The sequence below is a fragment of the Alteromonas sp. W364 genome, from assembly GCF_031846205.1.
Classification (GTDB): Bacteria; Pseudomonadota; Gammaproteobacteria; order Enterobacterales; family Alteromonadaceae; genus Glaciecola; species Glaciecola blandensis.
The window spans coordinates 576,712-634,382 of the sequence record NZ_JAVRID010000001.1 but is presented as its reverse complement, the minus strand read 5'-3'; the positions used below and the strand labels follow the sequence as shown (position 1 = coordinate 634,382).

Here is a 57,671-nt window from a genome sequence, read left to right as displayed (position 1 = left end):
CATGAAGCGTGCACAATGTTTCGCGGGTGCTAAAAATCACTCTGTGATTATGCCGGATGCAAACAAAGAGTTTGTATTGAATAACCTTGTTGGTGCAAGTGTCGGTGCTGCTGGCCAGCGTTGTATGGCAATTTCTGTAGCCGTTTTCGTTGGCGATAGCGCAGAATGGATCCCTGAATTAGCTCAGCGTATTGGTGAAGTGAAGCCGGGTTTATGGGACGACAAAGATGCAGGTTTTGGCCCGTTGATAAGCCCACAAGCAAAAGCAAAAGTGTTGAAATTGATTGCAGAAGGCAAAGAACAAGGCGCTACATGCCTAGTTGATGGCAGTGAGTTTACCCTTGAAGGCTACGAAAAAGGTAACTGGGTTGGTCCAACTGTGTTTAGCGATGTAAAAGCAGAGATGAGTATCTACCAAGAAGAAATCTTTGGACCCGTATTGTGCTGTATGGTTGTCGACTCATTAGAAGACGCAATTAAACTAGTTAATGCTAATCCTTACGGCAACGGTACATCGATATTCACTGCTAGTGGCGCAGCTGCTCGTAAGTATCAAAGCGATATAGAAGTAGGGCAAGTTGGTATTAACGTGCCTATTCCAGTGCCGCTTCCTTTCTTCTCTTTCACAGGTTGGAAAAACTCATTCTATGGCGATCTTCATGCTTACGGAAAGCAAGCTGTGCGCTTCTACACTGAGACTAAAACCATTACTGCTCGTTGGTTAGATGACGATATTCCTTCTGGCCCTAATATGACGATTGAACTTAAGTAATCGCATTTGGAAGATGATAAGGAGACTGACGTATGAATTTTGAAATGACCGAAGATCAAAAGGCCTTCGCTGAAACAGCAAAACAGTTTGCAGACCAAGAATTAGCGCCAAATGCAGCGAAATGGGATGCTGACCATTACTTTCCGATCGAAGCGATTCAGAAAGCGGGTGAATTAGGCTTTTGTGGCCTCTACACCCCCGAGAGTGAAGGCGGTTTAGGCCTTTCTCGCCTAGATTCATCCATCATATTTGAGCAGCTTTCAATGGGATGTACCACAACAACCGCGATGCTGACGATACACAACATGGCCACTTGGATGATAGCAACGTGGGGCACCACGGAAGTGAAAAGTGAGTGGATGGAGAGTCTGGTAGCGGGTGAAAAAATAGCAAGTTACTGCCTAACAGAGCCTGGCTCGGGTTCTGATGCTGCTTCGCTTCGCACCAGTGCAAAAAAGAATGACAAAGGCTACTTATTGAATGGCTCTAAAGTCTTTATTTCTGGTGCTGGAGCAACTCAAGTACTGGTGGTAATGGCAAGAACCGGTGAAGCCGGACCGGGCGGTGTATCGGCTTTTGTTGTCCCAGCCGATGCCGAAGGTATTGAGTATGGTAAAGCGGAAGAGAAAATGGGTTGGAATGCCCAACCAACTCGCATGATTACGTTTGATAACGTGCAAGTAGACAACACTGCTTTATTAGGTAATGAAGGTGAAGGTTTCAAATTTGCTATGCAAGGATTGGATGGAGGCCGTGTAAATATTGCAACTTGTTCAATTGGCACGGCACAACAAGCATTGAATACAGCTCAGGCGTATATGCAAGAGCGCTCTCAGTTCGGAAAGCCTTTAGCGAGCTTTCAAGCACTTCAATTCAAACTAGCTGATATGGCCACTGAATTAGTAGCGGCGCGCCAAATGGTTCGGTTGGCCGCTAACAAGGTTGACAATAACCACGTTGACAAAAGCACGTATTGCGCCATGGCGAAACGTTTCGCGACAGATGTCGGCTTTGAGGTTTGTAATCAGGCGCTCCAAATACACGGCGGCTACGGCTACATCAAAGAATATCCACTAGAGCGTCATGTTAGAGATGTGCGAGTGCACCAAATCCTCGAAGGTACGAATGAAATCATGCGGGTTATCATTGGTCGCCGTTTGGTATCGTCAGACACTGAAATATTGTAGGGACTATTATGTTAGAGAAAGATTGGCTCTCAGGTGCCAAACTTGCACCAAATAGTCATATTGATGCTCCCGTAACAGCGCATTTGTTGCCTAGGGAGCAAGGCAATACATATCTTGGGGTATTACGTCTTAATAAGCCAAAAGCACTTAATGCACTGGATTTGGAAATGGTACAAGTGCTCACCGGCTTCCTAAGTGAATGGCAAAAAGATGTATCGGTATCTGCTGTTTTGCTATTAGGTGAGGGCGAGAAGGCATTCTGCGCTGGCGGCGATGTCGTATCAATGCATCGCGCCATGCAGAAACAACGAGAACAAGAAAACCTTGCGCCTAATGACACTTTGGATAAGGCGCCTGGCTTTATACAAGACTTTTTTACCCAAGAGTATCAGCTAGATTACTTTATAAGCCAATATCCCAAGCCAATAGTTTGTTGGGGTACAGGTATTGTCATGGGGGGAGGATTGGGTTTATTTGCTGCTGCGAAGCACGCCATCGTTACCGAAACCTCACATATCGCCATGCCCGAGATCACCATAGGATTGTTCCCTGATGTTGGTGGGAGTTATTTTCTAAATAAAATGCCAACAGGGATGGGCCTGTTCCTAGGTTTAACGGGCGCTAGCATCAATGCTAAGGATGCGTTGTTTCTTGGCCTTGCTAAGCATGTCTTGCACTCAAGTGTGCTACCACAGCTTGTCGAACACCTGCTCAGAAGTCCTCAATTAGCTGATCAAGATGTGTCTGCGATATTGGATGATTTACAGGTGAGCCCTGAATCCCAAAGTCCGGAATTAGAAGGCTTAAGCGGTAAATTGCCGCCATTTAAAGATGCTTTCGCGTCATTTGCAGATGTGAATGGTGTGCAGGATATAGAACAAGCACTCAAAGAGATTGCGAGTCAGCATGAAGACAATGTTTGGTTGCAAAAAGCACTGAAAGGCCTGCAACGTGGTAGTCCAATTACGGCCCATCTTGTGGTTGAACAACTACGCAGAGGTAGAGATTTGAGTTTAGCGGCTTGCTTTCAGCAAGAAATAAATATTGCAGTGTCATGTAGCATGCACGGTGAGTTTCAAGAGGGCGTGCGAGCCTTGCTGATTGACAAAGACCGTCAGGCTAAGTGGCGTTACACAGAGTGGGGCGATGTGCCTGCAAGCTTTATTGCTTCGCACTTTACGTATTTTGACGTGAGTGAAAACCCGCTACTACACATTGACTCAGTGCTTACGGCCAACTAGGCGTTTGTGGTGATAATTGAATAAAAAAGGCTAGAACGATGAATAATAATACAAAAATTGCGTTTTTTGGTTTAGGTAACATGGGCGCTTCGATGGCTAAAAACTTAGTATCGGCTGGTTTTCAAGTCAGCGTTTATGATCTTGTCGAAGCGCAGGTAAAAAGTCTGGTTGATGTTGGCGCAATAGGGGCAGACACGCCAGCTCAAGCTTGCGAGGGTGCTCAAATAGTTATCTCGATGCTGCCTGCAGGAAAGCACGTTGAATCACTGTATTTCGGTCCACAAGGGCTTGTAGAAAATATACAAGCCAATGCACTGTTTATCGACTGCAGTACCATTGAATCAAATGCGGCAATTTCTATTGGCCGAAAGTTAAATGATAGCGGTCATCGCTTTGTTGACGCGCCTGTGTCTGGTGGCGTTGCCGGGGCTGCTGCTGGCACGCTGACATTTATAGTGGGTGGACATGAAGCTGATTTTCAACAGGCGAAACCAGTGCTGGAGAACATGGGGAAAAATATTTTCCATGCTGGCGCGGTTGGCGCCGGTCAAGTCGCTAAGATATGCAACAATATGCTGTTGGCGATTTTGATGGCGGGTACCTCTGAAGCTCTGCAAATGGCGATTGATAATGGTCTTGACCCTAAGGTGATGTCAGACATTATGCTGCAAAGTTCAGGTCGAAATTGGACGTTAGAGCTTTATAACCCTTGTCCAGGTGTAATGGAAACTGTGCCATCATCAAATAACTATCAAGGTGGCTTTATGGTTGATCTAATGAACAAAGATCTAGGCTTAGCTATGAATACCGCGAGTCAGCATAATTCTGTGACGCCAATGGGAGCGCTTGCCAAGTCATTGTTTCAACTACATGGTAATGCTGGCAATGGAAAGCTCGATTTCTCCAGTATTTTCAAATCGTTTAAACATTAGGGGGCGCTGCGCTCAGTTACCTTAGAGCTAAAATCGGTCTACTCAAAAATAAGGGTATGTTATCATGCCCTTAAGTTCAGCTAACTATGAATAGAGGCGCAACATGTGGCAATGCCCACTGTGCAAAGACCCGTTTTTAGATATCGACTCGGCAAGTGCCAAGTTAGAAAATAAAACCTTACAGTGTGGTAACAAACATAGTTTTGATCGCGCCAAACAAGGCTATTTCAACCTACTTCCAGTGCAACATAAAAACTCCAAAACCCCCGGTGATGACGAAGGTATGGTGCAAGCCAGAAGGCGATTTTTCGAATCGGCTCCCTATATGCCACTCGTTGAAAGTATCGCAGCGTGCATAAACACGTATCTGAGAGAGTCACATTCAGAAAACGCTGCACTGGGAGATGAAGAGTCAAAAAAATCACCCCTAAAGGTTCCGCGTAACTCGCGTGCATGTGCTGGTAGCCCAATAAAAATATACGATTCCGGCTGTGGGGAAGGTTTTTATTTAAATGCGCTCTCAGCTATTCTACCGGACAATTATCAGTTCGCAGGACATGACATTTCTAAAGCTGCCATTATCGCGGCAGCTAAAAAGAACAAAGATAAGCAATTGGTTGTCGCCTCTACTATCAATATTCCACTGCAAGATAATGCTGTTGATGTGGTATATCAAATATTTGCACCAAGTTGTTCTGACGAGTACCGAAGAATACTTCATCATCACGGATTACTCATTGTCGTTGAACCTGCAAGTGAACATCTGTTTGAGATTAAACAAAAGGTTTATGATAAACCTGAAAAACATAAGGTAGCGGAAGCAGGCATTGCCGGATTTTCTTTATTGGAAGAAAAAATAATCACTTTCCCTGTGAATTTAGATACTGCCGAAATACGCTTAGCTCTGTTGCAGATGACTCCGTTTTATTGGCGAGCGTCCGACGAAAGCAAGGCACAGATCGAAAATGAACTACACTCAGTGACGGCCAGCTTTGTGCTGAGGGTTTACCAAAACTCAAAGGGGACTCATGCATAAAGCCTTGTTTTTAGACCGCGATGGCGTGATTAACGTCAATCATGGATATGTGCACCAGCGCGAAGACTTCGATTTTATTGATGGCATCTTTGAATTGGTGCAACGTGCTAACGCTGCTGATATGAAAGTGATTGTGGTGACTAACCAAAGTGGTATTGCCCGTGGCATGTATACTGAAGAAGCCTTTGAAAACTTAAGCCAATGGATGAGCAATCAGTTTTTAGAACATCGGTCACACATTGATGCCATTTTCCATTGTCCTCACCATCCTAACGGAAGTGTTGAGACCTACCGGTTAGCCTGTGATTGTCGTAAGCCTAAAGCTGGCATGCTTTTGCGTGCAGCTAAAGAGTTAAATATTGACTTGGCAAACAGCATCATGGTCGGTGATAAAAACATTGATATGCAGGCGGCATGCGCAGCAGGTTTGACTAAGGCGTACTGGTTTACACCTGAGGCCAGAGACAATGCAGCCATAAGCCTTATTGAAGAAGAGGCAGTGAAGCTTGCAACAGGCCACACTGCCATCGAGAGAATAGAAAGCTTATTTAGCGTTTTGAGAACTCAGTAATGTGTTTGATTGAACGACTTAACAAATTAGTGTCAATCTCGGTCAATACTTTTTCATTTGTCATGTAGTCTCTAATCTCAAAGCTACCATCTTTACTCACCTCAGTAATCAGACCGTCGTGCACCACAACTAAATGTCTGCCTTGCGTGCTCACCGCCCATGTTCTGATGGGAGATTGCAATGCCTGACCAATCGAATAATTGCTAGGCGTTGCATTGCAACCAAGCTGTTGCAGTATGGTTGGTGCAATATCTTCTGTCGTCGACATGGTCGCTTTGAGAGGAATATTTGAGTACAACTGATGATGCGCTTGTGTATCGTTCTGGGTGACCAGAATGACGCTGGCAGAGCGAGTTAATAGATCTAAGTCGATGCCCTCTAGCGAATCTATAGTGATATTGGCAAAGAACAAGCCACTGTTCGAGCTTTTTAATTTCGCAGAAAAGTCTTCCCATGTTGCAGAGTAATAAGGCTTGTTCAGATTATCTTGATCTGCACTGCTAACATGGTCATGCATAGTGACCTCTAAGTTAAATGCCTTTGCTAGAGCGAGTAAGACGGGTTGAGAATCAGACACGCTAGCAAGTAATGCTTCTGGCAAACCATAAACCACTGATTGCAAGTACTGTTCTTCGAGTGTATTGCTTACAAAGTGGAAACCATAGGGTGTTAGTGTCTCTGGAAGTTCAGTAGGTGTGTTGTCTTGTACACTGATAAATACCAGTTTTTGTTGTGAATCTACTGAGCAATAAATAGGCTTAGGCGGATAGGTGAGGCTAAAGTCAGTATCGTTAAACTGGAGTGTTTGACGCTGGCGGTAGTCCTGTAAATCGAATACGCCAATACGTGACATCAGCGTTTTCGCCGTAGCAGGGTAAGAGAGCGGTAACATATTGTCTTGTTGTAATACGGGAGCATAAAGCTTTGCATCAGCCCAAACATGGATAGCATGACTTAGTACAAAGCACGCCACAAAGGCTGATGACACGTAGGCCCCGATCCGCACTTTCATAAAACGTTTAATTCGCTTGTGAATCGCATTCGCTAGCACTAATTGGAACATTAACCACACAACGACCAGTAGCAATAGGTAAAACCATTGTAGCCATGAAAATGCGCCCATCTGACCTTCTGTCTCACTGCGCAAAAGTTCAGCAGATCGAAAGCTAATGTGAAAACCGGTTTTGTTGTAAAGCAAAGCATCGAATGCAAGCAGAGCCAATCCCACTGCCGCAATGAATGAGCCTATGGCTTTTAGCACCCTCGGTTGCTTTAGTTGATAGCACAAAGGGAGCAGCAATAGAACAAAACCAAAAAAAGTAATAAAGCTGATATGCCCAAGCCACGTCAACACCATGTACAAAATGCTAAGTGGTGTGTTCGAAATAGGGGATGACAACAAATACACAGAAGAAATGACGATTGCCATTAATATATTTGCAAAGGCAAACCAATGTCCCCAAGCAACAAGTTCATTAATCTGTTTTCTTCTTGGTGTTTCATTAAAAATCATAGGACTACTAGTTTCCCTTCACTGCGCGCTTTAACACGTCGCAAAACTGATTAAGCATCGCTTCTCTGTTTCCTTCCGGCACCTGCTGCACAAAGATGTTTGATACCACATTACCCAGGACCATTAAGGACAAATCTCGATTAGCATTATTTTTTTCTAAACTATCGAATATGTCTTGCATTGCGGCTTCAAACTCTTGATTCGAGTAGCGAGATTGTTGAGGCATGAATCTGTCCTGTGATTTTTAGTGAAAAACTGGGTACAATTGGTTTAATAACGGCGGCGGATTATAAAGGCACGCCGAACATTCACCAACAATTGTCTGGCCAAATTCTTTTGAAAGCAATAAATTTGGCAATAAACAGCAGTTTAGCACATTTTTTAAGGTAGTCTTATTAGCATATGAGTGCACTCATTCACCAATTCGTAGTCCATCGCCTAAACTTATCTGACGATGGAAAACTTCATTTTATTCCGCGAAGCACCTGTTTCGACGTGAGTAAAGAAATCGAAGCCTTAGCACAGCAGCTTCATAATACTTTCAATAGTAAACCTGGAAAGGGTGTTGGCGGCTTCGCTGAAGAGAGCGAGTCTACTTTTTCCGCAGATCTTGGGCAAACTCTAAGCAGTGATCTCGATTTTCATGAGTTCAGCGTCAAAAGTGGCGAATTTTTATTACAAACATTGGCGAAGGAAGAGTTAGTTGAAACCGGCTTTCTGATATTCAGTCAATATGAATACTTAGCAACCAACTATCTTATGATTGCATTGATTGATACCAAACAGCATGTTGCAGTTAATCAAAATATGGATTTGGACTATAGCGATCACCTCGACTTCTCTAAAATGCAACTTGCAGTGCGCATTGATATTACCCAATGGCAAGTTACACCAGAACAATTTCGTTATGTGAGTTTCATTAAAGGGCGCATGGGTCGTAAAGTATCTGACTTCTTTATGAACTTCATGGGCTGCGAAGAGCAAGTTGACGTGAAGCAACAAAATAAGCAATTAATGCAAAACGTTGATGAATATTTATCTCAGGAACAATGCGACGCGTACGAAAAGAATCAACACAGAGGGAGCGTTGCCGCCTATTTTAAAGAGCAAATAGATAGCGGTGAAGATGTTAGCGTAGAAGATATTGCTAAATATCTCCCTCAAAATGAAGACGAAGGGCAGTCATTCACTGATTTTAACGCACAGCAAGAGGTTCCCTTAGAGCCTACTTTTCAACCTGACAGAGCCGTAATTAAAACCTTGGCGAAGTTCAGTGGTGCCGGCGGCGGCGTGACGCTTAATTTCGACCGCCAATTATTAGGGGAACGCGTGTTATACGATCCGAATACTGATACATTGACTATCCGCGGTATACCACCAAACTTGAAAGACCAACTACTTCGCGCAAATAAAGGAAACTAATCACAGTTATGAAACTTTTTGTCAATGATTTAACTGTGATGGACTTTTCTTATCTATGCCCAAAAAGAGGGATGGTTGGGGAAAGTTGGATTGTCGATATCGTGCTTGATGGTGGATTGAATGAAGAAAGCATGGTGCAAGATTTCGGTAAAGTGAAGAAAGAACTGAAGCACATAATCGACGAATATGTCGATCACAAGCTTGTTGTGCCTGCCGAGAATCAAGGCGTTGTTATCACCCATGATGCCTCTCATGAACGCGTTCAGGTCGATTTCACTTATCAGCACAAAACTGATTCAGAACAAAAATCGATGCACTTATATTGTCCACCTGAGGCCTATGCATTTGTTTATGCCGAAGAGGTCAATATGGACTCTGTGACTGAGTATTTAAAGGAAGTCATAAAAGTTCACTTACCTGAAAATGTGCACTCGGTGGCTATTTCCTTGCGTGAAGAAGTTATCTTAACGGACTTTTATCACTATACCCATGGTTTGAAAAAACACGATGGCAATTGCCAACGGATCGCACACGGTCATCGTTCAAAAGTCCTTATATTTGAAGATGGTGAGGAAAGCCAAAAATGGCAGTCATATTGGTCGGAGCGTTGGGCGGACATCTACGTTGGCACCGAAGAGGATCTTGTTGCCCCCAGTGATTTGAGCTTTTCACATTCGAATATTAATGAAGAACAATTTTATTGTTTTAAATATGAAGCTTCTCAAGGTGTGTTTGAACTTGCCATTGAAAAAAGTGCGAGCGAGATTATTCAAACAGATTCAACGGTAGAGTGCTTGGCGCAATATATGTTTGATGAACTTAAAACCAAAACTGACAAGCGTTTAGAGGTGAGAGCATTCGAGGGTGTTGGCAAAGGAGCGATTGTTGCCGATGACTAAGGTTCTTTTCCGCGCATTACTCATGTGTGCGTTGACCCATTCTTTATTGCCTGTCACCGCCATAGCGGAGCAGTTAACACTAAATGGTGAGTTGACTCAAGGTACCTTGTTGCGTGGAAACGTTCCCGAAAACAGCAAAGTATGGTTGAACGGAAAGGAGATAAAGGTTTTACCGTCAGGTGACTTTGTCATTGGTTTTGGGCGTGACGCTAAACTAAGTCATACCTTACAATGGCAAGCGCCTGAAAAAAGTGAAAAAAATGCGCATCAGATTTCACTTACTCAGCGAGAATACAACATTCAGCGTATTGAAGGTGTTGCTTCTAAATATGTGTCACCGCCGCAGTCAGTGACAGATAGAATCAGAGAAGATAATCGACAGATTGGTGCTGCCAGAAGAACGTTTAGCAATTTAACGAGCTTCCTTGAAACGTTTATATTGCCTGCTGAAGGTCCAATTTCTGGTGTGTATGGCAGTCAGCGTGTTTTTAACGGTGAGCCCAAACGACCACATTATGGTTTGGATATCGCAGGTCCAGTGGGCACCGCTATTGTGGCGCCAGCGTCTGGACGAGTTAGCCTTGCGCATGATGATATGTATTACTCTGGTGGTACGCTGATTGTTGATCACGGGATGGGAGTGTCTTCTACGTTTATCCACCTTTCTAAAATAACAGTGAAAGAAGGGGAGTTCGTAGAACAAGGCCAAAAAATTGGTGAAATGGGTGCGACAGGAAGAGTAACAGGTCCCCATTTAGACTGGCGTATTAATTGGTTCTCAGAACGTTTAGATCCTGCTTTAGTTTTGCCGGAAGCTTCAAGTCAATCAGACTGAAGCTTCTAGCGAACACCTTATTGAATCCAACGCTCAAATTTTGAGGCATCCTCAATACTGAAGTAAACCGTGTCAAGAATAGCTGCCTCAAGGCGCATACTAGAGTGTATTAATCGGCCTTGTCGCAAATAGGTCAATGTGACCATACTGTTTTCTGCTGCTGTATTTATATCCGACGCGTAACTATCTAAGATAGACTGCAAGGTCGTGCTGCTCACTTGCCACTTATCGATAGCTATCAATATATCTCCAATTTGTAATCCGGCTCTACTGGCTGGAGAACCATCTTGCACTGATTGTAAAATGACTCCGCTGTCCTTGTCCTGATAGCTTGCGCCAAAACCACTCAAGGCGACTTTGTCGGCAGGTGTGCCACCAAGGTCCTTCAGGCCGCTGCGGCTGCGATAATGCAGTTTTAAACCGATAGAAGACAGCATTTGCGAATATGGCAAATCAATAGTGCTGTAAATAGCAATATCTAAGAAGGCGGAAATATCAATATCGAAATGCGCTTTGCAGATATCGTGTATAACGTGATCGTGGGTGCCGATATTTTTGGAACCATAGTCTCGCCAAAGTATTTGCATCACGTTATCTAAACAGTACTTTCCGGCGGATAAATCACGTAAGGTGATATCTAGTAACAGTGCAACGATAGCGCCTTTATTGTAATAACTGACGATATGGTTGTGTGATCCAGCGTCTTGCTTATAAAATTTGGTCCACGCATTAAAACTAGATTCAGTCACTGTTTGTGAATGACGCCCCTGTGTTCTAATTAGCCGAGTTAAGTTCTCGGCTAATATCTGCGCATAGCGCTCATGTGTAATCAGTTTGCTGCGAGCCAGACTCAAATCGTCATAAAGGCTAGTGAAGCCTTCATAAATCCATAACTGCTCCATATAAGCTTCTTGGCTTAAGTCAGGGCTAATCATCACTTCTGGTTTATTTCGTTTAACGTGCCAAGTGTGGAAAAGCTCATGACTGCATAAACTAAGAAAGCGTTGATAATCTGCACTGCGCCAATCATCATCGCTCGTATCCTTGAAGTCTTGTTTCATAGGTAAGTGGAAGCGGGGATACATCAGTGCGGTTGATGCACGGTGTTCTAAGCCACCAAAACCGTCTTCTGTAAGAAGTGTAATAAACCAGTATTCTTCTTCCGGAAAACCATCAAACATAGTCATGTGGTGTTCACATAAAGGTCTTAGATCGCGACATATTTTTTTAATATCAGTTTGCGTGCTACCAGACAGTACTAAGTGAAACTTCGTTTCACCTACTTCGAATGTGTGTTGCTCAAATTGACCAAGTAGCACAGGATGATCGATAAGTTCCTGATAGTCCTCACAGAGGTATTCATAAACAGTCTCTTCATCATTTTTATGTTCAGCAACACTGGTAAAAGAACAAGCGATACGCCAGTTTTGGTCAACTTGATTATTGGTGATAGATAATGAGATTGGTCTGTTGCTCATTTCTTTTACTTCTAAGAAAGTACTCGTACCATTAAAGAATGCATATTCGTCGAATAAATAAGCGCCACGAACAGACAAGTCAAAAGCGTACACTAAATAGTCTACTTGAACCGCTTTCCCTTCATTGATGACTTCCCAAGATTGTTTATCTGTTTGCACAATACTCAGTTCAGCACCGTTTTCATCTTTCGCTGAAATTTGGTGAATATTTCGTGCAAAGTCACGGATCATGTAACTTCCTGGGATCCATGCTGGTAAGCTGAAATGCAATGATTGAGATTCACTACTTGGTACATTTATTGAGACAGAAAACAAATGCTCGCTCAATGATGAAGGACTGATCTTATAAACTAACTGCGCGGTCATACGGTATACCTAAGGTTAATCGGGATGGTATTGAATTTATGTTCTAGAAGACTAGCATGTAGACTCAATGAAAGCATCGCTTGAGCAAGATAGATTCACAATGTAAACTCGTTGTTAATAATGAACGTAAGCCGATAAAATAATAAGTATAAGTTCGTGACTTTGCAGCTAGGTCTGTAAAAGTCTGGCAAAAGTAATACAACTTGAGGTGTAACATGCGCGAAGTAGAACGACTCATCAATCATTATGGTGAAAGTCATACGAATAAAACGAATATCTTGATCCACGCCATTGCGGTACCGTCCATTTATTTTGTGACGATTGGCCTTATCTGGTCTATTCCAGTGCCCGAGTTCATGAGTGCAATGAATATCACCTTTGCCCACATACTGGCTATCCCAACTCTGTATTACTATTTTAAGCTCTCTGGGCCCATTGGCGCAGCCATGACCTTGCTCACGCTTGCCGCATTTGGCGTAATCAAAGTCTTGGTCATGTTTGATATTTCAGTATGGATGTTCAGCCTCGCACTCTTTGTCGTGATGTGGGTCTTACAGTTTATTGGGCATAATATTGAAGGCAAAAAACCTTCATTTTTCGAAGATTTACGCTACTTGTTAGTGGGGCCGGCGTGGTGGTGGGTGCATTGGCTGAAACGCATGAACATCAGCTATTAATCACAAAGCATTGTGGCATGGCGCATGATTGCGCCTTTGCCTAAGTATCAAGATCAGGTGCTTGTACCTACTGGTTATCCCAAACGCGTAATGCGATCTAGTATCTCCACCGAATAACGATTCAGGTTTTTAGTCGTTGTTCTGGTCTGCTCTAGTGGCACTAGTACTGGTTTAGTATGTGTTTCGCCTACCATGACACCTCGTGCTCCATTTAATAAGCTTTCTACAGCGAAAGCGCCGAGTCTTGTTGCTAACATCCTATCTTTACTGACCGGCGAACCCCCACGTTGAACATGTCCAAGAGTAAGGACTCGAAGATCAAAACCAGTCTCAGAGGCTAAAGAATCGGCTAGCACTTGTAATCCTCCAGGCCACAGATTTTCAGTTATGATGATAATATGGCTCGGATTCGTTTTGTTTTTCCGACGCACTTCGAGTTTATCAAGGATTTTAACCAACTCTTCTGCTGCTGAGGTAAACAACTCTGGGACTAAAACATGATCGGAGCCAGAACTGATAGCAGAATCTAAGGCAATAAAACCGGCTTCTCTTCCCATCACTTCTACTAAGAATATACGTTCAAATGCTTCTGCGGTATCTCTTACTTTGTCGATCGATTCGACTGCGGTTTGGATTGCGGTATGAAAACCGATCGTAAAATCGGTGCCGGATATATCATTGTCAATGGTACCGGGTATCCCTACCACAGGCTTATCCCAAACAGTTTGTAGATGCTCTAAACCCATGAATGAGCCATTACCACCGATAACAATGAGTGCGTCGACATTTAACTCGTCAAGGTTTTTTGCGGCAAGTTCAGCGCCTTCCTTGGTTTTAAATTTATCACAGCGCGCACTGTACAATATGGTGCCACCTCGCTGAATGAGGTTGTAAACATCTGCGCGCTCCAGAGTCCGCCAGTCTTGGCGTAGCAGGCCATTATACCCATGTGTATAACCAATGACTTCAATACCTTCGTGTTCACAGGCCAAACAAATTGCTCTGATACAAGCATTCATGCCTGGCGCATCGCCACCTGAGGTAAGTACTGCAATTTTATTTACGGGCATTGGAAACCTTTATTGTAATTGTTGTCGTATAACTTGTAGCATAACAAAACTTTCACAATGGAGAAGATGAGAGTGAAAAAATTCCTAATAATCGGTTTTGTCATTCTGATATCGGGCTGTTCGACCAAGTTTGCCTACAACAACCTAGATTGGTTAGCTTATTGGTATATAGATGATTATATTGAGTTAACGAGCGAGCAAGAAGAAGCCGTTGATATAAAACTTCAGCAATGGTTGAGTTGGCATAAAAGTGAAGAGTTGCCCAAGTATTTAGCTCATTTATCTGAGCTTTCTGAAGATATTCGTAGTCAAAGTATCAGTATGGCTAGGATGGACTATCATCAGGACAAAGCCGCCGAACACTGGCTCCGTTTAAAAACACGCATTGTACCCGACCTCGTCACATTAGCACCGCTTCTGAATGAACAACAAATCGAGGATATGTTTGCAGAAATAGACAAGCAAAATGAGGAAGAAGCAGAGGAGCGTGCTGAACGACAAGAAAAAAGTGAAGCTAAGCGCAAAAAAGACGGCTTAAAGCGTAATAAAAAGAACCTTAAAAAATGGCTGGGTGCGTTAACTCCAGAACAGGATCGTCTAATCGAGAATATGTATGGTCAATATCATCGTAACGGGGCTTTGTGGCAAGCTTACCGGGAACGTTATCAAGCAGAGCTGAAGGGGCTTTTCCAAGAACAGGATCGAGGCGTAAATTTCCAGCAGCGTTTACAAGAGTTATTACTGTATCCTGAAGTTTTTCGTGGTGAAGAATTGAATAGAAGAAACCTAGAGAATGGAAATAAATACAAAGAATTTTTATTAGCAGTCGACACCCTTGTTACTGAAAAACAGCGTAAACACCTCATTGCTGAAATTGCAGATTTTAGTGATGACGTACAAGACTTACTCGGAGACTAGTGCTTAGTCTGTTGTCTTGCCAGAGAGCTTAAACCTGGCGAACAACTTATCGATGCTGGCGCTTTTTAAGGGTTTTACTAAATAGCCCGTGGCGCCAGTTTTTATCGCTTCATCTACCATCGATTTACTTTTATTCCCACTGAGCATTATGAACGGTGTCTGTTTGTTGGGCCCATCTCCGCCAATAGTGCTCTCAACAACATGAACACCTGAGCTATCAGGCAGGTTGATATCCATCAGAATCAAGCTGTATTGTTTTTCATTGATTTTTCGCAGTGCACTGTTCCCATTGCTAGCAGTATCTAAAGCAACCGACCGTTTCGCAAATAAGGTTTTGCTAAGCTGTAAGCTAAGCACATCATCTTCGACAAGTAATATGCCGGGTTCCGTCTCACTTAATTCGAGTATGCCAGTATGGTTGTTTTCAATACCTTCATTGTCTAACTGTATTGGTGGTTCAAAGCTTGAGTTTGCTAAACCAGTCTCGTTTTGCAGTAATTCGAAAGCATAATGCAGCAGTTCGGTTGTTTTTTGTTTGATACTTTGACTCACATCGACGGGGAGTAAGTAGGGCGGCGCGACCAAAGTTTGGAGCAAATCATCAAAATTTAACTGAGGTATGCGTTGTTGCTGAATTTGTTTAATAGCATCTTCTAAATACAGCTCGGTTGTCTGACTGATACTTTGTAGCTTACTGTTCTTTTTATGTTTTTCAGCTAAACCTTCAGTGATGAGTGCTATCAGTTCATCCGAATAATGAGTAGAGGCATCAAGAAATCCTGCCAAACTATAATTTGCTACCTTGGTTTGCTTTAGCTCGTGTAGTTGTTTTTGTAAGACCTGAACTGTCCGGTTTTTTTCATAAATTGGACGGCAAACAAGGTAATCATCTATAACGTGGTCTTGGTACGCCTGAAACGCTTCATGTTCATATTTACGAGGGATGGCAGTGACGACTTTGTGTTCGCAATGAGCGTTTTTCTTGATAACCGATAAACATTTATAATATGAAGCTAAACAAATGCCCAAGGTATTACCAATGAAAACAAACAGTTTTGATTTTGGTTCAAGCATTAATTTGCAAACTTGCTTTAGGTCTTGAGTGGTTTCTACCGCTTTAAAATAATCGTTTACGAGGTCAATCAAAGCCTGGTCTTGCTGACTATTACCTCCAACAATAATGACATTTGCAATAGTAGTAGATGGCATTAAATCGACACCTTATTCATAATTTAGTCTTAGCGCATCACGCAATGTGGTTATTTGTGTTTGTACCGCTGGCCATATAGTGTGCACAGAGTGCTCTTTTTGTGCACTTGCACCTTCGTTGCATGCATTTTCTAATTCTACACAGACTCGGCTCAAACCTTGTGCCCCAATAATTAAAGAGCTGCTCTTCAGAGAGTGGGCCAAGCCGCCGACCTTTTTCCAGTCAGCTTGGCTGATTGCGGCGCTCAAGGAATCGGTCGCTGTGGCAAAGTTGATTAAATACTGGGCCATAAAATCTTTCAATTCTTGTTCGGAAACGCTTCCCAAAATATCTTTAAGAACATCAATTTGGTAAATTATATCGTCACGGGATTGGGAAGCAGGCACCTTCGTTTCGTGAATATCTCGCAAAAGAAACTGGGCAGTTTCAAATAATGAAGAAAGACTTGAGAGTGTTAAGGGCTTCATTACAACTTCGTTAGCACCTGCAGCTAGGCAATCATCAAAACACGATTGTGTTTTATCCGCAGTCACAATGAACATTTGACAAGCGTGTCTGTGTTGAAGCTGTTCAATAGCACGTAAACGTCTGATCAATTGTGCACCATTTAGTTGAGGCATTTGAAAATCACTCAGCACTACATCGTAATTCTGTTCCTTAAACCGTGTGATTGCCTCATCTGGTGACAGCACGAAATCGGCGCTCACATTTAGCCTTTGTAGTTGACGCTCAAAAACAAACATATTGTCTTTATTATCTTCCACAACGAGTGCAGTCATATCATCGAAGAAAAAGGTGTCAGGGTCCTGAGCTACGCCATGCTGTTGCTTGTTGCTAGACGTATTGCTCGACGCTTTTGAAAACGCTTGAGTTTGCTCGCTGGACAAAAAATCTAGTAACTCGCCCAAACGCAGGGGCATTGACGATAAGGAATATATATCGCTCTTTGGTCTAGTATCAGAGCTAGCATTTCCTATTTGACTGACCCGTTTGCGTGAGTCATGTGATAATTGTTCTAACCAATCTTGATAATTTGCGCTGTTGCTTGGAGAAACACAGATGAATTCATTATCATTTAAAGGTTCAGGTAATTCTGCGCAAAAACGGGTTTGGAAACGAAAAAACGGACGATAGAGATTGAGGCATTTAAATAGGCTAGGGTCATTGCAGAGAATTAATTTGTCTTGAAGGTTTGGTAATGCGGGGCTTTCTGCAATGCTACTTTCTATACATGGAAAGCTAAATGTAAATTTGGTGCCTTTATTGAGCACACTGTCGACTTTAAGGCTTCCATTCATCAACCAAGAGATCTTTTGGCAAATACTTAAGCCTAAACCAGTACCACCAAACTTTCTGTGAATGTCAGTGGATGCCTGCTCAAAGCCCGCAAATATATATTTTTGCTGTTCCTCGGAAATCCCTATACCGTTGTCTTGTACGCAGCATTCAATTCGTTTTTCATGCTGATGGTAGCGTATAAACAGTGACAGTTTTGGGTGCGATGCATTTGTAAACTTTAGACCATTACTAATCAGGTTATTCAAGACCTGTCTTAGCCTAATATCGTCAACCTCAATTTCTGTGGGAAGTCGAGGGTCAACAAATAGCGTGAGTTGCGTATGTTGTTTTAGCGCGCTAGCACTAAAGCTTTCAATAATATTTTCACAGAGGGTTCTTATATTGCAAGAAGTGGGGGAAAGGGTGACTTTATTCGCCTCAATCTTTGTAAAATCAAGAACGTTATTGATTAATCCTAGTAAATTATCAGCGTTCTTTTGAATACGCTGTATATACTCGTTATTGCCGATGTAGTCATCTAAAGAACATAAATCTAACATGCTGATGATTGCATTCAGCGGCGTTTTAACTTCATGGCTCATTGCTGCCATGAAGGCACTTTTAGCCTGACTCAATTTTTCAGCTTCGTCACAAGCAGTTTCGAACTGTTTGTGGAGGGCTGATATAGCACTTTCGTCAGAAAAAATACCCACTCTAGAACCGTCAGCTAAACCTTGATCAGTGTACTTCACATGGCGACCATCTTGTTTTTGAAAGTCAACACTGATGGCAGTTGAACTGCTTATTTTGTTACAGATGAAACGTTGGAGGGCCGGTCTACTTCTCGTTTCGGAGTCGTGAATTCTTTCAACAATATAACAAACAAGAAATTTGATGTTTTGATTCATCAGCTCATGCTTTTCGCGACCAGGAAAGAATGAGATAAATTTATCGTTGATAAATGAAACGAAGCCTTGAGGACTGATGATCACCACAGCATCGGTAATATGATCCATTGCATGGACAAATTGTTGTGCTGGAATGTCGTTTTTTTTCATTCGAGTTCACTATTTGGTCATGACTTTTTCAGCATCATCTTTCATATTGTCAAATTTGTGTTGATGAACATTTCTCAATGGCATGTTATTGATATATCGATAGTGCTCTCTGCACTCATGCTGCAGACTTGCGTCACCCATTGATTCACCTTCTAAGCGCTTAATAACGCTTTGCAATAAGTTTAGTGTCACTCCAATGTTAGCAGGAGATATCTCTTTCGCTTGTTTAAATGCATCATAGGCGGCAATGAATCGGCCATTACTGTAGTGCTCGATACCTTGCTTGTTGAATTTTATATAAATACTCTGCTGTTCTTTCACTTGTTTGAACGCATTGTCGATAGAAAATCGAATGTTGTCGTCTAAGTCATGACCTTGCTCGGCTAGCGCTTTACTGACCTTTGCTGCTTCTTCAAAGTCACCTAAGTCCAACATGATTTTTAAACTGTCGGCGGCAAGGCCAACAGGAAATTCGGAAAACTGTTGTTCAATCTTTATCTGAGACTCTTCTAAGGCCACTTTACTTTCAGTTTGTTTGCCTTCTAAATGTGACAATCGGGAGTTAATTAACTTCTCAAAGATATCGAAGTCGAAGCCTTCTTCCATTTTTACAGCATTTTCATCAAGTTTAATTTTTTTCAAAACCATAGCTGCATCGGTCATTAAGCGGTGAGAGGTTTTTTTATTGTCTGCGTGTTCAGCAGCATCTAGGATACTTCTAATGTAAGTACACATGTGATTGACACTGCGGTGCACCGAGCGTTGAGATAATTCAAAAATCGACTGTGAAGAGTGCATTGCTGTTTCAAAGTCATCATTGACTCGAGCAATCTTACACACCATATAATGGCGCTGAATAGATAGTGGAGATAAGGCAATCGCATCTTTGATATATTTTAACGCTTCGTCCGGCATATCATTTTCAAGATAGGCTTCTGATAGAATGTCATACGATTCGACGTCATTACGCGATGAATCAATGGCTTTCTTCGAGAGTTCTATGGCTGCTTGGTAATTTTTCTTGAGTAACTGTGTTTTTGCCATAGCACTTAACGCCCATTGCGTTGAGCGCTCGTCCAACACTTTCTGAAGGAGTTCTTCGGCTTTATCGTATTCTTCGGTTTTCCAGAATAGTTGCACTAAAATTTGGGTGCAGTGGGCAGTATATTTTGTACCAACCTCTAAAAAGTGTTGGCAGGTGTCAATGCTGAGTGCGTATTTTTCGTGTTCAATTTGGCTGTACAGCGCTGATAAAGCTAAGCGTTTGTTTTTTGCGCGCGTAATTCGGGCGTTCAGTTGTGCCTGTGAAAAAGGCTTAACAAGGTAGTCGTCTGGTTGTTTCTCAAGAGAGCCAAGCACCATCGAGCGAGCACTGTCTCCGCTGATCATCATAAATACAGCTGAAGGTTTTATTAGATGGAGTTTTCTAATTTCTTCTAGGAACTCAAAGCCATTTTTTCTATTTGGTCCCAAGTGAAGATCACAGACGACGATGTCATAAGATACTTTTTTACATGATTTCAATGCAGATTCGGCTGATAACTCGGTATCAATTTTCTTTGCACCAAGACTGGTTAACAAACCTTTTAGCAAGTTCAGAAATGGACGTCTATCTTCTACCACTAAGCATCGTTTGTCAGCGTAATCCAGCTTGTCCATAAGAGAGTTAAGACCTTATCTGATGAGAAAGAAATAGTGATGTGGAAATAGCTTTGGAAACATCACGGATGTTAATTAATTATCGTTTCCTTACTTAATTACTTGAGTAAATCCTACCTACAGACGATAACAAATTATACCCGTTTGCACTATCGAACTGATGAATAAACTTGACCCTATAGAATTTAGCCAAGCACAACGCTTAAACCAAAGCACACGTGCGCTCAATACAGACAAAAGCTTATTTTATCTGTACTTGTCGATGGTTGATCTCGACTTGAGTCAACAAACTAGGTTTGTAGATAATGATTCAACGGATGAAATCATATTCGCTGATATAGAAACACATCATTATCGAAGAGCTAATATTAACCAACAAACATCCGATTTTGCTCATCAACCCGAGTATAGCGCACTGGTCAGTGCTCAAGATAACGCTGGTTTATTATTAATGAAATCCATGCATCCTCAAGGCTTAGCTGAATTCAGAACGCCTACTCATATCGACCCGACCATTATTGAAAATACGTCGTACCATACACATCGCCGATATTTAGATGTAGCGGCAGAAACACAAAATAGCGACACTGACTTAGATCAGCAAACTCCACTCGATTCAACACTCTTGTACGACCTCATCCCAAAAGCTTCAGAACTTATATAAACGCCGCCGAGGTATCATTTCAAGCTTTAAAACTTAAGTGAATTTTGGTAAGGTGCGCGCGCAATTTTGCACTGGTTTTACGTTCCAATTAGCAAAAGGATAATTATGAACACTTACATCGTATGTGCGCTGTACAAATTTGTCAGCCTAGATAACTACGAAGCGATGAGAGAACCTCTCCGTCGTTTTATGGAAGAAAGAAGTATCAAAGGTACTTTATTGCTAGCCAGTGAAGGCATCAATGGTACTGTCTCAGCGTCTCGAGAGTCGATTGACGCACTGTTAGATTATCTCAACAGTGATGAACGCATTAATCCAATATCTCACAAAGAATCTTTGCATGAAGAGCAGCCGTTCTATCGCACAAAAGTAAAATTGAAAAAAGAGATTGTGACTATGGGGGTTGAAGGTATAGACCCTCTTAATACCGTGGGAACATATGTTAAACCGAGTGAGTGGAATGCCCTCATTTCAGACCCTGAAGTTACCCTAATTGATACTCGAAATGATTATGAAATTGATATCGGTACTTTCAAAAATGCTATCAATCCAAAGACTGGCACCTTTAGAGAGTTTCCCGATTATGTGGCGAAAGAACTCGACCCAAGCAAGCACAAAAAGGTCGCTATGTTTTGTACAGGTGGAATCCGATGTGAAAAATCCACTGCTTATTTAAAAGAGCAGGGCTTCGAAGAGGTTTATCACCTGGAAGGCGGTATTCTTCAATATTTAGAAGATGTGCCAAAAGACGAAACCATGTGGGAAGGAGATTGTTTCGTGTTTGACAATCGTGTAGCGGTAAATCACGATTTACAAAAAAGCGATTATGACCAATGCTACGGTTGCCGACTTCCGATTACAGAAGAAGACAAGCAAAGCGAGTTATATGAAGCCGGTGTTACTTGCCCTCGCTGTCATGGCACGCATACCCCCGATCAAATAGAACGATTTCGTGAGCGTGAGAAACAAGTGAGACTAGCCAAGGAGCGTAACGAAGAACACGTTGGCACTGAAGCAAGGCTTGTTATCTCGAAAAAGCGTGAAGAAAAAGCGCAACAACAAAGAGAGCGCAGTTTGTTGAAAAATAAACAAAATTCCTAATATTAATGCGGGATAAAGGATATTTACCCTAGACACCTGCGGGTACAAAGGAGTAAACTTTATCTCAAAGACGTGAAGGATCAATTATGAGCCAAGATAAAAAATTAACAGACGCACAAATTGCGGAAATTAGAAAAGATTTCGATTTTTTCGATAGAGACTTAAATGGGCAAATTGATTTACACGAGTTTATTGAATTGCTAACCGTATTGTCGCCCAAAACGAAGGCTGGCAACGTTCAAGAAGGCTTTGCAATGATCGATGAAAACGGTGACGGCTTTATTGATTTTGAAGAGTTTCTTGACTGGTGGAAAGATGGTTGGTGGGAATACTAGGTCCCAGCATCAAATGAATAGAAGAGAAAAGCCCTAGTCAGGGCTTTTTTTGTATTAATACACAACCTTTACAGGTTTTTTCAGTGCTAAACGAGATTTGGTAAGGTAGTAGTAAACCGTCCAGACAAGCGTAATCACGCCAAAGACAAAGAGCGGCCACCAGTCATTCTGAAAATCTTCAATGCTCTGCACATAGTCATAACCATAATACGAGTAGAATCCCACATCTAAGGCCCACGCGACTAAATTATTTAACATATGGCAAAGTATTGGGACGAGTAAGGACTGAGTTTTTAAATATAGCAAACTCATCACTACGCCGTATAAAAAGGCGCCAATGATATCGGTATGTAAAATACCAAAAATCAGTGATGATACGATGATTGCTTTACGCACATTCCATTTTTGTGACCATCTCTGCAAAAGGACACCTCGAAACAAATACTCTTCGAAAACAGGCGCCATAATCACAATACTAAGAAATACGATGATGTTCAGTATGATTGAGTTTGGCTCACTCAATGCGTACGATACTGAGCTTGCATCTAGAACCAGCATATTAACAAGAGATGGAAAAACTTGCGCCAATGGCAAATATAATAAATAGAATGAAAAGAACGAAGCGGCCAACAGGTACAAGGTAACCTGAATGATGGTGCGCTTATCTCCTAGCTTGAGAGGTTTAATGAATCGACGCGGGTCTATTTTTCTAGCGCGCATCATTGTATACAGGATATGAAAACCAAGGACCTGAGTTAAAAGTGATGCAAGCGCTGTAAAAAACAAGTAATACTCATTCGTAGCATCAACCAGAAACAATATTACGACAAAAAATACGCTCGGTAATATCAAGCTAGTAAAGATTGCGGAAGTCGCGCTTATTGGAAAAGCAGTTTTCATTCGTTAACGTCCATGTTGTTAATGCTTATCAATTATTCAGAGTGTTTGGTAATATCCGTTTCTTCATTATCTACGATATCGTCCAATACGGGTTTTTGTTTTCTTTTCATGGGTGAGAAACCAGCATCAACAGCATCCATCGTCGTAATACGTTTTTTGTTGTTTTTACCAGCCACCTTTTTGGGGGCAGAGACTTTCTTTTTGACTACTTTTTCAGCCTTTGGCGTTGCTTTCTTCAAACCGCTAAATTTTGTTTCAATATCGTCATAACTAGAAAAATCGTACTGCTGAGTCATTTTGATTTTAATTGCGCTGAAACTAAACCAATCTTTTTTACTCACGAAAGAAATCGCTAAACCCTTGTTGCCGGCGCGGCCCGTGCGTCCAATTCGGTGTACGTACTCGTCTGCGAATTTCGGAAGGTCATAATTAATTACAAGCGCGACATTTGATAAATCGAGTCCTCGAGATGCTAAATCAGTTGTGACTAAAATGGCGTGTTGGCCTCTCGAAAATGCATTAATGACACTGGAGCGTTGAGCTTGTGCCAGGTCACCGTGCAAGCTAATTGCTTGTAAGTGCTGCTCGTTCAATTGATCCGCTATTCTGCCTGTATCTTCTCGTGTTGCGGTAAATACAATGGCTTGCTCTCTTTTAACGAGGGAAAGTGAACGAAGGAGCAATTGGTCTTTGTGCGAGACACCGTCTGATAGATAGAAACGCTGCTCTATGTCTGCATGTGGAATTGCGGCATTATCAATGACTACCGTTTCTGGGCTATTCAACATCTTTTCAGTCATCGCGTGAACGGATGCACTGTCTATGGTTGCTGAAAACATCATGGTTTGTCTTTTGCGGTGATTGGCTGCAGCATGAATTTGCTGGAGTTGTTCTGAAAAGCCAAGTTCCAGCATGCGATCGGCTTCATCTAGTATTAGCAGCTCTATACCATGTAAAAAGAAGCTTCTACCATTAATATGATCTGCAATACGGCCCGCGGTACCGACAATAATATCTGGGTTTTTACGCAAGGTTTTTACTTGATCATTAAAGTTTTCACCACCTACCACGAGCGCTGTTGAAATGGATAAGTTGCTACAAAGCTTTTTCGCCTGCATAAAAACTTGCTTTGCTAATTCGCGTGTTGGCGCGAGTACAATGGCGCGAGGATCTTTACGGCTTAGCGCTTTTTCTGTAAGCAATCTATTGATTGCAGGGACGAGAAACGCAAAGGTTTTGCCTGAACCTGTTTTCGCACCCACCAAAATATCTTTGCCTCTTAGCGTATGTGGAATGCTCTTTTGCTGAACTTCAGTCATCTCCTCTATTTGTTGAACAGAGAGTGACTTTACGATTCGATTATTGATAGGGAGCTCAGAAAATAACAATGGATAACCTCTTAATATTGCCTAGGTGTTATTATCCGCTAAATGGCGCAGGTATAAAAGAAAAACCCCAAATAAACATAAATGGGGCTTTCGTATTAATCCGGAAAGTGAGTTTGGAGAACTCGAGTCACTAAATATTCATTTCAGCAACGTCGCCCTCAACCACTAATTTACCTGCTGTTTTTTCTTGGATCTCTTCTACACTAACGCCCGGCGCGCGCTCTCTCAGGTAGAATGCTTGATCTTTGACTTCCAATACTGCTAGGTCGGTAATGATGCGGGTAATGCAATTGACGCCAGTTAGGGGTAGAGTGCAAGCCTCTAGGAGCTTTGAGTTACCTTTCTTGTCTGCATGCATCATCGTTACGATGATATTCTTCGCGCCAGCAACCAAGTCCATTGCGCCGCCCATTCCTTTAATTAGCTTGCCTGGGATCATCCAAGAAGCGATACTTCCATTAACATCCACTTCGAACGCGCCGAGTACTGTAAAATCGACATGGCCGCCACGGATCATGGCAAAGCTTTCAGCAGACGAAAAGATCGACGCACCCGTGCTGGCAGTCACGGTTTCTTTTCCAGCGTTGATCATATCAGCATCCACTTCTTCCTCGCTCGGATAAGGACCCATGCCGAGCAAGCCATTCTCAGATTGAAGCATCACTTCAATATCAGCTGGCACGTAGTTTGCCGCTAGAGTGGGGATACCGATTCCCAAATTAACGTAGTCGCCATCTTTAAACTCTTGAGCGACACGCATCGCAATTTGTTCTCTTGATAATGCCATGCTTATGCTCCTTTCGACGTAACAAGACGCTCAATTCGTTTCTCAAAACTACCTTGGATAATGCGGTCTACATAAATCCCAGGCGTGTGAATTTGACTAGGTTCTAGTTCACCCGGCTCTACAATTTCTTCCACTTCAACAACAGTGATTTTGCCTGCTGTTGCAGCCATTGGGTTGAAGTTCATGGCAGTATGGCGATAGACACAATTACCGTAGCGGTCTGCTTTCCACGCTTTCACGATGGCAAAGTCACCGGTGATAGATTCTTCAAGGATATAGTCACGGCCATCAAACTCACGACTCTCCTTACCGTCACCAACAGGTGTCCCAAAACCTGTCGCAGTGTAGAATGCAGGAATCCCAGCACCACCAGCTCGCATTTTCTCTGCAAGGGTGCCTTGTGGGGTTAATTCAACTTCTAGTTCACCATTAAGTAACTGCTGTTCAAAAAGCGCGTTCTCACCCACATACGAAGACACCATTTTTTTAATTTGCTTGTCTTCTAACAATACCCCTAGACCAAAACCGTCTACTCCACAGTTATTAGAGACAACAGTCAGCCCTTTGGTGCCCATTGTTTTTATCTGTGCAATTAATCCTTCAGGAATACCGCATAAACCGAATCCGCCGGCAATGACGGTCATATCGTCTTTCAAACCCGCCATTGCCTCGGCGTATGTTGTTACCACTTTATCAAAACCTGCCATAGGTCCTCTTTTTATAGTTGAGTAAATTTTCTACTACAGTATTTAACACGGTTTATGTTTTGTAAAATTGATTTAATTGACCTATTGATAAAAATAATTTATTAATATGCTTGTGTTTATTTTGCTTATTAGGAGCATAAACTTGGTCTCCATCAAAAACATCAGCGCATTTGTTGCTGTAGCCCAGTCTCAATCATTTGCTGACGCATCTCATCGGATGCATTTGTCTCAGCCAGCGCTGTCATCCGCGGTTAAAAAGTTGGAGGAGCAACTGGGAGGGCGTTTGTTTAGTCGCTCGACTCGACGTGTGAAACTTACCCCTGAAGGTGCTGCTTTTTTACCTGTTGCAAGGCGGCTCATTGCTGATTTAGAGAATGCTATATTCGACGTAAAGCAACTTTTTAACCTAGAACAGGGCTTATTGAGCATAGCGGCCATGCCTTCCTTTGCAGAAGGTAAACTCCCGTCTTTATTGAGCTCGTTTGGTTACGCGCAACCCGGAATAGGAGTTAGGGTTATTGATGAGGTAATGGAGAACGTGATTCAGAGCGTCATTGAACAGCGTGTTGAAATTGGTTTTAGCTTCGCACCTGAAGACAATGATTTAGTCGATTTTACACCTTTATTCACCGACGAATTTGTATTGATAATGAACGAGGCCCATACTTTGAATCAGGTTGAAAACCTTCGAATTAATGATTTATCAGGGCATGCCTTTGTTGCAATGAATCGAGGTTCGAGCACGCGAAATTGGATTGAGCACACCTTTGAGCAGCAGGATTTGAAGGTAAAAGTTGCCGCTGAAGCATCTCAATTTAGTACCATTGGGAATTTAGTAGCATCAGGTTTAGGGGTGTCAATCGTGCCATCTATGTGTATCGAACAAATGCGGGCAAAAGGGTGTGTAGCTAAGCAAGTAGATGGTTTAAATATTGTAAAATCGGTGGGTTATATTACATCAAAAGAGGCGGCATTATCTGCAATCGCAAGTGCGTTTATTAGCACCTTGAGCTTGTAGTAGAGGCCTAAAAATAGAGTCTCTACCACTTTTTCTTTGGGGCGAAAAGCTCATCAATATCTTCGCTTTCTTTTGCCTTTTCTGCCGCAACCTGAGCAAGGTTCGCTTCCTTCATGGCACTCTCTAAACTATTAAGTACTTTCTCGAAGTCAGCGACTCTTTGCGCTGTGTATTCATCTTGTGGCTTGTGAGACTTAAGCGCGTGGACTGCTTTTTCTAAATACTGTCTTGCACTGCCTTGCATCCCAGACGTCAAGGCATCATTCGCACGTTTATTTAAGGTTTCAATGTTCACACGAAGCTGCAAGCGCTCAAGACTCTTGTCTTCAAACGCAAAAACCTTTGGTGAAATATTTCCTTTACCTTGCTCTGAGCGCAAAATAACCCGTAATTTCTTTACTGCTTGAATGTACTTAATAATGACCTTGTCGTTCGACGGCAGCTGAAACGCACTTTGGTCTGGAGGCGGTTGGGCAATCTCAACGTTTTTAAGGTTCGCTGTGGTTTCCCCCAAGCGTTGCTTAAGGTCTGGGTTTGGGCTTTTTTCTAAACTTGATTTTATCGCGTTATGTATGCGTTTCAGAAGGATAGCGATGAGTTGCTGAGATACTGGCATTTGACCTGCCGCGGTCAAAGCGGCCTCAGTTTCGTCAATGATAGCGCGTTGACGACTGACTTCTTCTCTTTTTTGTGTTTCTTTTCGCTCTTTATGTTGCTGGACCGCACTCGCAGATATGCCAGCAATGATCAAAATAGCGATAAGCAGTATTACAATGGTGTAACTCATTTTATATTTCCGTTCCGGAGTATTGTTACATTTCCCTTAAGGTAAAAGTACCGTGAAGATACTACCACCAGTAACACTATTATTACTCAGTTGAATGCTTCCTTGTCTATTTTTATTCTTATGAGCCAGCGCTATCATTCTTGCAAAATATAGCCCCAAGCCAGTTCTTCCTTCGCTAATGCACAAGGTATCCATTGCAGCTGCTGACATATCGAGCATGCTTTGCGGATAACCATGGCCGTCATCTTCTACCGTTAAACATAAAAATTCGTCTTTTATTTCAGCACGAATATCGATGCTTTTTGCACCATAGCGCATCGCATTAACGAGGACATCGTTCATCAACAAAAATAACAAATCCTTGTCCATGTACCAAGACAATTCTTCATCGAGTTTTATATTAACATCGATATCTTTTTGTTTCGTGTAAGTTCTATTGGATTCAACTAATTCTTCGGCTAAGTCGAAAATAAAACATTCATCCACGTGCAATGGAAGGGCATCTAAGCCTGAGCGATATAATGAAAGAACCTGCACTAATGTCGTGTTCATGCGGCTTGCTTCATAATGCAAGTCAACGATGTATTCTTGTGACTTCGATTCGGTTGTGGGTATTTGAGTGTGCAACTCTTCAATTGTATGAAGGAGCAAACTCAACGAGTTTTTCATATCGTGAACTGCAACAGCCATGACCGAAGCAAAATCTATTTTATCATTTAGCTTTTGGTCATCCTCAGACATTGATTCTACAGGCATTTCGGCTTCTTGCATGTGTCACCCTTGTGGATAGTTGTTTGTTATGCGTTAGATAACGCTGGCATATTAAAGCTTATCGACTTAAAGCCCAAATTCTACACTATTTGTACTCGAAAGGTTGCTAGGATTGGATACGAAGGTATCAACTTGTTGTTTGTGTTAATGGTCGGATCAGTCGCTATGAAAATTCTTATGCAATTTTGTTTTAAATTCGCTATTATTTGACTCGAAAGTTTATATGCTTTCCACCTCGCCACCTATCTGTCCGAATGACTGATAAAAGACCGTGAAGTATGACCGCTACGCATCGCCAACCAGACTAGGCTATTAAATGAAATTACAACAATTAAGATACATCGTCGAAGTATTAAATAATAATCTCAATGTGTCAGCAACGGCCGAAACACTATTCACATCGCAGCCTGGTATCAGTAAGCAAGTTCGCATGTTGGAAGACGAACTTGGTATTCAAATATTTGGAAGAAGTGGTAAGCATTTAACGCATGTCACTGAAGCTGGCAAGGATGTCATTAATATTTCTCGTGAAATTCTCGCCAAAGTAGAAAGTATCAAAGCCGTCGCGAGAGAGCACACCTTGCCAGACCAAGGGAAGCTTAATATTGCCACCACGCACACTCAAGCACGCTATGCTTTACCTGACGTGATCCAAGGATTTATGACGAAGTATCCAAAGGTTTCCTTGCATATGCATCAAGGAACTCCGTCTCAAATAAGCGATCTTGCAGCGAAAGGTGAAGCAGATTTTGCTATTGCAACAGAGTCCTTGCATCTATACAACGATTTGGTCATGTTGCCTTGCTACCACTGGAATCGCTCTGTCATTGTAAATAAAGAGCATCCCTTAGCGAAGAAAACATCCATTACCATACAAGACATTGCGAAATATCCTCTCGTGACCTACGTTTTTGGGTTTACTGGGCGCTCAGAGTTAGATCAGGCATTCTCGCAGGCCGGCTTAGATCCAAAAATAGTCTTTACAGCTACCGATGCAGACGTGATCAAAACATACGTTCGTTTGGGTGTTGGTATTGGCGTGATAGCGTCAATGGCGGTAAGTGACGAACTAGATTCTGACTTGGTGAAAATAGATGCCAGCCATTTATTTGACTACAGCACCACTAAGATTGGCTTTAGAAAAGGCTCATTTTTACGTAACTATATGTATGATTTTATTGAGCGCTTTGCGCCGCACTTAACAAAAGAAGTGGTTGAGCGTGCAATGATGCAAAAGAACAATGATGAAGTAGAGGCCATGTTCAAAGGCCTAACGCTACCTGTAAAATAAAACAGGTAGCGCTGGTAGTGCATTACTAGCACTCGATAATATTGACAGCCAAACCGCCTCGAGCGGTTTCTTTGTATTTGGTTTTCATATCGTTGCCTGTATCCCACATTGTCTTGATGACTTTATCTAGTGATACTTTATGGTTTCCGGTCCCTCTAAATGCTAAGCGCGAGGCGTTGATGGCTTTAATGGCACCCATAGCATTTCGCTCGATACAAGGCACTTGAACCAAACCACCAACTGGGTCACAGGTAAGTCCTAAGTTATGCTCCATGCCAATCTCAGCTGCGTTTTCAACAGCAAGCACAGAGCCACCTAAAATTTCAGTCAATGCGCCAGCAGCCATTGAGCAAGCCACGCCAACTTCACCCTGACAGCCTACTTCTGCGCCTGAAATCGACGCATTCTTCTTGTACAAAATACCAATGGCAGCAGCAGTGAGTAGATATCGACAAGCTGTATCGTCGTCGACAGGTCTGATAAATTTATTGAAGTAGCACAAGACCGCCGGAATAATGCCAGCAGCACCATTTGTCGGCGCGGTTACCACTCTGCCGCCCGCTGCATTTTCCTCATTCACCGCTAAGGCAAATAAGTTGACCCAGTCCATGGCTTGCATTGGGTCATTACTGTTTTCATTTTTTAGCTTTCTATACAGTCCAGACGCTCGTCTATGCACTTTCAGGCCACCCGGCAGAATACCTTCAGTACTAATGCCGTTTTCTACACACTCTTGCATGACTTGCCAAATTTTAAGTAAGCGTCCTTGTAATTCCTCTTCAGATATCAAAGACAACTCGTTCCGCATCATTAAGGTACTGATCGAGAATCCGTTTTCATGACAAATACTGAGTAACTCTGCTGCAGTTGAGAAAGGAAAGGGGGCATCGACTTGTTGTTCAGCGAATTTTTCTGCCTTTTGCGCAGCGAACTCAGATTCTTCAACGATGAATCCGCCGCCAATTGAGTAATAGGTTTTTTGCGCGACACACTCTGTGCCGCGATATGCAAAAAAGGTCATGCCATTAGAGTGGAGTGATAGTGTTTTTCGTCGATGAAATACAATAGCGCCATCTCGTGGAAATGCAATTTCGTGTTCGTTATTAAGCCTTAGTACTTGAGTGCTATCGACTTCACTGAGCATAGCATCGACTTTTTTAACAGGCACATTATCCGGCAAGAAACCCATTAGGCCTAAGATGACAGCTTTACCCGTTCCATGACCTTTGCCGGTTTGGCCCAAAGATCCATATAACTCTGTTTTGACTGCTGTAACATCAGTCAGTTGCTCACTTGTTCGCAGATAATCGCAAAATTCGACTGCCGCGCGCATCGGACCAACTGTATGTGAACTCGAAGGTCCAACACCAATCTTAAACATATCGAAAACACTGATCATAACTATATATACCGTTTATTAATTCCGCATTCAGTTTTACATAGAATAGCAAATTAACAAATGAGAAATGCTAATGGCTTGCATGAGATTTGTTAATGGTATGTTAGCTCGTACTGGACAAGTTGGCACTTTAAAAAGGCGGCTAGTACCACTATTATTTGGTATAAAAATCGAGGTGTCGACTCAATAGAGCTGTCATACCGGCGGTCGCTCCCCATATGACATCGTTGCCGAACTGAATAAAGTACACGGGGAATTTTTGTTTTCGGCGCTCAACGTGATGCACATAGTAATTATCTTTTTGCATCAAATGAGCTAATGGCACCTGAAATATACGACTGACTTCGTTCGGATCGATTTGAAGATCGGACTCGAGGTCCATGCTCTCATCAATAATACCGATTACTGGAAGCACGGCAAAGCCGCTTATGGTTTTATATTCGGGTAAGGTACCTAGTATGCGCACATTTTCGGGCGGTAGCCCAATTTCCTCTTGAGCCTCTCGCAGAGCGGTATCAATTAAACTAGCATCAGTATCTTCAAATTTACCACCAGGAAAGCTAATCTGTCCCGCATGATGATTTAAATGCATAGCACGTTGAGTAAATAATACCTGTAAGTCATCGAAAGGTGGTTGTAAGCATATTAATACCGCAGCAGGCCTCGTGTTTGCTGGGAACGGGAAGTCGTGTGCAGGGCCGCCAGACCAAGGTAGATGAAATTTAGCAAGGAAGTCTTTTTCATTCATGCGTAAAGGGTACCTCTAAACTTTCTGCAAGAACAGGGAGTATTTTGGCTACTTTATCCAAACTCTCTTGGTACTCAGCGCTAATATCCGAATCCAATACGATGCCGCCGCCAGCCCAGCAATATAGATTATTGTTCTCAGCCAAGACTGTTCGAATACAAATGTTTGTATCCATATCCTGGCGAACGCCAATATAACCAATGCTGCCGCAATAAATACTGCGCTTGTCGGGCTCTAACTCTTGTATAATTTGCATCGCTCTGATTTTTGGGGCGCCCGTAATCGAACCGCCAGGAAAAGCGCCTTTTAATAAGGTAAGCGGCGTTGCGTCAGCCTTTAATTCGCCCAATACAGTGCTTACCATGTGATGCACTGCTGGATAACTTTCTAAAGCAAACAAGGCGGGGACCTTAACCGAATGAGGCAAACAGTGTTTGCTCAGATCGTTTCGAAGTAGATCTACGATCATGAGGTTCTCTGCTCGGTCTTTTTCAGAATGCAGTAGTTCCTCGCTCAGCTTTTTATCTTCAAACTCATCTTTCGCTCGTTTTCTTGTTCCCTTTATTGGTTTGGTCTCAACTTGTCCTGATTTCACTTGAAGAAAACGCTCGGGAGACACGCTCATAATGCAAGCATCTTCTAAACGGATAAAAGCAGAAAAAGGCGCTTTATTTACTTCTCGTAAACGTTTATACGCAAGCCATTCACTCCCAGTGTAAGAAGCATTAAAACGCTGTGCAAAATTAATCTGATAACAATCACCTGAATGCAGGTAATCATCAACTTTCGATAAATTTTTCTGATAGTCATCGACACTCAGGTTCGATGTCCATTCTGAGCTTAAGGCAAACTGAGTTGAAGAGGCTGGTGCCTTTGATTTAAGTGGTTGAGTTGCCAAACGAATCATTTCCGTTGCCCGACTTTCATCAAGATAACAACAGAACACTTTATTCAGCTTATTATCAAATATGAGACTTTGATCGTAAATACCAACGCAACTATCCGGCGTGCTATATTGCTTCGGATTGGCATCTGGGATATCTGCTAGACGGGTATTGAGGTCGTAATTGAAGAAACCGAGAGCACCACATAAAAAAGGAAGTGTTGTTTCTTCTTGTATTTGCACTGAATCACAGAAGCGCTGATGAATTTCAGAAATACGCTCAAAAGGACAACTTGCCTCTGTTTCACTCGAAGCACGATCTTTATTGAGTAGGCTTTGCCATGATTGCTCAGCACTTTCGACTAAAAGTGTAGATTCTTGTACTAGCTTTACAACGGGTGAGTAGACAATAATATCGTATCTACCGTCACTCAACTGATTGTTGCAGGTATCAAGTAGGATTGCCCATGGTTGTTCTTGAAAGGCTTCAAAGACACTTTCCGCGGACATGCTGTCCAAAGCGGGTACGTCGATAATGTGTAAAGGTACTGACAAAACAATCCTCGGAAATATTCAGTTTTATAGCGAAAAAATAGTTCGTTAAGTAGTATACTTCTCTCAGTGTGAAAACAATATTATTCTTTGAAAAAACAGGGGACAACATGACAGTCATTCGTCAACAAGACTTTATAGACAGCATCGAGGATGCGCTTCAATTCATTTCTTATTACCATCCATTAGATTACGTAAAAGCAGTTGAAGCCGCTTACAATCGAGAAGAAAGCCAAGCCGCAAAAGATGCGATGGCGCAAATCTTGATCAACTCTCGTATGTCAGCTGAAGGTAAAAGACCACTGTGCCAAGATACGGGTATTGTGACCTGCTTTGTTAAAATAGGCATGGGGGTGACTTGGGATAAAACAGATATGACTGTGCAAGAAATGGTCGATGAGGGGACTCGTCGCGCATATTTGAACCCAGACAACCCCTTGAGAGCGTCCATTGTATCGGATCCTGCCGGTGCAAGAAAAAATACCAAAGACAATACGCCAGCGGTAGTTCACATGGATACCGTCAGTGGCAATAAAATCGAAGTCATGATTGCTGCAAAAGGCGGTGGTTCAGAGAATAAGTCTAAAATGGTCATGCTCAATCCAAGTGACGATATCGCTGAATGGGTAGTAAAAACGCTACCTACGATGGGAGCTGGCTGGTGTCCACCTGGCATGCTAGGCATAGGTATTGGTGGAACAGCTGAAAAAGCTGCAGTTCTAGCAAAAGAAAGTTTGATGGACCCTGTCGATATTCAAGAGTTGATGGAGCGAGGCGCTGAGACGACTGAAGAAAAACTCCGTCTTGATATATTTAAGAAAGTGAATGATCTTGGCATTGGTGCACAGGGCCTAGGTGGCTTAACGACGGTGGTTGATATCAAAATCAAATCTGTACCAACTCATGCCGCGTCTAAACCCGTTGCGATGATCCCTAATTGTGCTGCTACTAGACATGCACACTTCTATCTTGATGGTTCCGGTCCTTCAGAATTGGAAGCACCTAAACTAGAAGATTGGCCAGAAATTACGTGGGAAGTAGGTAAAGATACACGAAGAGTGAATCTTGACGATATTACTAAAGACGACATTCAAGAGTGGAAGGTGGGTGAAACTGTCTTGTTAAGTGGGAAAATGTTAACGGGGCGTGATGCGGCACACAAGCGAATTCAAACGATGTTAGACAACGGCGAAGGCTTGCCCGATGGCGTAGATTTGACAAATAGATTTATTTACTACGTGGGGCCAGTTGATGCGGTAGGTGATGAAGCAGTTGGTCCAGCAGGCCCAACAACGGCAACTCGCATGGACAAGTTTACCGACATGATGCTAGAGCAAACTGGCCTCATCGGCATGATTGGAAAAGCTGAGCGTGGCCCAGCGACAGTAGAAAGTATCGCAAAGCACAAGGCTGTGTATTTAATGGCGGTTGGTGGAGCAGCATATTTAGTGTCTAAAGCAATCAAAAAATCACGCGTGGTTGCTTTCGAAGACTTAGGTATGGAAGCGATCTACGAGTTTGATGTTGTGGATATGCCAGTCACTGTTGCAGTCGATAGTTCTGGTGCAAATGCTCATCAAACCGGCCCAGCTATCTGGAAAGCGAAAATTGCAGATTTAGATGCTGCATTAAAAGCAAAAGTATAAGCGTTGTTAGCCACTCAAGTGAGGTTTACTAGAGTGGCTACAGGCAAGTGTTAAGCATAGCCGCAGTCATTCAAGGCTGCGCTTTATCATAAGAATTTCATTTATAGAATTTCCTGTTCAACCATTCAATAATATCGCCAATCGACAAAAACAATAAAAAGAGAGTGATTGCATGATTACGCCATATTTAAATCAAGAAGTTGCGATAGCCGCAGGAGCGTCAGCGCTATTTATTATTGTTGTGGCGTACTTTATTTTACGGGCAAAGCATAATGCCTTGATTAATCTTTCACATGAAAAAGCATTATTACAACAAGCCTTCGATCAGAAGCAATCGGAACTTGTTGAGGTACTCAGAAAAAGTCAGCAAGTAGAAGATGACTATTCGATGAAGTTAGAAGCAGAACGGATGTTTATTGCCGACAATCAGCGAGAAATTGGTATTTTATCCCAAAAAGCTGATGAATTGGTCAGGCAGCAAAAAGAAAATGACGTATTAAAGAAACAAATCGACTCTGTTTCGAAGGAGTTAGGTGATCTTCAAGCTAAATTTCAGTCTCAACAAGCAAGCTTCAATCAGGAAAGGGTGAACTTTTCTGAAAAACTTTCTCTTTTAGAGAATGCGGAGAAGCAATTAAGTACACAATTTGAGAATTTAGCCAATAAAATATTCGAACAGAAATCAGAAAAGTTCACTAAAACAAGTCAACTTGGTATCGATCAGCTCCTATCACCGTTAAAAGATCAGATTGAAACCTTCAAAAAGCAAATCTCAGATCAGTATGTGAAAGAGGGTCAAGAAAGAGCCTCTCTTAAAACAGAGATATTAGGCTTAAAAGAGTTAAATAAACAAATTACCGAAGAGGCCTCTGCGCTCACAAATGCGCTGAAAGGAGATAATAAGATACAAGGTAATTGGGGTGAACTGGTACTTGAAAGGATCCTCAAAGAGTCAGGCTTGAGAAAAGGCCATGAATACGAAACTCAAAAGTCACTCAAAGATGATGCAGGAAAGCGTTATCAACCTGACGTAGTCGTGCATCTACCAAATGATAAAGACATTGTGATTGACTCGAAGGTATCTCTTATTGCGCACGAAAAGTTGGTCAATGCAGAAAATGATGAAAGCAAACAACTCGCGATTAAAGAACATATTCTGTCTGTGAGAGGACACATCAAAGGTTTGAGCAAAAAGGACTATCAAGATTTACAGGGAGTAAGGACCTTAGACTACGTGTTAATGTTTATTCCCATTGAATCGGCATTTATCTCTGCGATTGAGCATGAGCCGCAATTGATAAAATTTGCTTTAGACAATCAGATTATGCTGGTGAGCCCAACAAATCTGCTGGTTGCTTTAAGAACCATTAACAATATTTGGCAATATGAGTATCAAAATCAGAACGCCAACAAAATAGCGGAACAAGCACGCAAAATGTATGACAAGTTTCATGGTTTCGTTGGCGACATGGATAAAATTGGGCGAAATATTGAAGCTAGCGCTAAAGCATTTGAGAGTGCGATGAGTAAGCTTTCTACTGGCCGAGGAAATTTAGTCAGACAAGCTGAGCAGTTTAAAAGCTTAGGTGTATCACCAACCAAGTCTCTGGATCAGAAGTTGTTGGACGAGAGCACCGAAGATGATTAGTGTTTAGCGTAAGGTAGAATGAACAATGCGCTCGTAAGAGCGTGATAGAGGCTTTGTATATTGATGTTGGAGCAATATCTAAAACCGGTTCAAATCTAAATCTTTACCTTTCACTAAGTTTTGATACTCAGTTTGGCTTAAGTCAAAGCGGTAAAGTAGGGTATAAATAGATTGGGTTTGCAATGGATGATTGTCAGCGTTGGCAATGTTTAAGAGTGACTCTTTTAGCTTCGGGCTTCTGTCCATGACACCCGATTGCAGTGCGTCCAATATATTTGATTGTATTGCATAGTTAGGTTCGTCTTTATCAAATTCTCTGCTGGCTATCTGTTCTCGCTCTCTTGCCGAGCTAAACCGAAGTAGCTGACTGAAGTAATAGGCCTGATTGTCGGTTTCACTATCTGCGATCGCGATAGATAGACGCTCCTTTACTTGTTCACTTTCAACGACCGACATTTCGTAAGGCATTAGCATGTCCAGTGCTCGTAACGTTTCCTCATTATTCTCGCTATAAATAGCAATGTCTTTAATCGCATTGGTTATGTTTGTCGACTTAATACCTGTTCTGGCGATCAACTCTAAAAAGTCTGCTTTGTTGGAGTTTGAGTTATTGTTTAGCGTTTTCTCTGATATTTGGATAATCGCAGTTTGGCTAAGCTCTTGAGGGAGGCCCATGAGTATCGATACCAGCATATAATTCGCTTGAGAATCAATTGGGATTTGTTCAAAGTGCTCGAGCAAGCTTGCTAATTCAGCGCTGTCATTAATTAAAACTTGTCGTATTTCATCTATTTTTTTGCCAAATAAACTATAGTCGCCGTTTGATTGAGTGTAAGAAATCAGTTCGTCAAATAGACTCAATACGTCGTTATTACCGCTGATGAGCTGAGGACTGTCTTCTGCGGTATTAAGTTCGTTCGTTTCCTTTATTGCATCACTTACAACGCTAATCGGAATGTTGTCTGCAGTGATTTTGTTTGTATTTGCTGCTGGGCTCTGTTCGAGTGAAGTGTTGACAGAATGAAGTTGTTTAGACTCAGTGCTAGCATCACTTAGTGTAGTAGGGGAAAAGGAGTAATGGTGATTGCCGACTAAATAGCCGGCAATAAAAACACAAATTGTAAAGCACATGAATAGAATTAACTTCGCTATTGCACCCATGTGAAACCTTTCCTCTTGCGTTAGTTAATCATACGCCTATGACGATTTTACTTCGAAGCTTGTCGTGATGTTGACATTGCCTGTGAGCATAAGCATTACTGAACAGTACTTTTCTGTACTCAATTGTACTGCTCTTGCAAGTTGTTTTTCGTTGATGTCATTTCCAACTACCACAAAATGCGCGTGAATTTCTGTGAATTTTCTGGGAGCGCTTTCGGCTCTTTCAGCGCTTAATTCACAATAGCAACCATGCATGTCCTGTCTTGACTTACGCATGATTTCAACAACATCAACAGACGAACAAGCGCCGACGCTGATCAGAACCGACTCCATAGGCGAAAGTCCATTCCCGTTGCCGTCTAAACTAAGGGTTCTGCCATTGTCCATTGCCCCGTTAAATTCGAGACCCTCTTCGGATGGCTGCCATGTCACAGTTGCTTTCATATCTTATCTTATCCTATCGTTATTTATTAAGCTTAATATGGGTTTTACTGATGGTAATCTTCTTTTGTTTGTACAAATTGCCAATCGCTCGTTTGTACGCGCCTTTACTCACATGGTAGTGAGCTTGAATTTCCTCTGATGGGCTTTTATCAGTGAGTGTGGATAGTCCACCATGAGCGTCGAGATCATCTAAAATTTGCTGTGCTAGATCTTTGCGTGCGTTGCTACCCAGTTTTTGTAAGGATAGATTGATTTTGCCATCTTCTCGAACCTCTTTCACGTAGGCTTTACAACGCTCGCCAATCTTCACTGTTCTGAATAGATCACTCTTAAACAATAAGCCTTGAAAGCGTTTATTGATCACTGCTTTGAAGCCCAGTGATGTTTCATCGAATATTAGCAGGTCAACTTCTTCACCTGGACTAAGTTCGTCTGTCGTTTCTTCCAAGAATCTATGGAGTTTTGTACAACCAATCATTTTATGATTGTCTTCATCATGTATGAGATAGACAACGGAAGACAAGCCCTCATCTAAGGGCTTATGTTGCAGTGACCTAGGTACTAACAGGTCTCTCTCTAACCCCCAATCAAAAAAAGCACCAAAATCGGTCACACCGGTACATGTGAGAACTGCAAAATCATTCACCTTGATAGCAATCGGCTTTTCGCTAGCATGCAGGCTACCATCCTGTGAGTAGTAAACATAAGCATCAACGCTTTGTTCTAATTCCTTTTTACCTTTTGCGTCGTCGATTGGTAAGAAAACTTTTTGTTCGCTAGGGGTATCTTCGCTGATTGCGAGCGTGTAACCAAAGGGGAGTATATCTATTACTAACAGACTGTTTATATTGCCGATTTCGAGCATTTACTTTTCTCTCATACATGACGTGAGCTGAACTTACGGGTAGTATAACAGCTAAGTGTTTTTAAACGTGATGTATCGCTAGGAATTCATGAAATTAAATGCAGATTTAGGTGAAAGTTTTGGTGCGTGGGTGATGCAACATGACGCTTCAATTATGCCATTGATAGATATGGCTAATATTGCTTGTGGTGGCCATGCTGGAGATGCGCTCAGCATGCAAAAGGCAATAACTTCGGCCCTCGCAAACAATGTGCAAATTGGCGCGCATCCATCATATCCAGATATGCAAGGGTTCGGCAGGCGCAGTATGCAAATGTCTGAAGTAGATTTAGTGGCCACAATTCAAGGTCAATTAGCGACTCTCGATGGCTTGGCTCGTTGTCAAAAAACACATATTAGTTATGTGAAACCTCATGGCGCTTTATACAATGACTTGATGACAGATAAGGCCTGCAGACAGAGTGTGTTTAAAGCCATCTCATCTTTCCATACTGTGTTGCCGGTAATGCTTCAGGCCAGTCCAAATAATGAAAAAATTAGAGACGAAGCAAAAGAATTCGGCCTAAGCGTGATATTCGAAGCCTTTGCTGATCGTCTTTATCAAAAAAACGGACTGTTGACCCCAAGAAGTAAAGCAGGAGCGGTATTGACTGAGGCAAAAGCTTTTGCACAGGCGCTTACCTTGATTGATTCAGGTCAGGTGCTTGCTGATGATGGCAGCACACTTTCGGTGCAGGCAGACACACTTTGTGTACACGGTGATAATCAAGATGCCCTTGAGTTAGTGACGAAAATCAGGTTGCACCTACTTTGCCAAGGTAAAAAATGACTGAAGGCTCGCCCACTTTATACCAGGTTAAGCAAAGCAAAGAAGAGAGTTTGTTGGAACTGCGCTTGCCCTTTGGCGAAACGGGTAAGCAAACCATTCACTTACGTATCTGCATTGCAAGTGATTGTGCTCTGATCGTATATGCCGATTTGGATGAATTATTGTTGGCGAACCACGTCATCAAACAGTTAAGTAGGGCGATATTACAGCGACGTCCATCCTATTTACTTGAGTACATTCCGTCTTATAAAAGTTTGTTTTTAGAGTTTGATCTGCTTGAAGCCGATCTTTATAAAGCGCGTGCATTTGTTAAAAGTTGTTTATCTGAGGCAAGTTTCATTCATGCTGTTTCCGATGATTTGAAAGCGCTACAGGGCGGGGCAATTGACGTAGCTTGCAACAAGGCACATCGCATACCGGTTTGTTATGAACTATTAGATTTGCCTAGTGACCTCGAAAAAGTGTCACAAGAAACGTCATTAACCTGCAAAGAAGTAATAGCGACACATTGTACGTCGCAACTGCAAGTCTTTGCCACGGGCTTCTTACCTGGTTTTGCTTATTTGGGGGAGATTGATGAGTCAATTCAAATTCCTCGCTTATCGCAGCCGAGGGCTCGTGTTCCATCTGGCGCTGTAGCGATCGCAGATAAACAGACAGCCATTTACCCTATTGAATCCCCTGGTGGCTGGCATATTCTTGGTTATACTCCTATTAGTCTCATATCTGAAAACCCTGAAAAAGCATCGCTGTTACAGGTAGGAGATCGCATTCAGTTTTATGAGATAAGTGCCAAGGAATATCTGAAAATGAGTTCTGAGCAGGCTTCAAAATGCGAGTGATCAATGCAGGGTTTAAATCAAAGCTAATTGATTTGGGCCGGAGAGGAATGCAACACATGGGCTATTGCCAGTCAGGTCCTGCAGACCAAAATAGCTATAAACTTGCGAATTTGTTATTGAGAAATGCCCCCGATGCTGTAGCGATAGAAATAATGTTTGGTGGTCTTGAGCTTAAAATAGAACAAGATATGTTACTCACTTTGACTGGGGCTGATTGCGATTTATATATTGATGACAAGCACTACACTATCAATCAAATTGTGTCTGTTCATGCTGGCCAATATGTTCGCGTCAGTGCGCCACGTGCTGGTCTATATTCATACCTAGCACTTAGCCATGAGGTCGTCTCTCCCTTACACCTAAACTCTGTTTGCGCGGTGGAACGAGAAAGGTTGGGGGGCAGTGAAAATAATGGTGTTGGCCTTAAAGCCATGCAGTGTATTGAACTCGCTAATCGTCACGTTGAACCAGAGCAGCTAAGTTATGTGTCAATATTAAACGAATCTCCTAATCAGAAGGCGCTGGATGGCATAATGACGCCGATATCAAGGTGTGTCGTTGTTCGATTTGTGCCAGGTTACCAATATTCAGAGTTTACACACACACAAGTCGCTCTTTTCAAAGGGCAGAAACATGAGGTCACTCATCACATTAGTAGCATGGGGGTGAAGCTCAAAGGCTTACCTATCGATATTGGCAAAGTAACAATGTACTCTGAAGGGATCAGTAAGGGTGCGATCCAAGTGACGCCAAACGGGCAAGCGATAATTATGCTTCACGAAAGACAGACGATTGGTGGTTATCCAAAAATCGGTAGTGTAATATCCGCCGATATACCCATCTTAGCTCAATGCCAAGCTGGCACCCATGTTCAGTTTGTTGAATGTGATGTTGATACAGCGCGTGAAATGCTATTACTACGTCATGATAAGTTTCAGCGTTGTTTTGGTTTGAGTTAAGTTTTGACTATAAGCAGTACCTTGTGATGACAGGAGAGTGGATATGCACAAAGTGTTTTTGAATGGCGATTTTGTCGATGCTGATAAGGCCAGCATTTCACCTATGGATCGAGGCTTTTTATTTGGCGACGGCATTTACGAAGTGATACCCACTTATTCTACTAAGCCGGTTGGCTTAGGTCTGCATCTTGCCCGCATGAATGAAGGCCTAAAGGCAGTTGGCATAGAATATCAGGCTGATGAGGCACAATGGCGTAAGGTTATTGGTGACTTGGTAAAACAAACCGACTCAGATTCACAAGCTGTGTATATCCATATTAGTCGTGGGGCTGACAAAAAGCGTTTTCATGCCTACCCAAAAGGTATTCAGCCGACTGTGTTTGCTTATGCTTTCGACATTGCACCGAGTCAAGACTTACAATCCAAGCATACTAAAACCTACCATGTGACATTGGCTGAAGACTTACGTTGGCAGCGTTGCCATATTAAGTCCACTTCTTTGTTAGGCAATGTGATGCATTTTCAGCAGGGACAAGAAGCAGGAAAGGATGAGGTGATTCTCTACAATCAGCAAAATGAGGTTACAGAGGCTGCCGCGTGTAATGTTTTTATCGTTAAAGATGGTCGAATTGCAACACCTCCCTTAGACAATCACTTGCTTCCCGGGATTACAAGGCGAATTGCCATTGACGCTATCCATAAATATACCTCATTGCCTGTTGATGAGAGAGTCGTCAGCCTTGATGAATTGAATGAAGCAGATGAAGTTTGGATAACGAGCTCTAGCAAAGAACTTGGGCCCGTACTCAGTATTGATGATAAAAAAGTGGGTAATGGAGAGCCAGGAAAAATATGGCGAGAAGCGCAAGAAGCCTACAACAAACACAAGTTCAACTGTTAGCATTACTGAGCTAAAAACTGGCTACGAACCTTGAATATAACCGCGGTGGCCAGTCTTTGCTCGTAGAGTAGTTTATTCTGAGTCTTCGTTCTCACAATTCACTTTTTTACACTCACCATAAAGATATAAGCTGTGATTCGTCAGCTTCATATTATTCTGTGCAGCAATTTCGTCTTGCCTTTTCTCTATAACATCATCTTCAAACTCGAAGACTTTGCCACAAGTTAGGCAAACTAAGTGGTCATGGTGTTCCTTGTGGCTGATTTCAAAAACCGACTTTCCACCTTCAAAGTGGTGGCGATTCAGTAAGCCAGCATCATCAAATTGGTTTAGGACTCTGTATACAGTTGCAAGGCCGATTTCTTCACCTTGATCGATCAATATTTTGTAAACATCTTCAGCGCTAATGTGCTGATTTTGCGGCTCTTGTAGTATTTCCAATATCTTCAAACGTGGAAGTGTTACTTTTAGTCCTGCTTTTTTTAATTCTTTATTTTGGTCCATGAGATACTTCGCCGTAAAAACTTGAAATATATTATAGGTGACTTGTAAAGATTTAACAGTATCTGCCGTAATATTTATAATATAATGTTTAAAAGAAATTAAATTGTTGATAAAAAATACGGATAGTTACTCAAGATATGGAAATTTAACTCAATCAGCGTTTAGAAATATGAGGTCGTATTGATTGATATGAAGAATTTACATTTCAGGAGTGATGCATGGCTAATATGATGCGACAACTCACCGTTGTTCGTAAAATGATCCTCGGCTTCAGCGGCCTAGCTGTGTTGTTACTTTTGACTAGCTTTATGTCGTACTTTGGTTTGCAAGATATTAAACAATCTGCGAACACGGTTGTTCAAGAAAAAATGCCAATGCAAAAAGCAATGAACACTGTACGCACTGAAATTCTCTCTCTTTCTAACTTGTCTTTGAAAGCCTTTTACGAAAAAGACGCGCAAGCGCTTGAGCAAATTAAAAACGATTTCGATAGCTTAGTGGATGAACTTAATACTGGCATTGAATCTTTGCGTAACTTTGTATCGGATGAAAATAAGTCGTTGCTTGAATCAAATGTGAAAGCGTCAACTGAATTTATTCGTCAAAGTGAATTGATGTTCGCCGATCTAGCCGCGATTATAGAGCTTAGAAAAGTCCTCGCAGTGGAAAGTGAAAATGCTTTAGCCATTGCAGACGAGGCGAGTGCGCTAATGCTCGATCTTAGCTATGTTGAGGGCGACGGTCGAGATTTTGAAGCCTTGGTTGGTATGGGTAACAACATCGACAATAAACTCACGCTAGTATTAAGCTTGATGCAAGAACTGTCGCGAGCTGAGAGGAAAGATACTATCACCCAAACAATTGACGATTTGGATTATAATATTGCCAATATTGAAGCGGATTCGACCTATCTGAATCGCTTAGCTGAAGGTGTCGAAAATGATGGCTTAGTCGACATGTTCAATGAGCAATACGCTCTGTTGAAAGAAGTACTTTCGTCTGACGATGGTGTTTACGCCATGCACAGAAAACGACTGGGCTTAAACCTAACAATACAGCAGTATCATGACCTTGCAAATGACGCTCTTCTGCTTACCAATGAATCTTTATTGGTGTTGTCTGAAAATATCAATGCATCAACATTACAAGGACAAGAAGATATCCTAAACACGGTGTTGAGTAATGAAATTAAGAATGTTGTCGTTTCCTTATTGGGGATTAGTGCTACGTTTATTCTTGCCCTTATTGCCACCAGAAGTATTGCAAAACCACTTAAGTCTGTGAACAAACGATTGAAGGTACTGAGTAGTGGTAATTTGACTCAGCGAATGAACGATGAAGGTTTTGATGAATTCGCAGAGTTGTCAAAAAACGTGAACCGATTAATCGATTCATTGCGCGCTCTTATTGGCAGTATTCATGAACAAGAAGAAGTGCTGACTGAGATCACAGATAAAAGTATTCAAATGGGAGATCGCAGCTTGCAGCAAGTGGCGGTTCAGCAGGAGCAAATTAGTCAAACTTCGATCAATACTTTGCAGGTAAAAGACACTAGTTTGAATAATCTCCAGCAAATTACGGCTGCAAATCAGCAAATGTCACAGGCGATATCGCAGACAGATGACGTCATGGGGCTTGTGCAAGAAAGCCGTAGACAGGTTGATGAGCAGGCAATACAAGCCGAACAATCTGCAAAAATTATTCATCGATTGGGTGAAAATAGTAACAAAATTGGCAGTATTTTAGATGTCATCAAAACCATTGCTGAACAAACCAACCTGTTAGCGCTTAACGCTGCAATAGAGGCGGCGAGAGCGGGTGAACAAGGGCGAGGTTTTGCGGTTGTTGCCGATGAGGTTAGAACCTTAGCAACACGGACGCATGCATCAACAGAAGAAATTGAGAAAATGATAGGCGCCTTGCAACAAGATGCCAGTGAGGCCGTTGAAGCGATAAACTTAGGTACTGAGCAAGTTAGTCGGGGCGTAGAGTTATCTGAGAAAGTGACGATTCAAGTAGGGGATATACGAGGAATTATTGAAAGCTTAGCTAGCGTTAACAATCAAATTGTTAATGATACTCAAAGCCAAGATGCTTTGTTAGATGATGTTGTCCGCAGCCTACAAAGTATTGTTGATTTGGCAAAAGATAGTGCGCAAAGTACTCAAGAGTCAAATAATGCGACTCATCAGTTAGGGGAACAAATGAACGCCTTGAAAAGCGCGGTTTCAAAATTCAGTTTATAAAGGTGTCATGAATAAACTCTTACTTTGTAAATAATATCTGGCTTAACAGAAACTGAAGACAGCAAATAAAAAAGCCTCCGCATAAGTACGTACTACTTGGCGGAGGCTTTTTGTTAGATGGGTTAATTACAACTCAATGTTGGCTCTCGTTCCCATGCCTGGCCCATATACGATAGCGTTGAGCAATAAGCGATTAGTGCCTAGCGTTGCCCCCCTGAATATAGGCTCACCAGAAAACATAATAATTTGCCCCGAACCGACACGTTCTCGTGTTAGGTATGCCGAATTCGCAATACGTTGCGCTGCCTCTGGCCAAAGTAAACCACTCATTCTCACGTGCAGCTCTTTGTCTTGCGGCAAACTGTACCATGCAATGGCTTTTGCTTTGTCATCGTCTTTGTCTTTCGATTTTTTTGTGGACTTTTTATCTTTGTACACGCCGACAGTGACAACAGCTTCAGCATTTTCTGGCACGACAAGCACAGGTTGACGACCATAAAGCAATGGCAGTTGCTCGTTCGTTCCAAAACTTAACCAATGTTCCTGATCAACGCTACCTGAAACCATGGCACCGGCTGGCATAAACAACTGTTGCCACTTATCACGTTTCTTCAGTTCATCTTCGCTTAGACGTTTTGGGGCGTCATCCCAAGGATAACTCACATCTTCACTCACAGTCGTGGCAAACAAGTCTTCCATATCGTCGACAGATTCTTCAGCTAATAATCTGCGCTGAAGAGCGATATCAAACTTCTCAGCGTCTTTGAATATGTCGCTCACCAGTTTTACCGTCGTGCCATCTTTCGATGCTAAGGCTTGCGTGGCACCCTCATGTGTAATGAGTGTTCCACCTTGTTGAACCCAAGTCTTCAGCGCTTTTGCCGTGCTATCTGAGACAGACCAAGCGCTTGGCATGACCAAAACGTTGTAACGACGCAAGTCAGTTCTGGAGATAGCTGCAGTGTCGAGGTGTGAGTGGCGAATACCCAAATGCGTATCGATGCTCCACCACGTTGCACCAACATCGTTACTGCTAGTACCAGCTTGACCAATAACGCCAATTTGAGGTTTGGTTAACAATTGGAAATGATCGCCTCCCCATTCAGGAAGATCACCCGTACCATAACCTGTCGTGATATTTTGTATCGACAACTTGGTCTCTTTGGCGGTGGTATTGATTAATTCTATCAGGTCACTTGTATTTGGGTTGTCAGTAATAGTGACAACAACCGAACCTCGAACTAAGGTTTCTTTGCCCAGTTGAGTTGCTTTGTCAATAACGCGCACTTGCACACCGCGCTCCATTAATCTTGCAGCAAATCCGACTGACGCATCATCATCGCCATTAACAGCCCATGCGATAGCATCTTTAGCCGAGAGTGTTTGATTTTTATCTTGCGCTTTCCATGGTTCTATATTGTTGGTGATATGGTCTGGTACCGTTAACGCTTCCAGTCCATACATCATCGTTAAATTCCAAGCGGAAGTGTCGTACATAATAGAGCGACCTTCACGCAGAATTTTTTGACGTTCATCCTCAACGGTTTCCGGTAAGATTTGAGCGTCAAACTCCATAATAGCCGCCAGTAGCCTAGCTTCAGGTTGACGATTAGGAATGACCAAACTTCCTTTGCTCACTGTTGTGTTGAAGGTCTGCCCTAGATGATTAGTTGCTTTCTTCACCGAAAAATCTTTATTCGCAACGAAGACTTCAATATCTTGTGCTAATAATTTTTCGACAAGCGTATTCATACGAGTGTGATTATTGTTAGCGCTGACGATGAAGGTTCTATTAGCATAGGGACTATCTTTTTCCACTAATGACTTTCTATCTTTCCAATAATCTTGATACATCTCTTTGCTATATTTATGCAAAGATTCAAGGTTTGCGATGGTACTCACAAATTGATGGTGCACTGACTCTTTGTAAGTTTGAATAGTTCCTTCAGGTCGTCTCACGCCATCTTCAGCCATACGAGATTGTTCGTATAGGATGTGCATGGAGCCACGGTATTCAGCGTAATTTGAGTAGCCTGGATACCAATTTTCAAACCATTCTCCAGTGTAGTAACGCCAGCCTTCTTTATCAAAGGCTTGTCCTTGGTCGATTGAAAATGTTTTTGCCCACTTCTGGACGCTAGGTGCGATATTAAAATTGAGAGGTTGACGAGGGGGGCCCATAAGGTAAGTGTCTTGAGGGCCCATTTCATGACCGTCTATCATTAACTGAGGACGCCATTTGTTGATAAGTGCTACTCGACCTTTCGTTTCGGGTTGGGTGAGATAGAAGAAGTCTCTGTTTAAATCAAAGAAGTAGTGATTAGTACGTCCATATGGCCAATCTCCTCTATGCAGTAGGGCTTGATCATCCACATTGGGTGCCGTTCCTCGATATTGCTCCAAAGACTTCGCAAAACGGTCTCGACCATCAGGATTCATTATTGGGTCAATGACGATAATCATATCGTCTAGCATCTTACGAATTTTTGGATCCTCTGAGGCAGCGTAGTGATAAATTGACGCCAGTGCTGCATCGGCTCCAGAGGTTTCATTCCCATGGATAGAGTAGGCCATCCAAGCAATTGCTGGGAGCTCATTAATCAATTCTTTAGCTTCGCTCTCACTCGTTCTTCTCGGGTCTGACAGAGCGTCTAGCTTTTCAAGTATGTCGTCCATATTTGCTAGATTACTTGGACTAGAGATAAACACAGCGTGCAAAGGTCTATCTTCATGGCTGCGAGCGTACTCGACAACTTTCATTCTGTCAGTTTGAGTGCGCCAAGTTTGAATGGACTTGTTAATCTGGTAGGGCGTTGCAACGCGTTGACCAACTGGGAAGCCGAGGATGCTATCAGGATGCGTTAATGCAGCATCATAGGTACCTTTTAGTATGTCAGCTTGGTAATCTAAATCAGGGTTATAGGTGGGTTTCATCAATAAGCCAGCTTGACTTGTTCCAATGGACAGAGCAAGTAAACCAGCACAAACAGCTATGCTAATGGGCTTTCGCATCTTTCTTCCTTTTGTCTTTTTATTCTAATATTTTTATTATCGAGCACTTTTTGGTGTAAAGAGCGTGAACGTTGAGACTTACTTATTGTTATAGAACCTTTCAATTAGAATTGTCCTACGCTCCTTAGTTTGCGACAAAGGTAGATAAAAACACAAGCGTTTGAGTCAAATTGGTTCACAAGACTTGTAACAAAACGCAACAAAACCATCTAGAAATAAAAAACGCGCCCAATTTTCACTGCGCGCGTCTTCTTAGTATTGCTTGCTTGTTACCAATACATGCTAACGAACTAGGCTAAATCAGCCAAACACATTTCTTCATTCAGCTGTTTGCACCAAGCCTTGACTCGTTGTTCTGTGAGTTCAGGTTGACGATCTTCGTCAATGCCTAGACCGACGAAGTGTTCGTCATCAGCCATACCTTTTGACGCTTCAAAATCATAGCTTTCAGTCGGCCATTGACCAATTAATATTGCGCCTTTGGGTTCAACGATGTCTCTGATCATGCCCATCGCATCAAGGAAGTATTCAGCATAATCTTCTTGATCACCACAGCCAAAGATAGCTACAAGCTTGTCTTCAAAATCAATTTCTTCAAGGTCAGGGAAGAAGTCATCCCAGTCACACTGGGCTTCTCCATAATACCAAGTCGGAATACCGAAGATCAGTAAATCGAACTCAGCAATTTCTTCCTTGCTGCTTTTAGCGATATCTTTGACGTCAATGAGCTGTTTGCCCAATTCTTTTTGGATCATTTTTGCGATGTGTTCTGTGTTACCAGTATCGCTGCCAAAAAATAAACCAACGCTAGCCATGCTTCACCTCTAAAACGTCTAATCTCGTGCGGAGCTAAGAAACACCGCTCGCACTGTAAAATAATTGAATAATGCCTTTAGCTACAAAACCTGCAGCACCCAAACCTAATACGCCATAAGCAACAACTTTGCCCACTAATGGAACATCGTTTTTTTTCAGAACATCATGTATTGCTAGACCCAACAACACAAACAACAACACTAGGCTTAAATTAAGCACCACCGATTCAATCACTTGGTAATTGTCAGCATTCATGTTCTATCTCCAGCGTAATCTTGGGCGCGGATATTAGCACATTTTATTGCAATTTTTGAAGCTACTTAGCTGAATAATCAACTATCAGTGTTACTTTTCCGTGCCAAGTAAAATACGGGTTAACAGCGTGTTAACAAGTTGTGGCTTTTCGGCATGTAGCCAATGTCCAGCGTCCACAATTTTCGCTTTTGCTTTTGGGAACTGTTGCATGATTGTCGCTTGATGTTGTTTGCCTATGTAGTCACTGTTTTTACCCTTGATAAATGTGACATCACCGTTGTACAACTCACCAGAAAAAGGCCAATCACTTAACAGAGGGTAATCCCTAATAATCAAGGGGAGGTTGAAGCGCCACTGCCAAGCCTTTTTGTCATCTTGATAAAGACTTTTCAGCAAGAATGCGATAGTCCCTGAATCGACAATATGGTCTGATAAGCATTGCATTGCTGCTTTTCTATCGGTAATAGTGCTTAAATTTACCGAACTCAAGCCTTTAATTACGTTGTGATGTCTCGCTTCATATTTGACAGGCGCTATGTCCATCACTACCAATTTCTTAATGATGTCAGACGCTAGGCTCGCTGCTCGCATAGCCACTTTTCCACCGAGTGAATGAGCAACGACGTAACATATATTTATATTTGATGCTTTTAAGGTGCTCAGTAGCATTTTTGCGTAGTGGTCAAAGCTAAATATATCCGTCCGCGGAGATTGACCGTGGTCAGGTAAATCTACACTGAGTACGTGGTGGGTCGTCTCAAAATGCCGACGTATCACAGCCAAGTTATCGCTATTACCAAACAAGCCATGGATTAGAACGATAGTTGGCTGTTGAGGTGATGACACCCGAAAGGTGTCACCAAATGATTGCGCGTGAAGCAATTCAGTCATGATAGTTGGTTTCTTATCTACATATTTGGATAGTTAGGACCGCCAGCACCCTCAGGAACCACCCAGGAGATGTTTTGATTGGGGTCTTTAATATCACAGGTTTTACAGTGCACACAGTTTTGTGAGTTGATTTGCAATTGCTTTTCACCAGCATCATTATCAATGACTTCGTATACACCGGCAGGGCAGTAGCGTTGCGCAGGTTCGTCATACTTCGGTAAATTCACTTGAATTGGTATGCTCGGATCCTTTAACACCAAATGACAAGGTTGATCCTCCTCATGGTTTGTATTGGATAAAAACACGGAAGATAGTTTATCGAAGCTCAGTACACCGTCAGGTTTAGGATACTGGATTGTGGGCGCGTCACTGGCCAATTTCATACCGACATGATCTGGCGTTGAATCGCCGATTGAAAATGGCAATTTACCGCCAAAGATATTTTGATCAAGCGTGTTGTACGCGCCACCAAAGAAATTACCAAATTTATGAATCGCAGCACCGAAATTGCGTGAACGATATAACTCGTCATATAACCAAGAGTTTTTAAATAATTCAGTGTACGAGCTTGGGTCAACAATAGGGGCATCGGCATTCGCCAACTCAGCAAACAGAGCTTCTGCTGCTAATATGCCTGACTTCATTGCGGTGTGGTTCCCCTTTATTTTCGAGAAATTCAAAGTGCCCGCATCGCAGCCGACCAATAATCCGCCAGGGAATGTCATCTTCGGTAAGGACTGAAAACCTCCTTTCGCTATTGCTCTCGCGCCATAAGTCACGCGCTTCCCATCTTTCAGGGTATTGGCAATAACCGGGTGATGTTTCAAACGTTGGAACTCGTCAAAAGGACTCAGGTGAGGGTTATCATAATTGAGGTCAACGATCAGTCCTACAAATACCTGGTTATTTTCTGCGTGATATAAATAACTGCCGCCTGTTGCATCACTCAATGGCCAACCTGCCGTGTGCACTACCAGTCCTTCTTGGTGTTGTTCGGCTGGAATATCCCAAATTTCTTTGAAACCGATTGCGTAATGCTGAGGTGATACGCCTTTATCCAGAGCAAACTGCTGAATAAGTTGCTTACCTAGGTGTCCACGACAACCCTCTGCGAAAACTGTGTATTTCGCACTTAGCAACATTCCAGGCATATAGCCGTCTTTTTGCTCGCCACTTTCGCTCAGACCCATGTCACCAGTAATGACGCCGCCAACACTACCATCTTCGTTGTAATGCACGCTGGCTGCCGTAAAACCTGGGAATACTTCGACACCTAGTTGCTCCGCTTGCTCTGCCATCCAGCGACACATATTGGCCATGCTCACAATATAATTACCTTCATTGTGCATGGTTTTTGGGGTCATAAAGTTTGGTAGCTTAGTCGAACCGGTTTCACTATTGAGTAAATATATATGGTCTTCGGTTACTTTAGTGCTTAATGGCGCACCAAGTTCTGCCCAATTTGGAAACAATTCATCTAAAGCTCTAGTCTCGAAAACGGCACCTGATAAAATATGTGCACCTACTTCTGAGCCTTTTTCCAGTAGACAGACGTTTAATTCTTGACCTTTTTCGTTCGCTAATTGTTTCAGTTTGCATGCCGTTGAGAGCCCTGATGGCCCCGCACCAACTACAATTACATCAAATTCCATTACTTCTCTTTCCACTTGTGCCTCCGAAACAACTCTTACCAGTTATAGTGAAATATTAATTAAACGAATATTACAGCTTGTCAAAACATTGTAAAATCTAATTACAGTATGACTGAGAATATTTGTGAATTCAGGTTGACGTTTACGTAAAGTATCAGTAAATTTTGCGTCAACATATTAGTATGGCTGCTATGATTACGTGAATATGTAATGAAAGCGAATAGTATTTTTTTATTTATAGCCCTAAATAGAGGTGATTATGAAAATTTTGGTACCGGTAAAGCGGGCGATAGATTACAACGTGAAAGTACGCGTTAAACCAGATAACTCTGGTGTTGATTTGAACAATGTAAAAATGGCAATCAATCCTTTTTGTGAAATTGCTGTTGAAGAAGCCATTCGTTTGAAAGAGAAGGGCGTCGCGACAGAAGTGGTCGTCTTGTCAATTGGCGATAAAACTTGCCAAGAGCAAATACGAACTGGTTTGGCCTTGGGCGCAGACCGCGGTATTCACATTGAAACTGATGCGGGTGCCGTTGTTGATTCTTTGCAGGTTGCAAAGCTTCTTCAAAAAGTCGTTGAAGCGGAATCACCGGACATTGTTATTCTGGGTAAACAGTCAATCGATTCAGACAACAATCAAACCGGACAAATGTTAGCAGCACTTACCGGCATGCCACAGGGAACATTTGCTTCAGAAGTTGTTGTTGAGGATGGTTCAGTCAATGTCACACGCGAGATCGACGGCGGCCTACAAACAGTCAAGCTTAGCTTACCTGCTGTCGTAACAACTGACCTACGCTTAAACGAACCACGTTACGCTTCATTGCCAAACATCATGAAAGCGAAACGTAAACCTATCGACGTAAAACCAGTTGCTGATTTTGGTGTTGATATGAATTCACACGTGAGCGTGCTAAAAGTAGAAGCACCGGCGCAACGCAGTGGTGGTGTGAAAGTCGCAGACGTTGCAGAATTAGTGGGTAAATTGAAAAACGAAGCGAAGGTGATCTCATGAGTGTATTAGTATATGCAGAGCACGATAATGACTCTTTAAAAACAGAAACAAATAAATTGGTCACTGCTGCACTGGGTGCTTCAGATGATGTAGTTGTTTTAGTTGCAGGCTCGGGTTGCGCAGCAATTGGTGAAGCGGCCGCTAAAATTAACGGCGTATCCAAAGTTCTGGTTGCTGACAATGAAGCGTATGAACATCAGTTGCCAGAAAATATTGCTGACTTAGTTGTTGAACTTGCAGCTGATTATTCACACGTTTTTGCAGCAGCAACCACGACCGGTAAGAACTTTATGCCACGCGTTGCCGCGCTATTAGACGTTGCTCAAATCTCTGACATCATCAAAGTTGAGTCAGCAGATACCTTTGTTCGTCCGATATATGCAGGTAATGCGATAGCGACAGTTCAAAGCTCTGATACAAAGAAAGTGGTAACCGTTCGTGCTGCTTCTTTTGATGCCGCTGGTAACGATGGAAGTGCCAGTACAGAAGCACTTTCAACGGTTAAGACATCAGATAAATCAAGCTTCGTTTCGGCTGAATTAACTGAATCAGAACGCCCTGAATTAACCGCTGCCGATGTCATTATCTCGGGTGGACGTGGTATGCAAAATGGCGAAAACTTTGCTTTGTTGAACGGGATTGCCGACAAACTAGGCGCAGCAATTGGTGCGTCTCGTGCTGCAGTAGATGCCGGCTTCGTTCCAAACGATATGCAAGTAGGTCAAACTGGTAAAATTGTTGCTCCACAATTGTATATTGCTGTGGGCATATCAGGGGCAATTCAGCATTTAGCGGGCATGAAAGACAGTAAAGTGATTGTTGCCATCAACAAAGACGAAGAGGCACCGATATTCTCAGTTGCTGATTACGGTCTAGTCGGTGACCTATTTGACGTGCTGCCTGAGCTAGAAGCAGCTTTATAAAAGAAACACACGTTTCGATAGTAAAAATGAAAGGCTAAACAATAATGTTTAGCCTTTTTTATTGCCAGCGCAACGCAGCTTGTTTATCACTTTGTTTTGCTTCCACCCAATAATCACCCTCAGCAGTACTTTCTTTCTTCCAAAACGGGGCCTTTGTTTTCAAAATATCCATCATGAACATACTTGCTTCGTAGGCAGATTTGCGGTGTGTACTGCTCACACCTAAAAATACAATTTGTTCATCTGGCCTGAGTGTGCCAACTCTATGAATAATTGTGATTGAACCAAGTTGCCAACGCTCACGTGCCTGTGCAGCGATTTCTATTAGCGCCTTTTCAGTCATACCCGGGTAGTGTTCCAATGACATACTTTCAAGATTGCCATGTTGGCTTAACTCACGCACTAAACCTGTAAAAGTAACGATCGCGCCATCAGAGTTCGCTGCCATGCGCAGGTGTGCATATTCGTTCCCAATATCAAAGTCTTCTAGTTGAACTAGGATTCTATCCATTACTTATTTTACCATTGTATTCATTGGACCTTTTATCATCAGCACTATCTTAGCAGTTTATGGCGCTTGCGAAAGAGGATTATCTTGTCTTAAATAAGCGTAGTATGATGCATAAAACAACTGCACGTTGTTTAAAAATGAGAGCGAGAACCCAAGGTTGAAGCGTTTATTACGAGACACACCACCTAGCTATATTTTGATAGGCGAATTATTGGTCATCTTCATGCTCATTCCTATCATCATCGCTTTTAATCCTCTGCATTACCTAAGCGTAGTGTTGGTGTTATTAGCCTTACTATATGTTATGTGGCTTACTCGTTTCAGTTTCAGACTGGAGTCAAAGGGTACGAAAGCTGAAGGTCTCATACGAAAACATATCATTAGAATATGCCTAAAGTTTATTACGTTTGCACTGTGTTTACTGGTCATCATGGCGCTATTGATGCCTGGTAAATTATTTTTGGTTATTGGGCAATCACTTGTTTTCTGGTTTGCAATTACCTGCGTCTACGTTTTTCTATCAGTTTTACCTCAAGAATGGCTATATCGTGTTTTCTTTTTGTGGCGATATGGGGTTTTATTCAACTCACTCTTAAGTAAGGTGAACCAAACAGTCTTCATTCTCTTCAACGCCACACTTTTTTGTCTGGCACATATTATGTTCTTTAATCTGTGGGTATTAGTGCTCACCTTCTTTGGTGGCCTTTTATTTGCCTATACTTACGTTAAAACCAAAAGTTATCGCCTAATAGTCCTTGAGCACAGTTTATATGGATTATGGTTATTTACCGTTGGTTTAGGCGAAATACTAGCTTTTCCTGTGCACTCGCCGTAGTGCTTAAGGTTGTAAACTATTAATATTCGACACATTTATTAACAATTGTTAACTATTGTAAATAGGCCTTTACGGCACTCGTTCAGTATAATCACTATCAGTATTTAAATCTGTAACTGACCAAGGTTTACATTAATGAGTCGTACCTTAAAGAAAGCTGGCATCCCAATGATTATTATTTTATTGGCGATCGCTGTGATGTTCGCACTAGCGAGTTTAAAAAAACAACCAGAGAAAGAAGAGGTGGTCACAAAAGATTTTTTGGTTGACGCAAAGCCTATTGAGTTTGGGACCGTAGATTTTCTCGTCTATTCACAAGGCTCGGTACAAGCAAAAAACAAAACGATGTTGAGTACGCAGGTGAGCGGCAGGGTTGCCTCTATAGCTGACAACTTTGTCGAGGGTGGCTTCTTTGCTAAAGGCGACGTACTTGTCGAACTCGAAGATGCTGACTACCGAACAGATTTATTGTTGGCAGAAGCCGAATTGGCAAGAGCCCAAGCTTCATTGGACGAGGAAAAAGCAAGAGGAATGGTTGCCGCTGAGGAATGGCGTTCATTTAATCAAGGAACGCCACCAGAATTAGGATTGAGAAAGCCACAACTAGCCCGAGAGCAAGCGACTGTGAAAGCAGCCGAAGCTGGTTTACAAAGAGCAAAACGAAATCTAGAAAGAACCAAAATTCGTGCGCCGTATGATGGCCTGGTAAAAACGCGTAATGTCGATTTGGGACAGTTCGTTACCTTAGGCTCACAACTTGGTGAAGTCTTTTCTACTGCCATTGGAGAGGTACGCTTACCGTTAACTGATGATGATGTCGCCTTTCTTGATGACTTAAGTGATACAAACCCAAAGGTAATTCTGTCAACAGATATTGCTGGTAAAACGGTTCAGTGGACTGGCGCTCTAGTGCGTGATGAAGCGATTTTAGATGGTAAGAGTCGAGTTATTTATGGTGTTGTTGAAGTCGTTGATCCCTATCTTTTGCGGTCTGAAGCGGCATCCAATGCACAGCCTTTGCGATTTGGTCGATTTGTGAGTGCGCAAATTAGCGGTATCAGTTCACCAAATATTGTCGTTCTACCTCGCAATGTACTTAGATTAGACGGAACCGTGCTAACGGTTGATGAGAACAAAGAAATTAAAATCAACTTCGTTACTGTACAACGAACAGATGAGGATTTTGTCTACATCAGTGATGGTTTAAACCCAGAACACCAAGTGGTGATGAGCGCAGTGCCCAACCCCTATAATGGCATGCCAGTCAGGTTTTTAGGCGATGAAGACAAAGAGCCAAGCGCTAACGAAATCCCAGCAAATAACAACGCCATTGAGGTGAAGTAATGAGTCAGATTAGTGATAATAAAATTGACACTGAAACTGGCATAATAGCGTGGTTTACACGAAACAGTGTTGCAGCGAATCTCTTGATGGTCATGATAATACTGGGCGGGATATTCGGTATTATTCGTGTACAAAAGCAGGTGTTCCCGGCGTTTGAAGTCAATGTCATTTCTGTCCAAGTTCCTTATTTAGGTGCGGCTCCACAAGAAGTAGAAGAGGGGGTTATTTTAAAACTTGAAGAGGCTGTCAAAGATCTCGAGGGTATTAAGAAGCTCACGTCAACTGCGAGAGAAGGCGTGGGCTCCTTGAGCATCGAAGTTGAAGATGGTTATGACGTTCAAACCTTATTGGATGAAGTAAAGGTACAAGTAGATGCCATCCCCAGTTTCCCTGGCAACACTGAAAAGCCAGTCGCATATAGAATTAAGTTTCCGCAGGACGTTCTTTGGGTCTCTGTGTATGGTGATACCACTGAGAGAGAGTTAAAGCAATATACGCAAAGCATTCGTGACGATATCGCAAACCTACCTGGGATTTCAGATGTATCGGTTGTCGGTTCTCGAAACTATGAAATTTCAGTTGAAATATCAGAACGAAAACTGCAAGAGTATGACCTCACTTTTAACGAATTAGTAAATGCGATTCGTCAGTCATCCATTGACCTTCCGGGTGGTTCCATACGTTCCGACAATGGTGATATTTTATTGAGGGCAAACGGGCAAGCCTATAACGCATGGGATTTCGCTAAAGTAGCTTTAATTAGTCGCGATGATGGCACTCGTTTACTTCTCGGTGATATTGCAACAATCAATGATGGTTTTGTAGAAGATAATCAATATGCATTATTTGATGGGAAGCCAGCGGTTAGTATCAGAGTGCGTGCCGTGGGTGACCAGAACGCCTTACAAATTTCCAA

The 57,671-nt window shown here is 42.3% G+C and carries 54 protein-coding genes (2 of these 54 only partly in view); 28 read left to right on the top strand and 26 right to left on the bottom strand.

The window, feature by feature from the left end; translation table 11 throughout:
• The 6 genes from RM556_RS02755 to gmhB form a co-directional block, all read left to right on the top strand.
• A protein-coding gene (locus tag RM556_RS02755) for a CoA-acylating methylmalonate-semialdehyde dehydrogenase (RefSeq protein ID WP_311360452.1) crosses the window boundary here: on the top strand, positions 1-772 show its 3' portion. Its footprint begins 719 nt before the window's first position; only the last 772 of its 1,491 coding nucleotides appear in the window; its start codon lies beyond the left edge, outside the window; it ends in the stop codon at positions 770-772.
• Between the two features lie 32 nt (positions 773-804).
• On the top strand, positions 805-1,959 hold the full coding sequence (locus tag RM556_RS02750; protein ID WP_311373771.1) for an acyl-CoA dehydrogenase family protein: 1,155 nt from the start codon (positions 805-807) through the stop codon (positions 1,957-1,959).
• 8 nt (positions 1,960-1,967) lie between these two features.
• The gene (locus RM556_RS02745) at positions 1,968-3,200 is read left to right on the top strand and encodes an enoyl-CoA hydratase/isomerase family protein (protein ID WP_311373770.1); all 1,233 of its coding nucleotides are present in this window, start codon (positions 1,968-1,970) and stop codon (positions 3,198-3,200) included.
• Between the two features lie 38 nt (positions 3,201-3,238).
• Positions 3,239-4,132 (top strand): 3-hydroxyisobutyrate dehydrogenase, encoded by an 894-nt coding sequence (gene mmsB, locus RM556_RS02740; protein ID WP_311360449.1) that lies wholly within the window; start codon positions 3,239-3,241, stop codon positions 4,130-4,132.
• A gap of 103 nt (positions 4,133-4,235) precedes the next feature.
• Positions 4,236-5,168 carry a putative RNA methyltransferase gene (locus RM556_RS02735; protein WP_311360448.1) on the top strand — a complete coding sequence of 311 codons (933 nt, stop codon included), beginning with the start codon at positions 4,236-4,238 and terminating at the stop codon, positions 5,166-5,168.
• Complete coding sequence (gmhB, locus tag RM556_RS02730) at positions 5,161-5,739, top strand: D-glycero-beta-D-manno-heptose 1,7-bisphosphate 7-phosphatase (protein WP_311360447.1); 579 nt, start codon at positions 5,161-5,163, stop codon at positions 5,737-5,739. The genes RM556_RS02735 and gmhB overlap by 8 nt, the downstream gene beginning before the upstream one ends.
• Here gmhB and RM556_RS02725 read toward each other — a convergent pair.
• Together RM556_RS02725 and RM556_RS02720 are read right to left on the bottom strand one after the other, a co-directional pair.
• A complete protein-coding gene (locus RM556_RS02725) occupies positions 5,717-7,252 on the bottom strand; it encodes a DUF3413 domain-containing protein (RefSeq protein WP_311360446.1) in 1,536 nt (511 codons plus the stop codon). The genes gmhB and RM556_RS02725 overlap by 23 nt on opposite strands.
• A gap of 7 nt (positions 7,253-7,259) precedes the next feature.
• A complete protein-coding gene (locus RM556_RS02720) occupies positions 7,260-7,478 on the bottom strand; it encodes a DUF1414 domain-containing protein (protein WP_311360445.1) in 219 nt (72 codons plus the stop codon).
• Positions 7,479-7,654: 176 nt separating this feature from the next.
• On the opposite strand from RM556_RS02720, the gene yejK reads away from it, so the two are divergent.
• Genes yejK through RM556_RS02705 form a run of 3 tightly spaced genes read left to right on the top strand, consistent with a single transcriptional unit; the run spans position 7,655 to position 10,408 of the window.
• Positions 7,655-8,674 (top strand): nucleoid-associated protein YejK, encoded by a 1,020-nt coding sequence (gene yejK, locus RM556_RS02715; protein WP_311360444.1) that lies wholly within the window; start codon positions 7,655-7,657, stop codon positions 8,672-8,674.
• 8 nt (positions 8,675-8,682) lie between these two features.
• On the top strand, positions 8,683-9,573 hold the full coding sequence (locus RM556_RS02710) for a 6-carboxytetrahydropterin synthase (RefSeq protein ID WP_311360443.1): 891 nt from the start codon (positions 8,683-8,685) through the stop codon (positions 9,571-9,573).
• Positions 9,566-10,408, top strand: a complete 843-nt coding sequence (locus RM556_RS02705; RefSeq protein WP_311360442.1) for a M23 family metallopeptidase — start codon at positions 9,566-9,568, stop codon at positions 10,406-10,408. The genes RM556_RS02710 and RM556_RS02705 overlap by 8 nt, the downstream gene beginning before the upstream one ends.
• A 17-nt stretch (positions 10,409-10,425) precedes the next feature.
• Here RM556_RS02705 and RM556_RS02700 read toward each other — a convergent pair whose 3' ends face one another.
• Entirely contained in the window at positions 10,426-12,252 is a 1,827-nt protein-coding gene (locus tag RM556_RS02700) for a PDZ domain-containing protein (protein WP_311373769.1), read from the bottom strand.
• 215 nt (positions 12,253-12,467) lie between these two features.
• Between RM556_RS02700 and RM556_RS02695 the strand changes: the two genes are divergently transcribed.
• Complete coding sequence (locus tag RM556_RS02695; RefSeq protein ID WP_311360440.1) at positions 12,468-12,929, top strand: Mpo1-like protein; 462 nt, start codon at positions 12,468-12,470, stop codon at positions 12,927-12,929.
• Positions 12,930-13,003: 74 nt separating this feature from the next.
• Here the strand turns inward: RM556_RS02695 and RM556_RS02690 are convergent, their stop codons facing one another.
• On the bottom strand, positions 13,004-13,999 hold the full coding sequence (locus tag RM556_RS02690) for an ATP-dependent 6-phosphofructokinase (protein ID WP_311360439.1): 996 nt from the start codon (positions 13,997-13,999) through the stop codon (positions 13,004-13,006).
• A gap of 72 nt (positions 14,000-14,071) precedes the next feature.
• Between RM556_RS02690 and RM556_RS02685 the strand changes: the two genes are divergently transcribed.
• Positions 14,072-14,917: a DUF6279 family lipoprotein gene (locus tag RM556_RS02685; RefSeq protein WP_311360438.1), complete on the top strand. Its 846-nt coding sequence runs from the start codon at positions 14,072-14,074 to the stop codon at positions 14,915-14,917.
• A 3-nt stretch (positions 14,918-14,920) separates the two neighbouring features.
• On the opposite strand, the gene RM556_RS02680 is transcribed toward RM556_RS02685, so the two are convergent.
• From RM556_RS02680 to RM556_RS02670, 3 genes are read right to left on the bottom strand one after another with little or no spacing between them, the layout of a single operon-like run.
• Positions 14,921-16,126: a response regulator gene (locus tag RM556_RS02680; RefSeq protein WP_311373768.1), complete on the bottom strand. Its 1,206-nt coding sequence runs from the start codon at positions 16,124-16,126 to the stop codon at positions 14,921-14,923.
• Positions 16,127-16,138: 12 nt separating this feature from the next.
• Positions 16,139-18,463 carry an ATP-binding protein gene (locus tag RM556_RS02675; protein ID WP_311373767.1) on the bottom strand — a complete coding sequence of 775 codons (2,325 nt, stop codon included), beginning with the start codon at positions 18,461-18,463 and terminating at the stop codon, positions 16,139-16,141.
• Positions 18,464-18,472: 9 nt separating this feature from the next.
• Positions 18,473-20,122, bottom strand: coding sequence for a response regulator (locus tag RM556_RS02670; protein ID WP_311360435.1), 1,650 nt, complete (start codon positions 20,120-20,122; stop codon positions 18,473-18,475).
• A gap of 160 nt (positions 20,123-20,282) precedes the next feature.
• Between RM556_RS02670 and RM556_RS02665 the strand changes: the two genes are divergently transcribed.
• The 3 genes from RM556_RS02665 to RM556_RS02655 all read left to right on the top strand — a co-directional run bounded on the left by RM556_RS02665 (position 20,283) and on the right by RM556_RS02655 (position 22,222).
• Positions 20,283-20,786, top strand: a complete 504-nt coding sequence (locus tag RM556_RS02665; protein ID WP_311373766.1) for a hypothetical protein — start codon at positions 20,283-20,285, stop codon at positions 20,784-20,786.
• A gap of 105 nt (positions 20,787-20,891) precedes the next feature.
• A complete protein-coding gene (locus RM556_RS02660; protein WP_311373765.1) occupies positions 20,892-21,887 on the top strand; it encodes a rhodanese-related sulfurtransferase in 996 nt (331 codons plus the stop codon).
• Between the two features lie 86 nt (positions 21,888-21,973).
• Positions 21,974-22,222, top strand: coding sequence for an EF-hand domain-containing protein (locus RM556_RS02655; RefSeq protein WP_311360432.1), 249 nt, complete (start codon positions 21,974-21,976; stop codon positions 22,220-22,222).
• Between the two features lie 54 nt (positions 22,223-22,276).
• On the opposite strand, the gene RM556_RS02650 is transcribed toward RM556_RS02655, so the two are convergent.
• The 4 genes from RM556_RS02650 to RM556_RS02635 form a co-directional block, all read right to left on the bottom strand.
• Positions 22,277-23,122 carry a CPBP family intramembrane glutamic endopeptidase gene (locus RM556_RS02650; RefSeq protein WP_311360431.1) on the bottom strand — a complete coding sequence of 282 codons (846 nt, stop codon included), beginning with the start codon at positions 23,120-23,122 and terminating at the stop codon, positions 22,277-22,279.
• A 32-nt stretch (positions 23,123-23,154) separates the two neighbouring features.
• A complete protein-coding gene (locus tag RM556_RS02645; RefSeq protein ID WP_311373764.1) occupies positions 23,155-24,510 on the bottom strand; it encodes a DEAD/DEAH box helicase in 1,356 nt (451 codons plus the stop codon).
• Between the two features lie 130 nt (positions 24,511-24,640).
• Positions 24,641-25,297, bottom strand: a complete 657-nt coding sequence (locus RM556_RS02640; RefSeq protein WP_311360429.1) for a CoA transferase subunit B — start codon at positions 25,295-25,297, stop codon at positions 24,641-24,643.
• 2 nt (positions 25,298-25,299) lie between these two features.
• Positions 25,300-26,004: a CoA transferase subunit A gene (locus RM556_RS02635; RefSeq protein WP_311360428.1), complete on the bottom strand. Its 705-nt coding sequence runs from the start codon at positions 26,002-26,004 to the stop codon at positions 25,300-25,302.
• A 142-nt stretch (positions 26,005-26,146) separates the two neighbouring features.
• Between RM556_RS02635 and RM556_RS02630 the strand changes: the two genes are divergently transcribed.
• On the top strand, positions 26,147-27,022 hold the full coding sequence (locus RM556_RS02630; protein ID WP_311360427.1) for a LysR family transcriptional regulator: 876 nt from the start codon (positions 26,147-26,149) through the stop codon (positions 27,020-27,022).
• 22 nt (positions 27,023-27,044) lie between these two features.
• Here the strand turns inward: RM556_RS02630 and RM556_RS02625 are convergent, their stop codons facing one another.
• Both RM556_RS02625 and RM556_RS02620 read right to left on the bottom strand, forming a co-directional pair.
• Positions 27,045-27,809, bottom strand: a complete 765-nt coding sequence (locus RM556_RS02625; protein WP_311373763.1) for a hypothetical protein — start codon at positions 27,807-27,809, stop codon at positions 27,045-27,047.
• Positions 27,810-27,845: 36 nt separating this feature from the next.
• Positions 27,846-28,580: a HAMP domain-containing sensor histidine kinase gene (locus RM556_RS02620; protein WP_311360425.1), complete on the bottom strand. Its 735-nt coding sequence runs from the start codon at positions 28,578-28,580 to the stop codon at positions 27,846-27,848.
• A 316-nt stretch (positions 28,581-28,896) separates the two neighbouring features.
• Between RM556_RS02620 and cysB the strand changes: the two genes are divergently transcribed.
• Positions 28,897-29,871 carry an HTH-type transcriptional regulator CysB gene (gene cysB / locus RM556_RS02615; RefSeq protein WP_311360424.1) on the top strand — a complete coding sequence of 325 codons (975 nt, stop codon included), beginning with the start codon at positions 28,897-28,899 and terminating at the stop codon, positions 29,869-29,871.
• A 25-nt stretch (positions 29,872-29,896) separates the two neighbouring features.
• On the opposite strand, the gene RM556_RS02610 is transcribed toward cysB, so the two are convergent.
• From RM556_RS02610 to pabB, 3 genes are all read right to left on the bottom strand, one after another.
• The gene (locus RM556_RS02610) at positions 29,897-31,270 is read right to left on the bottom strand and encodes an L-serine ammonia-lyase (protein ID WP_311360423.1); all 1,374 of its coding nucleotides are present in this window, start codon (positions 31,268-31,270) and stop codon (positions 29,897-29,899) included.
• A 154-nt stretch (positions 31,271-31,424) separates the two neighbouring features.
• Complete coding sequence (locus RM556_RS02605) at positions 31,425-32,018, bottom strand: CoA pyrophosphatase (RefSeq protein WP_311373762.1); 594 nt, start codon at positions 32,016-32,018, stop codon at positions 31,425-31,427.
• Complete coding sequence (pabB, locus tag RM556_RS02600; RefSeq protein WP_311373761.1) at positions 32,011-33,456, bottom strand: aminodeoxychorismate synthase component I; 1,446 nt, start codon at positions 33,454-33,456, stop codon at positions 32,011-32,013. The genes RM556_RS02605 and pabB overlap by 8 nt, the downstream gene beginning before the upstream one ends.
• A gap of 107 nt (positions 33,457-33,563) precedes the next feature.
• Here pabB and RM556_RS02595 point away from each other — a divergent pair, with 107 nt between their 5' ends.
• A complete protein-coding gene (locus RM556_RS02595) occupies positions 33,564-35,099 on the top strand; it encodes a fumarate hydratase (RefSeq protein WP_311373760.1) in 1,536 nt (511 codons plus the stop codon).
• A gap of 172 nt (positions 35,100-35,271) precedes the next feature.
• A complete protein-coding gene (rmuC, locus tag RM556_RS02590; protein WP_311360419.1) occupies positions 35,272-36,747 on the top strand; it encodes a DNA recombination protein RmuC in 1,476 nt (491 codons plus the stop codon).
• A 78-nt stretch (positions 36,748-36,825) separates the two neighbouring features.
• Here rmuC and RM556_RS02585 read toward each other — a convergent pair whose 3' ends face one another.
• The 3 genes from RM556_RS02585 to RM556_RS02575 are packed head-to-tail and all read right to left on the bottom strand — an operon-like array spanning position 36,826 to position 39,217.
• Complete coding sequence (locus RM556_RS02585; protein ID WP_311373759.1) at positions 36,826-37,908, bottom strand: hypothetical protein; 1,083 nt, start codon at positions 37,906-37,908, stop codon at positions 36,826-36,828.
• A gap of 36 nt (positions 37,909-37,944) precedes the next feature.
• Positions 37,945-38,352, bottom strand: a complete 408-nt coding sequence (locus tag RM556_RS02580; protein WP_311360417.1) for an OsmC family protein — start codon at positions 38,350-38,352, stop codon at positions 37,945-37,947.
• A 19-nt stretch (positions 38,353-38,371) separates the two neighbouring features.
• Positions 38,372-39,217, bottom strand: a complete 846-nt coding sequence (locus RM556_RS02575; RefSeq protein ID WP_311373758.1) for a S1-like domain-containing RNA-binding protein — start codon at positions 39,215-39,217, stop codon at positions 38,372-38,374.
• Positions 39,218-39,305: 88 nt separating this feature from the next.
• On the opposite strand from RM556_RS02575, the gene RM556_RS02570 reads away from it, so the two are divergent.
• From RM556_RS02570 to RM556_RS02555, 4 genes are read left to right on the top strand one after another with little or no spacing between them, the layout of a single operon-like run.
• Entirely contained in the window at positions 39,306-40,046 is a 741-nt protein-coding gene (locus tag RM556_RS02570; protein WP_311373757.1) for a 5-oxoprolinase subunit PxpA, read from the top strand.
• Positions 40,043-40,888 (top strand): allophanate hydrolase subunit 1, encoded by an 846-nt coding sequence (locus tag RM556_RS02565; protein ID WP_311373756.1) that lies wholly within the window; start codon positions 40,043-40,045, stop codon positions 40,886-40,888. Before RM556_RS02570 ends, RM556_RS02565 begins: the two co-directional genes overlap by 4 nt.
• On the top strand, positions 40,879-41,847 hold the full coding sequence (locus RM556_RS02560; protein WP_311373755.1) for a hypothetical protein: 969 nt from the start codon (positions 40,879-40,881) through the stop codon (positions 41,845-41,847). Before RM556_RS02565 ends, RM556_RS02560 begins: the two co-directional genes overlap by 10 nt.
• 43 nt (positions 41,848-41,890) lie before the next feature.
• Positions 41,891-42,748: an aminotransferase class IV gene (locus RM556_RS02555; RefSeq protein WP_311360412.1), complete on the top strand. Its 858-nt coding sequence runs from the start codon at positions 41,891-41,893 to the stop codon at positions 42,746-42,748.
• A 72-nt stretch (positions 42,749-42,820) separates the two neighbouring features.
• Here the strand turns inward: RM556_RS02555 and fur are convergent, their stop codons facing one another.
• Complete coding sequence (fur, locus tag RM556_RS02550; RefSeq protein ID WP_311360411.1) at positions 42,821-43,252, bottom strand: ferric iron uptake transcriptional regulator; 432 nt, start codon at positions 43,250-43,252, stop codon at positions 42,821-42,823.
• A 218-nt stretch (positions 43,253-43,470) separates the two neighbouring features.
• Here fur and RM556_RS02545 point away from each other — a divergent pair, with 218 nt between their 5' ends.
• A complete protein-coding gene (locus tag RM556_RS02545; protein ID WP_311360410.1) occupies positions 43,471-45,498 on the top strand; it encodes a HAMP domain-containing methyl-accepting chemotaxis protein in 2,028 nt (675 codons plus the stop codon).
• A 126-nt stretch (positions 45,499-45,624) separates the two neighbouring features.
• On the opposite strand, the gene RM556_RS02540 is transcribed toward RM556_RS02545, so the two are convergent.
• From RM556_RS02540 to RM556_RS02520, 5 genes are all read right to left on the bottom strand, one after another.
• Positions 45,625-48,510 (bottom strand): M14 family metallopeptidase, encoded by a 2,886-nt coding sequence (locus RM556_RS02540; RefSeq protein ID WP_311373754.1) that lies wholly within the window; start codon positions 48,508-48,510, stop codon positions 45,625-45,627.
• A 290-nt stretch (positions 48,511-48,800) separates the two neighbouring features.
• Positions 48,801-49,325: a flavodoxin FldA gene (fldA, locus tag RM556_RS02535; RefSeq protein ID WP_311360408.1), complete on the bottom strand. Its 525-nt coding sequence runs from the start codon at positions 49,323-49,325 to the stop codon at positions 48,801-48,803.
• A 34-nt stretch (positions 49,326-49,359) separates the two neighbouring features.
• Complete coding sequence (locus RM556_RS02530; protein ID WP_311360407.1) at positions 49,360-49,581, bottom strand: DUF2788 domain-containing protein; 222 nt, start codon at positions 49,579-49,581, stop codon at positions 49,360-49,362.
• 90 nt (positions 49,582-49,671) lie between these two features.
• Positions 49,672-50,472, bottom strand: a complete 801-nt coding sequence (locus RM556_RS02525; protein WP_311360406.1) for an alpha/beta fold hydrolase — start codon at positions 50,470-50,472, stop codon at positions 49,672-49,674.
• Positions 50,473-50,489: 17 nt separating this feature from the next.
• Positions 50,490-52,139: an electron transfer flavoprotein-ubiquinone oxidoreductase gene (locus tag RM556_RS02520; RefSeq protein ID WP_311360405.1), complete on the bottom strand. Its 1,650-nt coding sequence runs from the start codon at positions 52,137-52,139 to the stop codon at positions 50,490-50,492.
• Between the two features lie 244 nt (positions 52,140-52,383).
• On the opposite strand from RM556_RS02520, the gene RM556_RS02515 reads away from it, so the two are divergent.
• Together RM556_RS02515 and RM556_RS02510 are read left to right on the top strand one after the other, a co-directional pair.
• Positions 52,384-53,142, top strand: a complete 759-nt coding sequence (locus tag RM556_RS02515; RefSeq protein WP_311360404.1) for an electron transfer flavoprotein subunit beta/FixA family protein — start codon at positions 52,384-52,386, stop codon at positions 53,140-53,142.
• Entirely contained in the window at positions 53,139-54,065 is a 927-nt protein-coding gene (locus RM556_RS02510; RefSeq protein WP_311360403.1) for an FAD-binding protein, read from the top strand. The genes RM556_RS02515 and RM556_RS02510 overlap by 4 nt, the downstream gene beginning before the upstream one ends.
• Before the next feature lie 58 nt (positions 54,066-54,123).
• Here RM556_RS02510 and moaE read toward each other — a convergent pair whose 3' ends face one another.
• Positions 54,124-54,576 carry a molybdopterin synthase catalytic subunit MoaE gene (moaE, locus tag RM556_RS02505; RefSeq protein WP_311360402.1) on the bottom strand — a complete coding sequence of 151 codons (453 nt, stop codon included), beginning with the start codon at positions 54,574-54,576 and terminating at the stop codon, positions 54,124-54,126.
• A 157-nt stretch (positions 54,577-54,733) separates the two neighbouring features.
• Between moaE and RM556_RS02500 the strand changes: the two genes are divergently transcribed.
• The 3 genes from RM556_RS02500 to RM556_RS02490 all read left to right on the top strand — a co-directional run.
• Positions 54,734-55,411 (top strand): CPBP family intramembrane glutamic endopeptidase, encoded by a 678-nt coding sequence (locus RM556_RS02500; protein WP_311373753.1) that lies wholly within the window; start codon positions 54,734-54,736, stop codon positions 55,409-55,411.
• Positions 55,412-55,546: 135 nt separating this feature from the next.
• On the top strand, positions 55,547-56,755 hold the full coding sequence (locus RM556_RS02495) for an efflux RND transporter periplasmic adaptor subunit (RefSeq protein ID WP_311360400.1): 1,209 nt from the start codon (positions 55,547-55,549) through the stop codon (positions 56,753-56,755).
• Positions 56,755-57,671, top strand: partial view of an efflux RND transporter permease subunit gene (locus RM556_RS02490; RefSeq protein ID WP_311373752.1) — the 5' portion only. The gene runs 2,260 nt beyond the window's last position; the window shows 917 of its 3,177 coding nt (coding positions 1-917); it begins with the start codon at positions 56,755-56,757; its stop codon lies beyond the right edge, outside the window. The genes RM556_RS02495 and RM556_RS02490 overlap by 1 nt, the downstream gene beginning before the upstream one ends.

What these genes read in the sequence shown, in the direction of transcription:
- RM556_RS02750 (WP_311373771.1), top strand. Translation starts at nt 805, where the DNA reads ATGAATTTTGAAATGACCGAAGATCAAAAGGCCTTCGCTGAAACAGCA.
- RM556_RS02745 (WP_311373770.1), top strand. Translation starts at nt 1,968, where the DNA reads ATGTTAGAGAAAGATTGGCTCTCAGGTGCCAAACTTGCACCAAATAGT.
- mmsB (WP_311360449.1), top strand. Translation starts at nt 3,239, where the DNA reads ATGAATAATAATACAAAAATTGCGTTTTTTGGTTTAGGTAACATGGGC.
- RM556_RS02735 (WP_311360448.1), top strand. Translation starts at nt 4,236, where the DNA reads ATGTGGCAATGCCCACTGTGCAAAGACCCGTTTTTAGATATCGACTCG.
- gmhB (WP_311360447.1), top strand. Translation starts at nt 5,161, where the DNA reads ATGCATAAAGCCTTGTTTTTAGACCGCGATGGCGTGATTAACGTCAAT.
- RM556_RS02725 (WP_311360446.1), bottom strand. Translation starts at nt 7,252, where the DNA reads ATGATTTTTAATGAAACACCAAGAAGAAAACAGATTAATGAACTTGTT.
- RM556_RS02720 (WP_311360445.1), bottom strand. Translation starts at nt 7,478, where the DNA reads ATGCCTCAACAATCTCGCTACTCGAATCAAGAGTTTGAAGCCGCAATG.
- yejK (WP_311360444.1), top strand. Translation starts at nt 7,655, where the DNA reads ATGAGTGCACTCATTCACCAATTCGTAGTCCATCGCCTAAACTTATCT.
- RM556_RS02710 (WP_311360443.1), top strand. Translation starts at nt 8,683, where the DNA reads ATGAAACTTTTTGTCAATGATTTAACTGTGATGGACTTTTCTTATCTA.
- RM556_RS02705 (WP_311360442.1), top strand. Translation starts at nt 9,566, where the DNA reads ATGACTAAGGTTCTTTTCCGCGCATTACTCATGTGTGCGTTGACCCAT.
- RM556_RS02700 (WP_311373769.1), bottom strand. Translation starts at nt 12,252, where the DNA reads ATGACCGCGCAGTTAGTTTATAAGATCAGTCCTTCATCATTGAGCGAG.
- RM556_RS02695 (WP_311360440.1), top strand. Translation starts at nt 12,468, where the DNA reads ATGCGCGAAGTAGAACGACTCATCAATCATTATGGTGAAAGTCATACG.
- RM556_RS02690 (WP_311360439.1), bottom strand. Translation starts at nt 13,999, where the DNA reads ATGCCCGTAAATAAAATTGCAGTACTTACCTCAGGTGGCGATGCGCCA.
- RM556_RS02680 (WP_311373768.1), bottom strand. Translation starts at nt 16,126, where the DNA reads ATGCCATCTACTACTATTGCAAATGTCATTATTGTTGGAGGTAATAGT.
- RM556_RS02675 (WP_311373767.1), bottom strand. Translation starts at nt 18,463, where the DNA reads ATGAAAAAAAACGACATTCCAGCACAACAATTTGTCCATGCAATGGAT.
- RM556_RS02670 (WP_311360435.1), bottom strand. Translation starts at nt 20,122, where the DNA reads ATGGACAAGCTGGATTACGCTGACAAACGATGCTTAGTGGTAGAAGAT.
- RM556_RS02665 (WP_311373766.1), top strand. Translation starts at nt 20,283, where the DNA reads ATGAATAAACTTGACCCTATAGAATTTAGCCAAGCACAACGCTTAAAC.
- RM556_RS02660 (WP_311373765.1), top strand. Translation starts at nt 20,892, where the DNA reads ATGAACACTTACATCGTATGTGCGCTGTACAAATTTGTCAGCCTAGAT.
- RM556_RS02655 (WP_311360432.1), top strand. Translation starts at nt 21,974, where the DNA reads ATGAGCCAAGATAAAAAATTAACAGACGCACAAATTGCGGAAATTAGA.
- RM556_RS02650 (WP_311360431.1), bottom strand. Translation starts at nt 23,122, where the DNA reads ATGAAAACTGCTTTTCCAATAAGCGCGACTTCCGCAATCTTTACTAGC.
- RM556_RS02640 (WP_311360429.1), bottom strand. Translation starts at nt 25,297, where the DNA reads ATGGCATTATCAAGAGAACAAATTGCGATGCGTGTCGCTCAAGAGTTT.
- RM556_RS02635 (WP_311360428.1), bottom strand. Translation starts at nt 26,004, where the DNA reads ATGGCAGGTTTTGATAAAGTGGTAACAACATACGCCGAGGCAATGGCG.
- RM556_RS02625 (WP_311373763.1), bottom strand. Translation starts at nt 27,809, where the DNA reads ATGAGTTACACCATTGTAATACTGCTTATCGCTATTTTGATCATTGCT.
- RM556_RS02620 (WP_311360425.1), bottom strand. Translation starts at nt 28,580, where the DNA reads ATGCAAGAAGCCGAAATGCCTGTAGAATCAATGTCTGAGGATGACCAA.
- cysB (WP_311360424.1), top strand. Translation starts at nt 28,897, where the DNA reads ATGAAATTACAACAATTAAGATACATCGTCGAAGTATTAAATAATAAT.
- RM556_RS02610 (WP_311360423.1), bottom strand. Translation starts at nt 31,270, where the DNA reads ATGATCAGTGTTTTCGATATGTTTAAGATTGGTGTTGGACCTTCGAGT.
- RM556_RS02605 (WP_311373762.1), bottom strand. Translation starts at nt 32,018, where the DNA reads ATGAATGAAAAAGACTTCCTTGCTAAATTTCATCTACCTTGGTCTGGC.
- RM556_RS02595 (WP_311373760.1), top strand. Translation starts at nt 33,564, where the DNA reads ATGACAGTCATTCGTCAACAAGACTTTATAGACAGCATCGAGGATGCG.
- rmuC (WP_311360419.1), top strand. Translation starts at nt 35,272, where the DNA reads ATGATTACGCCATATTTAAATCAAGAAGTTGCGATAGCCGCAGGAGCG.
- RM556_RS02585 (WP_311373759.1), bottom strand. Translation starts at nt 37,908, where the DNA reads ATGGGTGCAATAGCGAAGTTAATTCTATTCATGTGCTTTACAATTTGT.
- RM556_RS02580 (WP_311360417.1), bottom strand. Translation starts at nt 38,352, where the DNA reads ATGAAAGCAACTGTGACATGGCAGCCATCCGAAGAGGGTCTCGAATTT.
- RM556_RS02575 (WP_311373758.1), bottom strand. Translation starts at nt 39,217, where the DNA reads ATGCTCGAAATCGGCAATATAAACAGTCTGTTAGTAATAGATATACTC.
- RM556_RS02570 (WP_311373757.1), top strand. Translation starts at nt 39,306, where the DNA reads ATGAAATTAAATGCAGATTTAGGTGAAAGTTTTGGTGCGTGGGTGATG.
- RM556_RS02565 (WP_311373756.1), top strand. Translation starts at nt 40,043, where the DNA reads ATGACTGAAGGCTCGCCCACTTTATACCAGGTTAAGCAAAGCAAAGAA.
- RM556_RS02560 (WP_311373755.1), top strand. Translation starts at nt 40,879, where the DNA reads ATGCGAGTGATCAATGCAGGGTTTAAATCAAAGCTAATTGATTTGGGC.
- RM556_RS02555 (WP_311360412.1), top strand. Translation starts at nt 41,891, where the DNA reads ATGCACAAAGTGTTTTTGAATGGCGATTTTGTCGATGCTGATAAGGCC.
- fur (WP_311360411.1), bottom strand. Translation starts at nt 43,252, where the DNA reads ATGGACCAAAATAAAGAATTAAAAAAAGCAGGACTAAAAGTAACACTT.
- RM556_RS02545 (WP_311360410.1), top strand. Translation starts at nt 43,471, where the DNA reads ATGGCTAATATGATGCGACAACTCACCGTTGTTCGTAAAATGATCCTC.
- RM556_RS02540 (WP_311373754.1), bottom strand. Translation starts at nt 48,510, where the DNA reads ATGCGAAAGCCCATTAGCATAGCTGTTTGTGCTGGTTTACTTGCTCTG.
- fldA (WP_311360408.1), bottom strand. Translation starts at nt 49,325, where the DNA reads ATGGCTAGCGTTGGTTTATTTTTTGGCAGCGATACTGGTAACACAGAA.
- RM556_RS02530 (WP_311360407.1), bottom strand. Translation starts at nt 49,581, where the DNA reads ATGAATGCTGACAATTACCAAGTGATTGAATCGGTGGTGCTTAATTTA.
- RM556_RS02525 (WP_311360406.1), bottom strand. Translation starts at nt 50,472, where the DNA reads ATGACTGAATTGCTTCACGCGCAATCATTTGGTGACACCTTTCGGGTG.
- RM556_RS02515 (WP_311360404.1), top strand. Translation starts at nt 52,384, where the DNA reads ATGAAAATTTTGGTACCGGTAAAGCGGGCGATAGATTACAACGTGAAA.
- RM556_RS02510 (WP_311360403.1), top strand. Translation starts at nt 53,139, where the DNA reads ATGAGTGTATTAGTATATGCAGAGCACGATAATGACTCTTTAAAAACA.
- moaE (WP_311360402.1), bottom strand. Translation starts at nt 54,576, where the DNA reads ATGGATAGAATCCTAGTTCAACTAGAAGACTTTGATATTGGGAACGAA.
- RM556_RS02495 (WP_311360400.1), top strand. Translation starts at nt 55,547, where the DNA reads ATGAGTCGTACCTTAAAGAAAGCTGGCATCCCAATGATTATTATTTTA.